The following is a 44538-nucleotide window of genomic DNA, read 5'->3' as shown; positions in this document are numbered from 1 at the left end:
GTTTTGCAATTCATACCGAGCGCACACCATGACCACAGAAAAAATCGACAGCGTCAGCATCACCACCCAAGCCAATGTGTTTTTTGACGGCAAGTGCATCAGCCACGCCATCACCACAGCCAACGGCACCAAGCTGTCGGTCGGCGTCATCTTGCCTGCCACACTCACCTTCAACACCGCCGCCTCCGAAGTGATGGAGTGCGTGGCTGGTTTTTGTGAATACAAGCTCGACGGCAGCCACGACTGGGTCAAGTCCAGCGCTGGTGAAAAATTTAACGTGCCTGGCAACTCGAAGTTCGACATTCGTGTGACCGAGCCGTACCACTACATCTGCCACTTCGGTTAATCCAAGGCGCAACGACACACCATGAGCACCATCCTCCAACACCTCCCCAAAGGCCAAAAAGTCGGCATCGCCTTCTCAGGTGGCCTCGACACCTCTGCGGCCCTCTTGTGGATGAAGCAAAAGGGCGCTGTGCCCTACGCTTACACCGCCAACCTCGGCCAGCCCGACGAGTCGGACTACAACGAAATCCCACGCAAAGCGATGGAATACGGCGCTGAAAAAGCCCGCCTCATCGACTGCCGCAAACAACTCGCCCACGAAGGTATTGCTGCCATTCAGTGCGGTGCGTTCCACATCAGCACCGGTGGCATCACCTACTTCAACACCACGCCTTTGGGCCGCGCTGTGACCGGCACCATGCTCGTGGCTGCGATGAAGGAAGACGACGTGAACATCTGGGGCGATGGCTCGACCTTCAAAGGCAACGACATCGAGCGCTTCTACCGCTACGGCTTGTTGACCAACCCCAGCTTGAAAATTTATAAGCCTTGGCTGGACCAACTGTTCATCGACGAACTCGGTGGCCGCGCTGAAATGTCTGCGTTCATGACCGCCAATGGTTTTGGCTACAAGATGAGCGCCGAAAAGGCCTACAGCACGGACAGCAACATGCTGGGCGCGACGCACGAAGCCAAAGACCTCGAGAGCCTCTCCAGCGGTATGAAGATCGTCAACCCCATCATGGGCGTGCCCTTCTGGCGTGAAGACTGCGTGGTGAAAGCCGAAGAAATCAGCATCCGTTTTGAAGAAGGCCAACCTGTGGCCCTAAACGGTGTGGAATACGCCGACCCTGTTGAGCTGTTCCTGAAAGCCAACGAAATCGGTGGCCGCCACGGTTTGGGCATGAGCGACCAGATTGAGAACCGCATCATCGAAGCCAAGAGCCGTGGCATCTACGAAGCCCCAGGCATGGCGCTGTTGCACATTGCTTACGAGCGTTTGGTGACGGGCATTCACAACGAAGACACCATCGAGCAGTACCGCATCAACGGCCTGCGCTTGGGTCGCTTGTTGTACCAAGGCCGCTGGTTCGACCCGCAGTCCATCATGTTGCGCGAAACCGCCCAACGCTGGGTGGCACGCGCCGTGACAGGCACTGTGACGCTAGAGCTGCGCCGTGGCAATGACTACTCGATCCTTAACACCGAGTCGCCCAATCTGACTTACGCCCCCGAGCGTTTGAGCATGGAAAAAGTGGAAGACGCGCCGTTCAGCCCACTGGATCGTATTGGCCAATTGACCATGCGCAACTTGGACATCGTGGACACACGCGCCAAGCTGGGCATCTACGCGCACACTGGCTTGTTGTCGTTGGGCGAAGGTGCGGACATGATCAAGTTGGAAGGCGGGTCTAAGAAGTAAACACTTCTTGCCCAAGCAAGAAGCGACCTTCGGGTCGCTTTTTTATTGCGCTACCTCATTCGCTGAAGGCACATGACGGCGTACGTTGCGCCGCTCATATCCTCCGGCTTTGGCCACGGCCAAAGCCTCCCCTTGACTTCGCTCTGCAACACACACCGCCATGCGCCTTCGGTATGGTTGTTGAATAACTTAAACCACGACGGGTTCTGGTTCTAAGCGAATGCCAAAGCGCTCGTAGACGCTGGTTTGAATGGCCTTGGCCAAAGTCATCACTTCGCCGCCGGTGCACGGGTGTTCTTTGCCACCCACGTTGACCAACACCAAGGCTTGTTTTTCATAGACGCCGGCATTGCCCACGGTTTTACCTTTCCAGCCGCAGGCGTCAATCAGCCAGCCAGCTGCGAGTTTGATGCGGCCATCATCCAGCAGGTAGTGCACCACCTTGGGCTCGCGGGCAATGATGTCGTCGCACTGGTCTTGGGTGACGGTGGGGTTTTTGAAGAAGCTGCCGGCGTTGCCGATGACGGCTGGGTCTGGCAGCTTGGCTTTTCGAATGGCGCAGACCCATTCAAAAATTTGCTGGGCAGTGGGATTGCTGATGCCAGTGTCAGCCATTTTGCGTTCGAGGTCGAGGTAGCCCAAGACGGGTTTCCAGTCTTTGCGCAGCAAAAACCGTACGCGTGTGATGAGGGCTTTGCCTGCCAAGCCAAAGCCCCTACTCTCGCCATCACGGCCACTGCTTTCGTGCTTGAACACCGAGTCGCGATAGCCAAAGGCACATTGCGCGGCATCAAGGCTGAAGGCTTGACCAGTGGTCAGATCAATCGCGTCCAGCGAATGAAAACGGTCTTGCAACTCCACACCATACGCACCAATGTTTTGCACGGGCGATGCGCCCACGCTGCCCGGAATGAGGGCCATGTTTTCTAGGCCGGGCCAGCCGTTGTCCAGCGTCCAAGCCACCAGGTCATGCCAGTTTTCGCCTGCGGCGGCTTCGACCACCCAAACCTTGTCGGTCTCTTCGACCAAGCGCATGCCTTTGATTTCCACCTTCAGCACCAAGTGCTTCACGTCGCCGGTTAGCACGATGTTGCTGCCGCCGCCCAGCACAAACTTAGGCAAGCTACGCAAACCCTCGTGGGCCAACACGGCCTGCACATCGGCCTCGGTGTGCACGCGCACCAGTTGCAGTGCTTTGGCCGAAATGCCAAAGCTGTTGTGCGCTTGAAGGGGGGTATTGGGTTCCACTAACATAGGGTGATTGTCTCATTCTGAATTTGAAAGCCCATCGCCATGCCTTCCTTTGACACCGTACTCGAACCCAATTTGGCTGAAGTAAAAAACGCCGTTGAAAACACGGCCAAAGAAATCGTCACCCGTTTTGACTTCAAAGGCACGTCTGCCGCTGTTGAACTCAAAGACAAAGAAATCACCATGTTTGGCGATGCCGACTTTCAACTGGTGCAAGTCGAAGACGTGCTGCGCAACAAGCTGACCAAGCGCGAAGTAGACGTGCGCTTTCTCGACAAAGGCGACGTGCAAAAAATCGGGGGTGACAAGGTCAAGCAAGTCATCAAAATCCGCAACGGCATCGAAACCGAAGTGTCAAAGAAGATTCAGCGCTTGCTCAAAGACAGCAAGATCAAGGTGCAAGCCGCCATTCAAGGCGACGCGGTACGCGTGAGCGGCACCAAACGTGACGACTTGCAAGCCGCCATGGCGTTGATCCGTAAAGAGATGACCGACTTGCCTCTGTCGTTCAACAACTTCCGGGACTAAACGCCTTCGTTAGCAGGCGCGTTTTTATTCGCGCCAATCTTCGTTTCTTGCCCAGACACCAAACGTGCAATGTTGTCTTTGTGGCGCATGAGCAGCAAGGCGCTCATCACGGCCACTGCCAGCAGCTCGGTTTGGCTGGTTTGCCACGCCAATTGGTCACCAAACAAATAATAAGCAGGCGCAAACAGCGAAGCTGCCAAAGCTGCCAGCGACGAGTAGCGAAAGAAGAACGCCACGATCACCCAAGTACCCATGGTGGCCAAGCCCAGCAATGGCTCCACACCAAACAAAATACCCGCAGCTGTGGCCACGCCTTTGCCACCTTTGAAAGCAAAAAACACGGGCCATAAGTGGCCAATGAACGCCGAGATGGCCACCAAGGCCACGGCACGGTCGTCCAAACCAAAGGCTGGGCCATAGAGCTTGACCAGCAACACGGGGAAATAGCCTTTGAGCGCATCAAACAACAAGGTGGCAATGGCCGCTTTTTTGTTGCCTGAGCGCAGCACGTTGGTCGCGCCTGGGTTTTGGCTGCCATAGGTGCGCGGATCATCCAGGCCCATCACGCGGCTCACGATGACCGCGAAGGACAAAGAACCCATCAAATACCCGCCTACGGCGAGCAACACCACCACTGAAGAATCAGCAAACATCTAACTTTCCTTTTTTAATTTTTATTGCGCGGGATCGCGCATCTCCCAGCGGATCGCATCAATCGCCGCCAATACCTCAGGCGACAAGGTGGTACCCCACGCGTCCAAATCGGCATCAAGCTGCCCGATCGAGGTCACACCAATGATGGTGCTGGCCACTTGCCACTTGGTGTAACAAAACGCCAGCGCCATTTGCGAGGGGGTCATGCCGTTTTCAAGTGCCAGCGCGTTGTAGCGGCGTGCTGCCACCAACGATTCAGGACGGCCCCAGCGTTGCTTGCGCACGCTCTCATAACCAGAGATGCGCGCACCTTTGGGCGCATCTGGGCCGATGATGCCGCTGGCGTCGTACTTGCCAGTGAGCAAGCCAAAGCCCAAAGGCGAATACGCTAACAAAGACACCTTCAACCGGTGGCAGGTTTCGTCCAAACCGTTTTCATAGGTGCGGTTTATCAGGCAATACGGGTTTTGTGTGGTGGCCACGCGTGGCAAGCCATGCTGCTCAGCCAAGCGAACAAATTCGTGCACCCCATAGGGCGTTTCGTTGGACACGCCCACATGGCGCACCTTGCCGTCCTTCACCAACTGCGCCAGCGCTTCGAGCTGCGCATGGATGGTGATCTCAGAGTTTTCTTTTTGGGGGTCGTAGTAGACGCCACCAAACGCAGGCACATGGCGCTCGGGCCAGTGGATTTGGTAGAGGTCAATCACATCGGTTTGCAAGCGGCGCAAGCTGCCCTCGCACGAGGTGAGGAAATCTTTGACGGTCAGGTTCACGTGATCACGAATCCAAGGCATACCGCGCGAGGGGCCGGCCACTTTAGTGGCCACCACCAACTTTTGGCGAGCACCGGGGTTCTTGGCGAACCAGTTACCAATGATGGTTTCGGTGTGGCCACAGGTCTCAGCCTTGGGCGGCACCGAATACATCTCGGCCGTGTCGATGAAGTTCACGCCACGCGCCAGCGAGTGGTCGAGGATGGCGTGCGAATCGGCTTCATTGACTTGTTCGCCAAAAGTCATGGTGCCCAAGCAAATGGGCGTGACATGCAAATCGCTGGTGCCCAGCTGGACGAGTGGAAAAGTCATGGGTTTACTCCGAGGTGGGAGGCTTGTAAAAACCCGACAAGTCTAAAGCCTGGCAGACGCCTTCATCGGCGTTGCTAATTTGGCTTGGCCTATTTGGTTTTAGCGCGTTCTTCTTCTTGTAAGCGCAACAAGCGGCGCTGCACCTTGCCTGTGGTGGTCATGGGCAGCTCGGGCGTGAACTCAATTTCTTTGGGGTACTCATAAGGCGCAAGCTTGCCGCGCACATGCCGCTGTAAATCAGCCACCAGCGCGTCGCTGGCTGCATGACCGGGGGCCAGCACAACATAGGCTTTCACCAAAGCACCGCGCTCGGCATCGGGCTTGGGCACCACCGCGGCGTTGGCCACCGCGGGGTGTTTAACCAAGCAGTTTTCAATCTCGCTGGGGCCAATGCGGTAACCCGCTGCTTTGAACACATCATCCGCACGGCCTTGGTACCAAAGGTAACCGTCTTCATCGCGCACGGCCATATCGCCCGTGCGGCACCAGTCACCCGTGTATTTGCCTTGGGTGGATTTGTCGTTTTTCCAATAGCCCAAAAAGAAAATAGGGTCGGGTTGTCCGTGTTGGTTGTAGCGGTTCAGTGCCACGTCGCCGGGCACGCCTGCAGGGCACTCGTGACCCTCATCATCAATCACCGCCACACGGTGACCGGGGTAGCCCTTGCCCATGCTGCCGGGTTTGGCGGGCCAGCCCACGTTGATTCTGTGCGCAGCAACCTCTGATCCTTGGGAGGCCCATTCCATCGCGCAATTGCCCACGATGTAGTTGATCTCGGTTTGGCCAAACATCTCGTTCACCGTCACGCCTAAATGCTCTTTGCAATAACCAAACACCGCATCGCCCACAGCCTCACCCGCGCTCATCATGGCTTGCAGTTTGAGCTTGAATTGATGGCGCGGCTCTGGGTAAGCCTTCATCATGGCCTTCAACGCGGTGGGAAACAAAAATGTGTGCGTCACGCCATGCTGCTGCATGAGGGTGAATGCCAACTCGGGGCTGAAGCGCCCATTCCACGCCACGATGGGCCGACCGAAATAAAGCGTGGGCAACAAGGCATCCATCAAACCGCCCGTCCACGCCCAATCGGCGGGAGACCAAAACACGGCGGCGCTGCCCTTGGGAAAGTGCTCAGACGCATCCACCGTGTCAAAGCCAAACCAGTTTTGGCTACACGCAAAACCCGTCAAGTTACCAATCAGCGCACGGTGTGGAATCAATGCGCCTTTGGGCGGGCCCGTGGTGCCGCTGGTGTAAATCAACACCGCACCTTCGTCCGCTTTGGTTTGCACCGCCGTGAAGGCACGTTGCTGCGCAGCGACGGCGCTGGCGTAGTCCACATCCACGTGCAGCATGTCGGCGGCATTGCTCAGGTCTACCCCGATCACCTCACGCAGCGCGGGGCATTGCGCACGCACGGCCAGCACATTACTCACAGAAGACGCATCTGCGATGGCCACCACCGCCTCGCTGTCTTGCAAACGGTATTCCAACGCTTCGGGGCCAAACAGCAAGGACAGCGGCATGGCCACCGCGCCCATTTGCATGACAGCCATGTAGGCCACGGCAGTTTCAAAGCGTTGGGGCAGCACGATAGCCACGCGGTCGCCGCGTTGCACGCCTAGGTCTACCAACACATGGCTCAGTGCATCGGCTGCTTGCTGCAACTGCGCAAAGGTGTAGCTGCGCGGCGCCACGGCCCGCCCGCTCTCATCGGCAGCACTGTGTTCAACGATGGCGGCACCCTCGGCCGTCTCGGGCTGGGTAGCCCAGCGTCGGCTGCATACCTCTGCCATGTTGAAGTGCTCTGGCACTGCCCAACCAAAGCCTTGTTGCATTGCTTCGTAAAAATCGGCCATGTCTCGTGTCCTTATGATTCGAACAATGTACCCAATCCAAAAGCCTTCGCGCAGCGCGTTTGTCCTAATCCGTCACCTGAGTTACCACGTCTTGCAGTGGGGCACGCCCTCGCCAGACAAAACGCCACTGGTCATGGTGCATGGCTGGATGGATGTGGCAGCCTCGTTTCAGTTCGTGATCGACGCTTTGAAAGACGACCATTGGGTCATCGCCCCCGATTGGCGCGGGTTTGGTCTGACCGAAACACCCCACACCGACAACTTCTTTTTCCCCGACTACTTGGCCGACCTCGACCAACTGTTAGACCACTACGTGGGCAAACGACAAGTGAACCTGCTGGGCCACAGCATGGGCGGTCATGTAGCCACTATGTATGCAGGCATTCGTCCCGAACGCATTCAAAAACTCATCAACCTCGAAGGCTTTGGCATGCCTGCCACCCGCCCATCACAAGCGCCAGGCCGTTTGGCCAAGTGGATGGACGAGCTCACCGCCTTACAACGCGGCGAGATGGACCTCAAGCCCTACCCCAGCCTAGAGGCCGTGGCGCAGCGCCTCATCAAAACCAACCCACGTCTGGGCACAGACAAAGCCCACTGGCTGGCTCAGCACTGGGCGCGTGCCAACGAACAAGGCGAGTGGCGCATCTTGGGCCACGCGGCGCACAAAGTGGTCAATGCCCAGCTCTTCAAAACCGACGAGACCCAAGTCATTTACGAACGCATCACCGCCCCCAGTCTGTGCGTGGTGGCCAGCACCGACAGCATGAGTCAGTGGTGGAAAGACAGCTACACCTTGGCTGAGTTCATGCAGCGCATTGCCTCTGTGCCCAACATCACACATGCCGTCATTGAAGACGCGGGTCACATGCTGCACCACGACCAACCCGAACAACTGGCTCAGTTGATAGAAGAATTCTTAAGTCTTCAAACTGTCACATGAGCCACTAAAATTCCGCATTCATTTTTTTAGGCGACACGCAATGGCCAACCCATCCCAACTCCGCGCCCTCATGGTCACCCTCGCCCTCTCTGGCGCATTAGGAATGGGCAGTGCACACGCAGAAGATAGCTTGTATGACTTGCAGCCCTGCCCTGACAGCTTGGCTGTTGAAGGTGGGAAAAAAGTCGATAAAACATGGGATTTAACGCTGTCTCCACTCACCTACCACTGGCACAACAGCACGGAACATAAACCCGTCAAACTTGTTGCCATTGATCGCCATGTCGAGGGTGGTCGATTCTGCGGCCTTGCCCTGTTCAGTAATTCCTTTGGCCAACCCTCAGCTTATGTCTATGTGGGACAGCAATGGAACAACATTTTGGGTAACCCCAAGTTATTTACCAAAGTGTCAGCTGGTTTCATTTACGGCTACCGCGGTAAACACAAAGACGACATCGGATTTAACTCCGCTGGCATTGCGCCCGCCATCATTCCATCACTGGGCTATGCCTTCTCACCCAAAGAATCTGCGCAAGCATTCATGCTGGGAACGGCTGGCATCACCTTCGCTTATGTGCGCAGCTTTTAAGCCGGGTCCGAACGTGAGAAAATATGCGGTTACTTAGACACCTAAAGAAGACCGCATCATGGAAGCAGAACGCATCAACCTCATTGGATCTACCCTCGCCGACCTGAGCGTGCGCACGGTGGATCTCCGGAGGTATCTTTGACTACGATGCCAAATCCGAACGACTGCGCACCGTTAACGCCTCACTAGAAGACCCCACGGTCTGGAACGACCCCAAAAAAGCGCAAGAGCTGGGTCGTGAAAAGAAAGCCCTCGACGGCGTGGTCGTCACCCTCACCCGCCTGACCCAAGAGCTGGCAGACAACGCCGAGTTGTTTGAGATGAGCAAAGCCGACAACGACGAAGACGGCTTGATGACCATCGAGACCGACACCCAAGGCTTGGTCAAAACCATCGAAGAGCTCGAATTCCGCCGCATGTTCAGCAACGAAGCAGACCCGCTCAATTGCTTCCTCGACATCCAAGCCGGCGCTGGCGGCACCGAAGCCTGCGACTGGGCCAGCATGCTGTTGCGCCAGTACCTCAAGTACGCCGAACGCAAAGGTTTTAAAACCACCGTCGAAGACGAATCTGCAGGCGACGTGGCTGGCATCAAAGGCGCGACCATCAAGATCGAAGGCGAATACGCCTTTGGCTTGTTGCGCACCGAAACTGGCGTGCACCGCTTGGTGCGCAAGTCGCCGTTTGACAGCTCGGGTGGCCGCCACACCTCGTTTGCTTCCGTCTTTGTGTACCCCGAGATTGATGACTCGATCGAGATCGACATCAACCCCTCCGACGTGCGCACCGACACCTACCGTGCCTCGGGCGCGGGTGGTCAGCACATCAACAAAACCGACTCCGCCGTGCGTTTGACCCACATGCCCACCGGCATCGTGGTGCAGTGTCAAGACGGTCGCAGCCAACACAGCAACCGTGACGTCGCTTGGAAACGCCTGCGCTCGCGCTTGTACGACTTTGAGATGCGCAAGCGCCAAGAAGAACAGCAAAAGCTCGAAGACACCAAGACCGATGTGGGCTGGGGTCACCAAATTCGCAGCTACGTGCTGGACAACAGCCGCATCAAAGACTTGCGCACCAACGTTGAAGTCTCGGCCACACAAAAAGTCTTGGACGGCGACCTCGATGCTTTCATCGAAGCGTCACTCAAGCAAGGCATCTAAGGAACACCATGTACCGTGAAGGCACAGCCCCATTGATTCAACGCGCCGACTACACCGCGCCCGCGTTTTGGATTAACACCGTCGATCTGACGTTTGACTTGGACCCCGCCAAGACCCGCGTGCTCAACAAAATGAGCGTGCGCCGCAACCCCGACGTGGCGGCGCAGCCCCTGCGCTTGGACGGTGACGAGCTCAACCTCGCCCGCGTGTTGGTGAACGGCCAAGGCACCTCGTTCAAGATGGACGGCAGCCAGTTGGTGCTGGAAAACTTGCCCAAAGGCCATGAGCCTTTCGCGCTGGAAATCTTTACCACCTGCCTGCCCGCCAAGAACACCAAGCTCATGGGCTTGTACGTCAGCAACGACTCGTTCTTCACGCAGTGCGAGGCCGAAGGCTTTCGCCGCATCACCTATTTCTTGGACCGCCCAGATGTGATGTCGAACTACAGCGTCACGCTGCGCGCCGACAAAAAGGCATTCCCCGTGTTGCTGAGCAACGGCAACTTGGTGGAAGAAGGCAACCTGGAAGAAGGCCGCCACTTTGCCAAGTGGGTCGACCCACACAAAAAGCCGTGCTACTTGTTTGCCTTGGTCGCTGGCCAGTTTGTGTGCCGCGAACAGCGCGTCAAAGCGCCATCGGGCAAAGAACATTTGCTGCAAGTCTTTGTGCGCTCAGGTGATTTGGATAAAACCGAACACGCCATGAACTCGCTCATGGCCAGCATCAAATGGGATGAGCAGCGCTTTGGTTTGAGCCTTGACTTAGAGCGTTTCATGATTGTTGCCACCAGCGACTTCAACATGGGCGCGATGGAGAACAAAGGCCTCAACATCTTCAACACCAAGTTTGTGTTGGCCAACTCAGCCACTGCCACCGACATGGACTACGCCAACATTGAGAGCGTGGTCGGCCATGAATACTTCCACAACTGGACTGGCAACCGCGTGACTTGCCGCGACTGGTTCCAACTCTCGCTCAAAGAAGGCCTGACGGTTTTCCGCGACCAAGAGTTCAGCCAAGACTTGGCCGCTGAAGCGCTGAAAGATAACGCGCAAGCAGCGGCATCCGCCAAAGCCGTCAAGCGCATTGAAGACGTGCGCCTGTTGCGCACTGCGCAGTTCCCAGAAGACGCAGGCCCCATGGCCCACCCCGTGCGTCCTGACAGCTATGTAGAGATCAACAACTTCTACACCGTCACGATTTACGAAAAAGGCTCAGAGGTTGTTCGCATGATGCAGACTCTGACGTCGCGTGAAGGCTTCGCCAAAGGCATGTCGCTCTACTTCGAGCGCCACGATGGCCACGCCGTGACGTGCGACGACTTCGCCCAAGCGATTGCCGATGCCAACCCAGGCTCAGCTTTGGCCACGCACCTGACGCAGTTCAAGCGTTGGTACGCACAGGCAGGCACACCCCGCGTGCAAGCCGCTGGCAGCTACAACGCAGACACATGCGCGTACACACTCACTTTGAGCCAAAGCTGCCCACCCAGCCCAGGTCAAGATCACAAAGAACCGTTTGTCATCCCGGTGCAATTTGGCTTGCTGGCTGCCGATGGTCGCGAGGTGTTGCCTAGCCAGTTGTTGGTGCTCACCGAAGCCACACAAAGCTTCGAGTTCAAAGACTTGTCATTGCAGGCAGGCGAAGAGCCCGTGCCATCCATCTTGCGTGGTTTCAGCGCCCCTGTGGTGTTGGAGAGCGACTTCACGGCCACCCAACTGCTCACGCTGCTCGCACACGACACCGACCCATTCAACCAATGGGAAGCAGCGCAGCGTCTGTGTCTGAGTGCCGCACTGGCTGCAGTGGCTGCCAACAACGAACCCACACAGGTGTTGGACGCCGCCCTGGTGCAAGCCCTGCGCACCGTGCTACGCAACCCTGCTTTGGACGCTGCCTTCAAAGACTTGGTGCTCACCTTGCCTTCTGAAACCTACATGGCTGAACAACTCGATGTGGTGGACCCCCAGCGCATCCACGCCGTGCGTGAAGCTATGCGTGCGCAGATTGCCCGCGAGTTGCACGACGATTGGGCGTGGGCGTTTGAAGCGCACAGCGAGAACGGTGCTTTCAACCCAGACCCCGTGTCAAGTGGTCGCCGTGCACTGAGCGGCATGGCCCTCACCATGTTGTGCTTGGATGCGCGCGCCACCGGCGACGTGGTGTGGCCTGGCCGTACCTTCCAGTGCTTCAAAACCGCACACAACATGACCGACCGCTTCAACGCCCTCAGCGCTTTGGTGAGTTCTGGCCATGAGTTGGCAAGCGATGCCCTGCAACGCTTTTACAACCTGTTCCGCAACGAAGCCTTGGTGATGGACAAGTGGTTTGCCCTGCAAGCCGGCAGCACTGACCGTGGCGGCAATATCTTGTCGCTGGTGCGCAACCTCATGTTGCACCCCGACTTCCACATCAAAAACCCCAACCGCGCACGCAGCCTGATCTTCAGTTTCTGCAGCGCCAACCCCGGCGCATTCCACCGCAGCGATGCGGCGGGCTATGTGTTCTGGAGTGAACGCGTGTTGGAGCTTGACGCCATCAACCCACAAGTCGCCGCCCGTTTGGCACGCGCCTTGGACCGTTGGTCCAAACTGGCAGAGCCCTACCGCACCGCTGCGCACGAAGCCATCAAACGCGTCGCCGCCAAAGCCGATTTAAGCAATGACGTGCGCGAAGTGGTTTCGCGCGCGCTCGCCAACTAAGGACTTGCCATGAGTGTTTCTCTCACCCGCTATTTGGTCGAACAACAACGCGCCAAAGGCCTCATCCCCTCAGAGCTTCGCTTGTTGCTCGAAGTTGTGGCACGCGCTTGCAAGAGCATCAGCCACGCCGTAAACAAAGGCGCCTTGGGCAGCGAACTGGGCGACGTCATGGGCTCGGCCGGCAGCGAAAACGTGCAAGGCGAAGTGCAAAAGAAACTCGACATCATCGCCAACGATGTGTTGATCGAAGCCAACGAATGGGGAGGCCATTTGGCGGCCATGGCGTCCGAAGAAATGGACAGCATCCATGTCGTGCCCAACCGCTACCCCCAAGGCGAATACCTCTTGATGTTTGACCCACTCGATGGTTCGAGCAACATCGAAGTCAACGTAAGCATTGGCACCATCTTCAGCGTGCTCAAAAAAGTGGACCCCAGCAAAGGCGTGAGCGAAGACGACTTCTTGCAGCCTGGCACCCAACAAGTGGCAGCTGGCTACTGCGTGTACGGCCCACAAACCACCTTGGTGCTCACCGTGGGTGATGGTGTGGTCATGTTCACCCTCGACCGCGAACAAGGCTCATTTGTGTTGACCCAAGAAAACGTGAAAGTGCCTGCCGACACCAAAGAGTTTGCCATCAACATGAGCAACATGCGCCACTGGGACGAACCCGTCAAGCGCTACATCGACGAGTGCCTTCAAGGTGAAGAAGGCCCACGCGGCAAAAACTTCAACATGCGCTGGATTGCCTCCATGGTGGCCGACGTGCACCGCATCCTCACACGCGGCGGTGTGTTCATGTACCCCTGGGACAAGCGCGAGCCAGGCAAAGCCGGCAAGCTGCGCCTCATGTACGAAGCCAACCCCATGAGCTGGTTGATCGAACAAGCCGGTGGCGCAGCCACCGACGGACGCCAACGCATTTTGGACATCCAGCCCACACAACTGCACCAACGTGTGAGCGTGGTCTTGGGTTCTAAAAACGAAGTCGAACGTGTGACGAGTTATCACACACCCACATAACGATGCCACAAGCTATGGTCAGCCTCTAGCTCCGCAGACGCCCCCTGCCACACCACTTGCCCACGCTCGATGATGGTGTGTTGGTCGGCCAGCTTGACCAGCTTTTGCACATACTTGTCGATCACCAAAATGCTTTGGCCTTCAGCACACAAAGTATGCAGGCAGCGCCAAATGTCTTCACGCACCAAGGGGGCCAAACCTTCGGTGGCTTCGTCCAACACCAGCAAATGTGGGTTGGTCATGAGGGCGCGGCCAATGGCCAGCATTTGTTGTTCACCACCCGAAAGCTGGTTGCCCATGTGTCGATGACGCTGAGCCAAACGTGGGAACAAGGCGTACACACGTTCTAGCGTCCATGGGTTGGTGCTGCTATTACGGTTGGCAGCAAAAGCCAACAGGTTTTCTTGCACTGAAAGCGTCGGGAAAATTTGGCGTCCTTCAGGCACCACCGCCAGCCCCATGCGCGCGATGCGGTCAGGGCTATAACCCTCCACACGTTCGCCACAAAAACGCACCGTGCCCGACAACGCAGGCGTGAGGCCCAAGATGGCACGCACGGTGGTGGTCTTGCCCATGCCGTTGCGGCCCAGCAAAGTGCAAACGCCGCCTGCCTCGATGGACAGGCTGACGCCAAACAACACTTGGCTACTGCCGTAGCCACTGTGCAAGTCTTTCACTTCTAACAAGGCGCTCATGGTTTATTCATCGCCTAGGTAAGCGCGCTTCACAGCGTCGTCGTTTTTGATGTGCTCAGCCGTGCCGCACGCAATGACTTGGCCCGACACCAACACCGAGATGGTGTCGGCCAAACGAAACACCGCGTCCATGTCGTGCTCGACCAACAGCAGCGTGGTGTCGCCGCGCAGGCTTTGCAGCAGTTGCACCATGCGCTCAGATTCATCAGGACCCATGCCGGCCATGGGCTCGTCCAACAACATCAACTTCGGTGACGTGGCCAAGGCCAAGCCCACTTCGAGCTGGCGTTGCTCGCCGTGCGACAACGCACCTGCGGGCTGCATGAGTTGCGCTTGCAAACCCACACGCTCAGCCACCTCGGCGGCGCGGGCATAACGCGCGTATTCGCTGCGTGCGGCTTGCCAAAACTTGAAGCTACTTCCCTCACCCGCCTGAGTGGCAAGACCTAAGTTGTCTTGCACCGTGAGGCGCTTGAACACGCTGGTGATTTGGTACGAACGCACCAAGCCCAACCGTGCACGCCGGTGCATCGCTGTGTGTGTGAGGTCTACCCCATCAAATACGATGCGGCCTTCATCAGGCGCTAAGGCACCCGAGATTTGGTGAATGAGCGTGGTCTTGCCCGCGCCGTTCGGGCCAATGAGTGCGTGTATTTCGCCAGCCTTCACTTGCAGCGTGGCGTGGTCAGTGGCAGCCAAGCCGCCAAAGCGTTTGACCAAGTTGTCGACGTGCAGCAAGGGTGCGCTCATGGCTGGCTCTTTCGCTGCAGACGTTGCAAGACGCTGGTCAAACCATTGGGGGCCAACAGCACCACGGCCAACAACAAAGCGCCTAAGCCCAGTTGCCAATGGATGGTGAAGTGGCTCAGTGTTTCTTCGAGCAGCAAGAACACCACAGCGCCCCACACACCGCCATACAAGTGGCTCACACCACCCAAGATGACCATCATCATCAACAAGCCCGACTGGCTCCACTGCATGAGCGCAGGACTGACAAAGCCACCTTGGTTGGCCAACAACGCACCGGCCAAACCAGCCAAGGCACCCGCCACCACAAACGCAGCCAACTTGTAGCGGTACACCGCATAGCCCAGCGCTTGCATGCGAACCTCGTTTTCGCGAATGGCTTGCAGCACATGGCCAAAGCGCGCGTTCAGCACACGGGCCACGGCATAGAGTGAGGCCACGCACACAGCCAACACCACGTAATAAAACGAAGTCTCGTCATTGACATCTACAAACGGAATTTTCGAACGACCCGCCAAGGACAAACCATCGTCACCGCCGTAGGCTTTGATAGAGATGGTGAGGTAGTAAATCATCTGAGCAAAAGCCAGCGTGATCATGATGAAGTACACGCCTTGCGTTCGCAAGCTGATGGCACCGATCAACAATGCAAACACAGCACTCGCCACCATCGCCACAGGCCACAACACCCACGCGTCCGTCACGCCCATTTGCGTGAGGATGGCCACGCTGTAGGCGCCCACGCCCACAAACGCCGCATGGCCAAAGCTCACCATGCCGCCAAAACCCAAAATGAAATTGAGGCTGGTCGCAGCCAAAGCAAAAATCAAAATGCGGCTGGCTAAGGCGATGTAAAACCCCTCGCCCACTGCGTTGGCGATGAATGGCAACGCCACCAACAACAGCAACGCAGGCACGCTCCAGCGCCACTGCATGGAGTGGTCAAGTGAGGTACGCGCGGAAAAATTAGCCATGCTTTGTAACAGTGTGATGTTTAACCGTGGGTGGGAAACAAACCACGCGGCTTGAAGAACAACACCGTGGCCATGAGCATGTAAATCAAGATCGAAGCCACAGCAGGCCCAGCGCTAGACGCGGCCTCGGCGCTGAGCAGCGAATCAAACACCATAGGCACCAAAGTGCGCCCTGCCGTGTCTACCAAGCCCACCAACATCGCGCCCAAGAACGCACCGCGAATCGAGCCAATTCCACCGATGACGATGACCACAAACGCCAAAATCAAAATGCTCTCGCCCATGCCCACTTGCACCGCAAGCAATGGCCCGAGCATGCCGCCCGCAATGGCGCACAACGCAGCACCCACACCAAACACGGCGGTGAACAAACGCGTCACGTTGCTGCCCATGGCCAAAGCCATTTCACGGTTCGCGGCGCCCGCACGCACTTGCATGCCCACGCGTGTGCGCGTGATGAGCACATACAAAAACAAAGCCACAGCCAAACCCACGCCGATGATGAACAAGCGATAGGCGGGATAGAAAAAGCCACTCACCAATTCCACAGGGCCGCTCAAAGCAGCAGGCGGGTTGAGCGTGATGGGCTGTGCGCCCCAAATCAAACGCACGGTTTCGTTGCACATCAAGAGAATGGCAAAGGTGCCCAGCACTTGCGAGAGGTGGTCACGCTCATACAAGCGGCGCAGGATAGACACTTCTAGCAACACGCCAAATAGCGCCGCACCCGCCACACCCGCGCCCAGCCCCAGCCAAAAAGAATCGGTGGCCGCAGCCACCGTGGCAATCAGGTAAGCGCCCACCATGTAGAGCGAGCCATGCGCGAGGTTGATCATGTCCATGATGCCAAACACGAGCGTCAAGCCCGCGGCCAGCAAGAACAACATCAACCCAAACTGCAAGCCGTTGAGCGATTGCTCAAACAGCAAAATCCCATCCATGTTTACAGGCTAGGCATCTTGCAGCTGGCTGCATAAGCGTCAGAGTGCGCTTTGAAAACCGTGCCCAAAGTACGGTTGGTCACACGGCCTTTGGCATCCTTGGTGATCACACGCAAGTAGTAGTCTTGAATCGGGAAGTGGTTGCTGTTGAACTTGAACGCACCACGCACCGAATCAAACTTGGCAGCTTCCAAGGCTTTGCGCACGGCGGCTTTGTCTTCCAAGTTGCCTTTGCTGTCACGCACGGCTGCTTCGATCAAACGTGCAGCATCAAAGCCTTGCGCTGCGTACAAGGTAGGCAAACGGCCATAGGCTTTTTCGAACTCGGCCACAAACTTTTTATTAGCTGCGTTGTCCATGTCGTGGCCCCATTGCGAGGTGTTGAACATGCCCAACATGGGGTCGCCCACGGCTTTGATGACGTCTTCATCGCCCGAGAAGCCGGGGCCAAACAAGGTGATGTCTTTCGACAAGCCCGCACCCACAAACTGCTTGATGAAGTTGATGCCCATGCCGCCGGGCAAAAAGATGTAAACAGCGTCAGGCTTGGTGGCGCGCAACTTAGACAGCTCAGTGCCGTAGTCGAGCTGGTTCAAGGTGGTGTAGGTCTCGGACGCCACCTCGCCTTTGAAGAAACGCTTGAAGCCAGCAATCGCGTCTTTGCCTGCGGGGTAGTTGGGCGCGATCAAGGCGACTTTCTTAAAACCTTTGTCGGTCACCACTTTGCCCACGGCTTCGTGCATGTTGTCGTTTTGGTAGGACGCACTAAAGAAGTAAGGGTTGCACTGCTCGCCCGCATATTGCGAGGGGCCTGCATTGGCGCTGATGTAAAAGGTTTTCGACTGAAACGTGGGCGAACCCACAGCCAACATGACGTTGGAGAACACGATGCCCGTCATGAAGTCGACCTTATCGCGTTTCACCAAACGGTCTGCGGTTTGGCGGCCCACATCGGGGCTGGCTTGGTCGTCGGCCACGATGACGTCAACAGTCTTGCCGCTGAACTTGCCACCTGACAGTTTGACGGCGAGCTGAAAGCCGTCACGAATGTCCACACCCAAACCCGCACCAGGGCCAGACAAGGTGCTGAGCAAACCGACCTTCACAGTCGCGTCGTTTTGCGCAAAACCAGAAGCGCAAGCCAAGCCCAAACTCAGGGCAATCAAAGAACGGCGAAAAGCGTGCATGAACGTGTCTCCAAAAATGAGTGTTAGATTTTAAAGGCCGGTTGAGGCTGTCTATTTTGTATACGTTCACCTTTGCTGGGCTTGGAAAATAAGGCTAATCCAACGGTTAAAGGTCATGCAATGAAAAAAATCCTCCTCTTAGGCTCGGGCGAGCTCGGCAAAGAATTTGTCATCAGCGCCAAGCGCTTGGGCTGCTATGTGGTGGCCTGCGACAGCTATGCAGGCGCACCTGCCATGCAGGTGGCCGATGAGTGCAGCGTGTTCAGCATGTTGGACGAAGCAGCCCTGCGCGCAGCCATTGCCCAACACCAGCCCGACCTGATCGTGCCCGAGATCGAGGCCATCCGCACCGAGGTGTTGCTGGAAGTAGAAAAAGAAGGCTTTGAAGTCATCCCCAGCGCCCGCGCTGCCAACCTGACCATGAACCGCGACCGCATCCGTGATGTGGCTGTGGGCTTGGGCGTGCGCACCGCCAAGTTCAGCTATGCCGAGTCAGCCGCAGAGTTGCTGAGCCAAGCCAAGGCCATTGGTTTCCCAGTCGTCATCAAGCCCGTGATGAGCTCCTCTGGCAAAGGCCAAAGTGTGGCCAAGACCGAAGCGGACATTCAAACCAGCTGGGAGTACGCCTGTGAAGGCATGCGCGGCGACCGCCGACGCGTCATCGTCGAAGAGTTCATCCACTTTGAGTTTGAAATCACCCTGCTCACCGTGCGTCAACGCAACGGCACCACTGTGTTTTGCCAACCCATTGGCCACGTGCAAGAACGCGGCGACTACCAATACAGCTGGCAGCCTCAACCCATGAAGCCGGAGTATTTGAAGGCTGCAGAACAAATGGCTGAAAAGGTCACGTCTGATCTGGGCGGTGCTGGCTTGTTTGGCGTGGAATTTTTTGTGACGAAAGACGAAGTCATCTTCAGCGAGCTCAGCCCTCGCCCACACGACACGGGCATGGTCACCCTCATCAGCCAAAACCTGAGCGAGTTTGATTTACATGCGCGTGCCATTTTGGACTTGCCGATTCCGAACATCGACACCGTCGAAGGTGCGAGCGCTGTGGTGCTGGCCAACCAAGATGGCAAAGATCCCACCTTCACAGGTGTGGCCGAAGCCATGAGCGAGCCCGGCACCGATGTGCGCATTTTTGGCAAGCCCACCACGCGTCCTTACCGACGCATGGCGGTGGCTTTGGCCAAAGGGCCTAACGCTTTAGAGCGAGCACGCGCTGCGGCGAAGAAAATCGGCGTGGTCACGCTCTAAGCGTTAACGCCAAAGCCTGCATTGACCGGCAACTCGCCGCCTGCATGAATGGCCACCGCGCAGTATTTGAATTCAGGAATTTTCCCGAAGGGATCCAACGCTGGGTTGGTCATCATGTTGGCAGCAGCTTCGTAGTAGGCGAATGGCACAAACACAGCGCCTTGCGGTGTGCCGTCATCACGTCGCACGCGCAGCGTCACTTGGCCGCGGCGTGAAGCGATGGTGATCACGTCACCCGCCTCAACACTCAAGCGCTGAATGTCTGCGCCGCACATGGACGCAGTGGCGATGGGCTCCAACGCATCCAGCACGGTGGCGCGTCGCGTCATGCTGCCGGTGTGCCAATGCTCTAACTGGCGACCTGTGATCAACACAAACGGATAGTCGCGGTCTGGACGTTCATTCGCTGGAATGATGTCAGCCGGCACCAAGTGCACGCGGCCATCATCGGTATCGAAATGATCAACAAAGACGGTGGGCTCGCCCGGGTCTTCAGCTGTCAAGCACGGGTAAGTCACGCTCGACTCACGCTCTAAACGCTCCCACGTGATGCCGTTGATGGCGGCATGCATGGCTTGGCGCATTTCGTCGTACACCTCAGCCACACCGTGGTGGTCGCCTTGGTAGTTCCAATTCAAGTCAACGCATTTGGCTATCTCTTGAATGATCCACAGATCCGCACGCGCATCACCCGGTGGATCGATCGCTTGCTTGCCCAACTGCACCATGCGGTCGGTGTTGCTGACCGTGCCAGTTTTTTCGGGCCATGCCGTAGCGGGCAACACCACATCAGCCAGCCAAGCGGTTTCGGTCATGAAGATGTCTTGCACCACCAAATGTTCCAGCGTCGCCAACGCGTGGCGAGCGTGGTTCAAGTCGGGGTCGCTCATGGCGGGGTTCTCGCCCATGATGTACATGCCGCGAATCTTATGCGGGTCGTTGTCATCCGCCAAGATCTTGCCCATGATTTCTACCACGGTGTAGCCGGGTTGGTCGTCCAGCGGTGTGTCCCAAAACTTTTCAAACCAATCGTGCGCTGCCTTGTTGGTGACGCGTTGGTAATTGGGGTACATCATCGGGATGAGGCCAGCATCACTCGCACCCTGCACGTTGTTTTGACCGCGCAGTGGGTGCAAGCCAGAGCCGGGCTTGCCGATTTGACCAGTGACGGTGACCAAGGCAATCAAACAACGCGCGTTGTCTGTGCCATGCACGTGCTGGCTCACGCCCATGCCCCACAAGACCATCGAGCCCTTGGATTTGGCAAACTCACGCGCCACTTCGCGCAGTGTCTCTGCAGGAATGCCGCAGATGGGCGCCATCGCTTCGGGGCTGTAGCCTTTGACGTTTTCTTTCAAGGCTTCGTAGTTGTTGGCTCGGTGACGGATGAAATCTTCATCCACCAAGCCTTCTTCAATCACGGTGTGAATCAGGGCATTGAGCATCGCCACATCGGTGTCGGGCTTGAACTGCAAGGTGCGCCATGCGTGTTTGCCAATGTCGGTGATGCGCGGGTCAGCCAACACAATTTTGGCGCCGCGTTTGGCGGCGTTTTTCATCCACGTGGCGGCCACAGGGTGGTTGGTGGTGGGGTTGGAGCCGATGACAAAAATCAAGCCCGCATGCTCGACGTCGTTTACTTGGTTACTCACTGCGCCCGAGCCCACACCTTCTAGCAAAGCAGCCACGCTGGAGGCATGACACAAGCGTGTGCAGTGGTCCACGTTGTTCGAGCCAAAGCCGGTGCGCACCAACTTCTGGAACAAATACGCTTCTTCGTTGCTGCCTTTGGCCGAGCCAAACCCAGCCAGTGTTTTTTTGCCATGCGTGTCGCGCAACTCTTTGAGCTTGCCGCCAGCCAAGACCAAGGCTTCTTCCCACGTGGCTTCTCGGAACACCTCAGACCAGTCCGCTGCATTGCGGTTGAATTGACCAATCGACTCTGGGTCTTTGGGCACACCGGGCTTGCGAATGAGCGGCATGGTCAAGCGTTGCGGGTTGTGGATGTAGTCGAAACCGAAGCGACCTTTCACACACAACCGGTTGTGGTTGGCGGGGCCATCGCGGCCATCCACGCTGACAATTGTGTTGTCCTTCACGTTGTAGGTCAGCAAGCAACCCACACCGCAGAACGGGCACACCGAGTCCACTTTCTTATCCACCACTTGTGAGCCAACTTGCGACTTAGCCATCAGCGCACCCGTGGGACACGCTTGCACACATTCACCGCACGCCACGCACGAGCTATTACCCATCTCGTCGTTCAAATCAAACACGATTTGGCTGTGCGCACCACGGTTGGCGTAGCCAATCACATCGTTCACTTGTTCTTCGCGGCATGCACGCACACAACGGTTGCACTGAATACACGCATCTAGGTTCACCGCCATCGCAGGGTGTGACACATCGCTCGCCGGTTGCTCGCGGCGCAGAGCACGCAACTCAGGCCGCACGGTCACGCCCATGCGAGAAGCCCAGTCACTCAACTCACCATGCTGGCCAGCTTCACCACGATCGCCATCACCCGCTGCGACGGGAGATGCGCCGGGTGACGATTTTGGCTCGCCGCATGAGGAGCCCGGCGTATCTCCCGTCGCAGCAGCGGGCGAAGCAGCATCGTTCCACTTGTACCCAACATCAGGCATATCCGACAGCAACATCTCAAGCACCATCTTCTGGCTCTTCACCGCACGGTCACTCACCAACACCTCAAGGCCAGCGGTCGCGGTGCGGCAGCAACTCGGCGCCAAAGTGCGCTCGCCTTTGATCTCGACCACGCACGCTCGGCAGTTGCCATCGGGGCGCAGGCCGTCTTTGTAGCAAAGGTGTGGAATGTCCACGCCATGGCGCTGTGCGGCTCTCAGAATGGTCTCGCCCTCATAGGCTTTCACAGGCTGGTCGTTGAGCTTGAACTCAACGGTTTGCGGCATCAAGTCTGTGGGTTTGATCGAGGCGTTCATTTAAACGATCTCCTCTGGAAAATAGGTTTGCACACAACGCACGGGGTTGGGCGCAGCTTGGCCCAAACCACAAATCGAGGCATCGGTCATGACTTGGTTCAAGTCTTCCAAGGTGGTGTTGTCCCACACCTTGGCTTGCATGAGTTGCGAAGCCTTGGCTGTGCCCACACGACACGGCGTGCACTGGCCGCAGCTTTCGTGCGCGAAGAAGTTCATCATGTTGATGGCCGCGTCACGTGCTGAATCGTGTTGGCTCAGCACAATGACGGCCGCTGAACCAATGAAGCAACCGTAGGGCTGCAAGGTGTCAAAGTCCAAAGGAATGTCATTCATGCGCGCAGGCAAGATGCCGCCCGATGCACCGCCAGGCAAATACGCATAAAGCTCATGACCGTCGAGCATGCCGCCGCAATGCTCGTCAATCAACTCTTGAAGGGTGATGCCCGCAGGTGCGAGCTTGACGCCCGGCTGCTTGACGCGTCCGCTCACACTGAAGCTGCGCAAACCTTTGCGGCCGTGTCGACCAAAGCCACTGAACCAGTCTGCGCCTTTTTGCACGATGTCGCGCACCCAATAGAGCGTTTCAAAGTTGTGTTCGAGGGTGGGCCTGCCAAACAAACCCACTTGCGCAATGTAGGGTGGGCGCATGCGGGGCTCGCCACGTTTGCCCTCGATGCTTTCAATCATCGCGGACTCTTCACCGCAAATATAGGCACCTGCACCGCGGCGCAACTCGATGTGCGGAAGTGGGCATGGTGGGTTGGCTTGCAAATGCGCCAACGCTTGTGTGAGCAGTTCACGACAGCCGTGGTACTCGTCACGCAAATAAATATAAACAGAGTCAATGCCCACCACATGGGCCGCCACCAACAAGCCTTCTAAAAAGCGATGCGGGTCACGCTCTAGGTAGGTGCGGTCTTTGAATGTGCCAGGCTCGCCTTCGTCAATGTTGACGGCCATCAAACGTGGCGCGGATTGCTCGCGCACGATGCGCCATTTGCGCCCCGCCGGAAAACCTGCGCCGCCTAAGCCACGCAAGCCCGAATCTTCCATGGCCTTGAGCACTTGCTCGGTATCCTCTTTGCCTGCATGCAAATCTGCCAACAGGCGGTAGCCACCATCGGCCAAATAGTCATCCAAGCCCACATGCTCGGTCATGACTTGGTGGGTTTGCTTCTGTGCAACTGCTGCAACCACCAACTCAGGCGTGGCATGCGGCACGGGGTTTTGGTGCACTACGGCCACAGGTGCTTGTTCGCAACGGCCCACGCAGGGCGCAGAGATCACGCGCACATCGGCATTGCCTAGCAAAGCGGGCAACTTCTCTTTCAACTGTTTAGCACCCGCCAACTCGCAGCTCAAGCCATCGCACACACGCACCGTGAGGCCGGGCGCAGCTTCGTCGCCTCGCACCACTTCGAAGTGGTGATAGAAGGTGGCCACTTCAAACACCTCGGCCATGGGCAGCTGCATCTCTTTGGCCAAGGCCACCAAGTGACGGTCGTGCAAACAGCGATAGGCATCGTTGAGTTGGTGCAAATGCTCAATCAGCAAGTCACGGCGATGTGGCGCCTCGCCAATCAAGTCACGCACATCTTGCAATGACGCGTCGTCGACTTGTCTGCCTTTCAGCTGCCCCATGCGGCGCAAAGTCTCTCGCATTTCATCGACGGTACTGAGGGTGCGTGTGGACGGCTGATTCATGTGAGCTGGTGAACGAATTTCATAGACTTTGATTTTCAGTCATACGCCCAGCACAAGCTGTCACGTTGGCTCTATGATTCTTCCTCATGAAATTCATGAATTGGCCCATCCCCGCCCTGCTTGTCTGGGGTTTGTCTTGGCTCATCTTTAAGGGCCTGCAAACCTTGGGCGTAAGCGAGACGATTGCCTTCATCGCTGCCACGTTCTTGGGCGGCTTTTTTAGCACCCTGGTCAACACGCCCATGCGCAAGGCCCTGATCGTGTTGGGTTTTCCGCTGTCGATGCTGGCTTCATCGGCCACCCTCAGTGTGCCGCCTTTGGGCTGGCTGCTGCTGCTGGGGTTGATCGTGTTGGTTTACCCACGCAAAGCTTGGCGCGATGCCCCGTTGTTTCCCACGCCCAAACGTGCACTGCGCGAGATGCAGCAACACATCACCCTGCCCGCAGGCGCTCGCATTTTGGATGCAGGCAGCGGCTTGGGCGACGGACTGTTGGCGTTGCGCGATGCGTTTCCGCGTGCCGAGCTGCATGGCGTAGAGATGAGCTGGCCGCTTCGCGTGCTCAGCGCCATGCGCTGTTCGTTTGCCATGATTCGTCAAGGCGACATTTGGCTGGTGGACTGGCGCAGCTTTGACATGGTTTACATGTTCCAACGCCCCGAGAGCATGCCCCGCGCCGTAGAGAAAGCAGAAGCCGAATTGCGCCGTGGCGCTTGGCTGATCAGCCTAGAGTTTGAAGCACAAGAGCTGGTGCCCAGCGCGATCCTGACGTGTCGCGATGGCCGCCCGGTGTGGATGTACCAGGTGCCGTTTAACCGCCGTGCAAAGAGAGGCGATCTTTAAGACGATGGTTAAAGCGGTTGCCAAACAGCATTAGCTGATGCGGCTCACCAAGAGCTTGTCGATGCGTCGGCCATCAAGATCGACCACCTCAAAACGCCATTCACCAAAAATCACCACATCGGCCACGCCCGGCAGCTCGCCCGAAATAGCCATGACCAACCCAGCCACTGTGTTGTAAATGCCACGGTCCTCATCTGGCAGCTCTTTGATGCTCAGGCGAGATTTGAATTCGGTCACAGGCATCATGCCGTCCACCAACCAAGAACCATCGTCGCGTTGTGTAGCCCACGCTTGGTCTGTGGGCGTGGCTTGCAGTAGCTCGCCTGTGATGGCTTCGAGCAAATCGCGAGGCGTGAGCAAGCCATGCACCACACCGTATTCGTCTACGACCAACACCATGCGGCCATGGGCTGTGGCGCGCTCGGCGGGTTTGCGGAATTGCTCCAGCAAGTCCATGCCGCTCAAGGTTTCGGGCACAAAGGCCACGGGCTTGGCCAAGGCCTCCACCGTCATGTCGGTGCCGGGTGGCAAACGCAAGAGCTGAGACACGCTCACCGCACCCACCACATTGTCGAGATCGCCACGGCACACGGGGTACCACGAGTGCGCCCCGCTGGCACCCACTTGTGCCAAGGCTTGGGGGACGGGCAATTTGGAATCGAGCCACTCGATGTCTGAGCGGTGCACCATGATGGAGGTGAGCGGGCGCTCGTCGAGGTTGAACACGTTTTGCACCATCTGGTGTTCGTGTTGCTCGATCAAGCCTGCATCCACACCTTCGACCAAGCTGGCTGAAATTTCTTCTTCTGTCACCGTGCGTGCACCGTGCACATCCACGCGCAACAACTTCAACATGCCGCTGGTGCTGGCCGACAACAAATACACAAAGGGCTTAGCCAAGGTGGCCAATGCCAACATGGCAGGGGCCGCGACACGGGCCACCGACTCTGGAAACAACTGACCAATGCGCTTGGGCACCAGCTCGCCAAACAAAATGGTGCTGAAGGTGATGAGGGTCACCACAAACGCCGTGGCCAAGCCTGAAGCCAAGTTGTCAGGCACGCCTTGGGTCAATAACCAATACGAAAAGTCATCACTGAACGCGGCCTCACCCACGATGCCGTTGAGCACGCCAATGGACGTGATGCCAATTTGCACGGTCGACAAAAACTGTGTGGGCTGCTCCATCAACACCAACGCGGCATAGGCGCCACCATCGCCCGTTTCGGCCAACGCTGCCAAGCGCGCTTTGCGGCTGGACGACAAAGCCATCTCGGACATGGCGAACATGCCGTTGAGCAGCGTTAAGAAAACAATCAGTAAAACATCCATCACAATCTCCTACATGGCACTTTACTTGATTGGCGACGTGCAAGGCTGCGACGAAGCCTTGGAACGTTTGTTGACGCACATCGCGTTCTCACCCAGCCGCGACACGCTATATTTGCTGGGCGACTTAGTCAACCGCGGCCCCAGCAACGCAGGTGTGCTGCGTCGCCTCATGGGATATGGCAGCAGTGCGCAATGCCTGCTGGGCAACCACGATTTGCATTTGCTCGCTGTGTCGCAAGGCGTGCGCAAGCCCAACAAGCAAGACACCTTCCAAGACATCTTGACCGCACCCGACAGCGCCGAGTTGCTGCACTGGCTGCGTCACCAACAGATGGCCATGCAAGTGGGCCAAGTGCTGATGGTGCACGCGGGCGTGCTGCCCCAGTGGACAGCACAGCAAACCATGGCGCTGGCTGGCGAAGTAGAAGCCTTGCTGCGCAGCGACGACTGGGTGCACTTCATGCCGCAGATGTATGGCGGCATGCCCAATGTGTGGCGTGATGATCTAGAAGGCGCAGACCGTTTGCGCGTGATCGTCAACGCCCTGACCCGCTTGCGCTTTTGCGATGCACAGGGCGCGATGGATTTCAGCGTGAAAGAAAGCGCAGACAAAGCCCCCGCGCACTTGATGCCTTGGTTTGATGTGCCGGACCGACTGACGGCCAATGTGCGAATGGCCTTTGGCCATTGGTCCACCGTGCACATTGCAGACCGCCAAGACGTGATGTGCCTAGACGATGGGTGCGTGTGGGGTGGTTGCCTAAGTGCTGCGAAGCTAGAAGCCGAAGACACCTTGCTCAACATGAGCGATGCACCTGCTTGGCAGCGGGTCAGCGTGAAGTGCCCGCAGACGATGGACCCGTTGGCCTAGCCAAGCGGACTGGCCACCATGGCCCCACGCACAGCAATGCCGTGTTGAGCGTCATGCTTGGACGAATCGCCAACCAGCTGCAACTTTATGCCGCCGTCAATGGCTCCATACGCACCACGGCACGCGCTCCCACGGCACTGGCAAAACGTTGGACTGTTCGCATGGATGGCGTGCCCCTGCCACTTTCTATGCGTGCCACCACGCTTTGGGTTGTACCCATAAGTGCAGCCACATCGTCTTGCGTTAGGCCAGCTTGCGTGCGTGCTGCAATCAGTTCACGGGCCAGCTCAAACTCGGGCGCTTGCGTTTCATAGGCTTGGCGAACGGCAGGATTGGCCAGCAGTTCGGCTTTCACGTCTTTCAGGCTTTTCATGTCGATTCCTCCAAGCGTTTCAATGCGGTTTCAATGGCCCTTCGTGGTGTGGTCTGCGTCTTTTTAATAAACACATGCAACACCAGCAAAGTGCGCCCCTGCACGGCGGCGTAAACGGCACGGGCAATACCATCGCGGCCCGTCATGCGCATTTCCCACAGTTTGCTTTCTAGTGGCCGAATGTGCGGTAAGCCCACACGATGTGGCCCCAAGTCCACCAGCATTTCACCGATGTGCAAAAACCGAGCTTGCATATCGGCGGGAATGGTCTGTAATTCATGCGCCGCCAGTGGATGCAGGGTCACAGTCCACTGAGTTTCAAGTATAGCGTTTTTGCTATCTTTTGGGTTTTTCATTTAGCTCCCCTAGGTCCCGTTTAGTCCCTCTGGCAGCTTAAGGCGCCTACTTTTCAGCGAAGGCTATCACTGATTCAAATCTGTTTGTCCATCTCATGCGCTTTGCTGTAGCCCCTTCGCACCAAAAAAAAGCGCCATCGGCGCGTTTTTTTTTAAGTGGTCGACTTGAACAAAGCCGCCATCACCCGCTTGGGCTTGATGTTGGCCGACTTACGCAGTGGGTCGGGTGCGGCAGGTGCAGCTGCTTCGGCGCTGCGCACAGGCGCTTCGTAAGGCTTGTCAAAGAACGGGTCGTTCTTCACGCGCGGTGCGGGCACATAGCCCACTTCGCGGCTGCGACGGCTGTCTTGTTCGCGGGGGCGAGCATCGCGCGGGGCGTAGCCTTCACGTGGACGGCTGGAAGGCTCTGAACGCTCACCACGAGGTGCATCACTGCGAGGTTCGCGTGATTCGCCACGCGGCTCACGACGCTCACGCGAGCGGTCTTGCTCAACGGTCACGTTTTCTAGAGTGATTTTGGTCTTGAGCAATTTCTCAATGTCGCCCACCAAGCGTTGGTCGCTGCCCGACACAAAGCTGATGGCTTTGCCCAAAGCACCCGCGCGGCCTGTGCGGCCAATGCGGTGCACATAGTCTTCGGCGTTGAACGGGATGTCAAAGTTGAACACCGCTGGCACGTCTTTGATGTCCAAGCCGCGAGCAGCCACATCGGTGCAGACCAACAAATCGACTTCGCCTTTTTTGAAGCCCTCAAGGGCTTTCAGGCGTTCGTCTTGGCTCTTGTCGCCGTGCAAGGCGCTGGTGCGAAAACCATCGCGCTCGAGCGATCGGGCCAAACGGGCGCAGCCAAGTTTGCTGTTGCAAAACACAAAGGCTTGCTTCATGTCGTTGGCTTTGATGAGGTGACGCAATGCGTTGTACTTGTCGTCCACGCTCACGCTGTAGAACTGCTGCGTGATGGTGGCGGCTGTTTCATTGGGGCGCGCCACTTCGATGGTGACGGGGTTTTGCAAATAGCTGCCAGCCAAGCGCTTGATCTCGGTCGAGAACGTGGCCGAGAACAACAGTGTGGTGCGCGTCTTGGGCAAGTGGCTCAAGATGCGTTGCAGGTCTGGCAAGAAGCCAATGTCCAACATGCGGTCGGCTTCGTCGAGCACCACATATTCAACTTGGTTCAACACCACGTTCTTGGCTTCGATGTGGTCGAGCAAACGGCCGGGGGTGGCCACCAACACTTCGACGCCTTTTTTCAGCTCGATGGTTTGGGGCTTCATGTCCATGCCGCCAAACACCACCATGCTGCGCAAGTTGGTGTGCGCGGCGTATTGTTTGATTTGCTGGGCCACTTGGTCGGCCAACTCACGGGTGGGCAACAGCACCAGTGCGCGCACGGGGTGGCGTGCGGGCGAGGTGGAGCTGTTTTCGTGTTTGAGCAAACGTTGCAGCAGTGGCAGCGAGAACGCTGCGGTTTTGCCGGTGCCGGTTTGCGCGGCGCCCATCACGTCTTGGCCGGTCAGAACCACGGGGATGGCCTGGGCTTGGATGGGGGTCATGGATTCGTAGCCCATTTCGGCTACGGCACGTGCCAGCGCGGGGGCCAGCTGCAAATTGGAAAAAGAAGTCGTCATGTCTGGGGCATATTGTCGCATTGTGGGCGGCAGGCCCTCAAACCCGTGTTTTGCCGTCTTTTTTGAGCTGTGCAGCCAGCGCGCTGAGGGTTGTGTACAGCTCGCCCGCTGTTGGGCTCCAGCGCTTCACCACCTCGCCCTGAGCCTGCACCACCGCTGTATCGCCACGGGCTGCAGGGCCCGTCAACGCTTGCGCGGGGCCCATGGCCAGCACGTTGTCGACCGTGCTTTTGAGTAGCGCCTCGGTCAGCGGGCGCATCAACTCGGGTGGCACGCCTGCGCTGCGCCATGCGTCTTGGGCAATGCCTTGCAACACCACCGTGAAGTTACTGCTGAACACCGCGGCTGCGTGGTACAGCGGCTTGTCAGCACTGGCAATCTCGAAGCAACGGCCGCCAATGGCGGTGAGCGCAGTGTGCAGCCAAGCCAACGCAGGGGCCTCACCCTCTAGGCCGCAAGGCGTGCCAGCAAACTGGCGCACGCCTGTCTCAGGACTGGCGAAATTGAGCACGGGGTGTGCGCTGGCCACATGACAGCCCAAGGCTTGCAAGGGCTGCAGCTCGGCGGCGCTTGAAAAGCCACTGTTGTGAAAAACGATGGCGCCTGCCAGCTTCGCACCTTGCGCCTCGGCCAAGGCCTGCGCGGCAGCAGCCACTTGGGCATCGGGCACGCTAAGCAGCCACACGTTGGCAGTGCGCATTTGGGCCAACTCAACCATGGGATTGCCCGCTCCCACAAACTGCGCCGCTTGCTCGGCGCTGGTGAAGCTGCGCGAATACAGATCTTGCATCAGCACTTGCGTGTGCTGATGTAACAAGGCCGCGAGGGTTTGACCCACGCGGCCGCAACCGATGACGTTGAGTGTCTTCAGCAATTAAGTCTTGGGCAGCGTGACGCCCACTTGGCCTTGGTACTTGCCGCCACGGTCTTTGTAGCTGGTTTCGCACACATCGTCTTTGTCGCTCTCGAAGAACAACACTTGCGCACAGCCCTCGCCTGCGTAAATCTTGGCAGGCAACGGTGTGGTGTTGGAGAACTCCAAAGTCACGTAGCCTTCCCACTCGGGCTCAAACGGCGTGACGTTGACGATGATGCCGCAGCGCGCATACGTGCTCTTGCCCAAACACACGGTCAGCACATTGCGTGGAATGCGGAAGTACTCCATGGTGCGGGCCAGCGCAAAGCTGTTGGGCGGGATGATGCACACGTCTGACTCGATGTCCACAAAGCTTTTGGGATCAAAGTTTTTCGGGTCCACCACGGTGCTGTAGATGTTGGTGAACACCTTGAACTCGGGCGCGCAACGGATGTCATAGCCGTAGCTGCTGGTGCCGTAGCTGACGATTTTTTCGCCCGCTGCGTTTTGGCGGATTTGGCCTGGCTCGAAGGGTTCGATCATGCCGTGCTCTTGGGCCATGCGGCGGATCCATTTGTCGCTCTTGATGCTCATCGTTCAACCTTTGAATAGGATTTGTATTTTAGACACGTGTCACCTCGCGGACTTTGGGCGGTATCCGTGTCTTGAACTATCGCATACGATGATTTTTGATCCATTTAGGGAACACGATGAAACGCCGCACCCTCTTACAAGCAACGCCTTTGCTTTTCGGTTTATCAGAATCCGCGCAAGCACAAGCGCCATTTCCCAACAAACCCATTCGCTACATCGTGCCCGTCGCTGCGGGCGGCGGCTCTGACATGATTGGTCGCACCTTTTGCGAACGCTTTGGAAAAGTGCTCAACCAAACCGTGGTGGTCGACAACCAAAGTGGTGGCGGTGGCGTGATTGCCGCACAGGCCACGGCTCGCGCTGCCTCCGATGGCTACACCCTCATGCAAGGCTACGTCGCCACGCACGCCACAGCACCTGCCACACGCAAATTGGCCTACGACCCGATCAAAGACTTCACACCCATTGGCATGATTGGCAGCACGCCCAATGTGCTGGTGGTCAATGCCGCACTCCCCGTGACGGACGTGAAATCATTCATCGACTACCTGCGCAAAAACATGGGCAAAGTGTCTTATGGCTCTGCGGGCGCGGGCTCGCTCACGCACTTGACCGCTGAGTTGTTCAAAGCACAAACCAACACCTTCATGGTGCACATTCCCTACCGCGGCATTGCCCCAGCCACCACCGATTTGATTGCGGGGCAAACCCAAGCCATGTTTCCTGGCTTAGCCGCTGCGTTGCCACACATTCGCAATGGCCGCTTACGCGCCATCGCGGTCACGGGTACACAACGTCATTCGGCTCTTAAAGATGTGCCCACCATGGAAGAATCTGGCCTCAAAGGCTTTGATGCGCAGCAGTGGTACGGCGTGGTCGGCCCCGCTGGCATGCCTATCGCCGTGGTAACACAGCTGAACAACGCCATGGCACAAGTACTGGCCATGCCCGACTTGCGCGAAAAGCTCAGCGCTGAAGCCGTGGAACTGACCCCCATGACACCGGCACAATTCGGTGACTACATGAAAAAAGATTTGGCGCGCTGGACCAAGCTCGCCCACGATCGAAACATCAACTTAGACAACACTTAATTTTTAAAACTGAAACGGAAATCACATGACAGTCAACATCGCCGTTGCGGCAGACCAAAACGCCCCGGCTATCACCGCCCAACTCGCCCACTTTGTATCGCAACACCCTGCGCAAGGCTGGAGTGATGCCGTCGAACACGAAGCACATCGCACCTTTTTGAACTGGTTGGGTTGTGCCATTGGCGCGGCGAACCACGAGGCAGTCGATGCCGCCTTGGCCGCTGTGCAAATGTTGGCTCCTGCACCTCAAGCGACCTTGGCTGGCCGCACTGAGCGCGTGGACATGGCCAACGCAGCGCTCATCAACGGCATCTCGTCACACACGTTTGACTACGACGACACCCACCTCAAAACCATCATCCACCCAGCAGGCCCAGTAGCTTCTGCGGTGATGGCCTTGGCCGAGCACCAAAGTAGCTCGGGCCGCCAGGTGATTGACGCCATCGTGTTGGGCATTGACGTGGCTTGCCGCATGGGCAACTTGGTTTACCCCGAACACTACGACCGTGGCTGGCACATCACTGGCTCTACCGGCACCCTGGGCGCGGCCGCGGCTTGCGCACGTTTGCTGGGCTTGAACGAACAGCAAACCACCATGGCCTTGGGTATTGCCGCTTCGCAGCCCATTGGCTTGCGCGAACAGTTTGGCACCATGACCAAGCCTTTCCATCCAGGTGCAGCAGCACGCGCCGGCATGATGGCCGCACTCATGGCCCAACACGGATTCACCTCTAGCGCACGCTCACTCGAAGCACCGCGCGGTTGGGCCCAAGTGGTGTCGACCAAGTTCGACTGGCGCGAAGCGCAAGACGAATTGGGCCAACGCTTTGAGATCAGCTTCAACGCCTACAAGCCGTTTGCTTGCGGCATCGTGATTCACCCCAGCATCGACGCCTGCGCCCAGTTGCGCGAGCAAGGTGTGAAAGCCGAAGACGTGACCCGCATTGACTTACGCGTGCACCCGCTGGTGCTGGAACTCACAGGCAAGAAGACGCCGCAAGACGGCTTGCAAGGCAAGTTCAGTGTGTACCACGGCTGTGCGGTGGGCTTGATCTTTGGCCGTGCCGGCGAAGAAGAGTTTTCTGACCACATCGTGCGCCGTGACGATGTGGTGGCCTTGCGTGACAAGGTCAACGCTGTGGTGGATGCATCGGTGCGCGAAGAAAGCGTGTACGTGACCGCCCACTTGAAAGACGGCCGCAAAGTAGACGTGCATGTGGAACATGCCATTGGCTCATTGCAACGCCCCATGACCGACGCCATGTTGGAGCGCAAGTTCCACGATTTGGCTGACCCCATCTTGGGCGCTGAGCGCAGCAATCAAATCATCAAGGCTTGCTGGAACCTCAGCAAGGCTGCCAACTTGAAAGATTTGTTGGCGCTGCTCAAGCCTTAATCTTGCTCAGAGAACCTTTGGAAAGTTTGCTTCAACGCATGCAGCCATTGGTTCTTTTGCTGCTCCGTGGCAAAGCTGGCTTCAAAACTGTTGCTGGCCAGCACATAAGCTTGCTGTGCGTTGAGCCCCGTCGCCTCAAAGGTTTGCAAGAAGTTCTCGTTCATGTAGCCCCCAAAGTAGGCAGGGTCGTCCGAGTTGATGGTCACGCACAGGCCAGCATCTAGCAGCTGGCCAATGTTGTGGTTCTTCAAATCGGGAAACACGCAGAGCTTTTGATTGGACAACGGGCACACAGTGAGTGGCGTGCGGTCTTTGGCCAAGCGCGCCATGAGTGCTGCGTCGTGCACGGCTTGCACGCCGTGGTCGATGCGCTCGACGTGCAACACATCCAAGGCGCTCCACATATAAGCAGGTGGCCCCTCCTCGCCCGCATGGGCCACGAGGTGCAGGCCATGCGCGTGCGCCAAGGCAAATACGTTTTTGAATTTCTCAGGCGGATGGCCCACTTCGCTGGAGTCCAAACCCACGCCGATGAATTTATCTTTGAACGGCAGCGCATCATTGAAGGTTTGTAGCGCAGCCTCCTCGCTCAGGTGGCGCAAGAAGCACAAGATGAGCTGTGCGCTCACGCCTAGCTGCTCTTGCGCATCCACACACGCGCGATGTAAGCCGTTGATGACCGTGGCCATAGGCACGCCACGCTCGGTGTGGGTCTGTGGGTCAAAGAACATTTCCGTGTGCACCACGTTGTCGGCTTTGGCGCGTTGTAAATAGGCCCACGCCATGTCGTAAAAATCTTGTTCTTGCAGCAACACGCTCGCACCCGCGTAGTAAATATCGAGGAAGCTTTGCAGGTTGGTAAAGGCATAAGCCGCACGCAGCGCTTCGACATTCGCATAAGGCAGCTTGACACCATTACGCTGAGCCAGCGCAAAGATGAGCTCAGGCTCCAAAGAGCCCTCGATGTGAATGTGCAACTCAGCCTTGGGCATTTCGCGCAAGAGCTGTGGCAAACGGTGGGGGGCAACGGCGTGAACTTTGAACATGACTATCTCCTAGCAGGCTTCATGCTAGCTTGAATGATTTACAACTCAAAGCACCAGCATGGCGCGAAAGTCGTTCACATTGGTGTGCGTGGGGCCTGTCACCACCAAGTCGCCCACGGCATCGAAAAAACCGTAGGCATCGTTTCGGTCTAAGCAGTCGGTGGCTTTGACGCCTACAACTTCGGCACGAGCCAAAGTGTCGGGTGACACACGTGCACCTGCGTTGTCTTCAATGCCGTCAATGCCATCGGTGTCGGCTGCGATGGCCCACACGCCCGCCTGCGCTTGCAAGGCCAAGGCGAGGCCCAAGCAAAACTCCCCTGCTCTACCGCCTCGGCCTTTCGGTGTGCCCGGCGCTTGCTTGCGTATCGTCACCGTGGTTTCACCACCACTCAAAATGACGCAAGGCTTTTGAAACGGCCCTTTGCCATGCGCTGCGGCTCTCGCTAACGCGGCGTGTACTTTGCCCACTTCTCGCGACTCGCCTTCTAGCTCGTCGCTCAACACGTAGGCGTTCAGGCCAGCAGCACGCGCCAGTTCGGCGGCTGCGTCTAGCGACTGTTGAGGTGTGGCTATGAGGTGCACAGACTGCTTGTCCCACTCGGGGCTGGGTTTGGGCGTTTCTAACGCGCCCGCTTTCAGCGCGGCTTCAATGGCTGTGGGCACTTCTATTTTGTAGCGTTGCAAGATGGCCCATGCGTCAGCACAGGTCGTCACATCGGGCACGGTGGGACCGCTGGCAATGACCGAGGGGTCGTCGCCCGGCACATCGCTGATGGTGAGCGTCACTACCTGCGCGGGCGCACACGCAGCAGCCAAGCGACCACCTTTGATGCGCGACAGGTGCTTGCGCACACAGTTCATCTCGCCAATGCCGGCGCCACTGTTGAGCAAATCTTTGTTGATGCGCTGCTTATATTCCAGCGTCAAGCCGTCAGCAGGCAGGGTGAGCAAGGCCGAGCCACCGCCTGAAATCAAAAATAACACCAAGTCGTCAGCGGTCAGCCCTTGGGTCAGTTGCAAGATGCGCTCGGCAGCGGCGAGGCCCGCTGCGTCAGGCACAGGGTGCGATGCCTCGACCACCTCAATGCGCTCTGGCACACCCGCAGGACGCGGTGGCGTGTGGTCGTAGCGTGTGACCACGAGTCCAGACAAAGGTTTGTCCGCCGGCCACAGCGCCTCGACTGCTTGCGCCATGGCACCACCCGCTTTGCCTGCGCCCAGCACCACGGTGCGACCTTTGGGCGGGGTTGGCAAGTAGGCGGCGGTGTTGTGCAGGGGCAAGGCCCGCAGCACCGCTGCGTCGTAAAGCTGGCGTAAAAAAACCTGAGGCTGCGCAGTCACAGCCTCAGGGTTTTGAAAATTGATCAAAGACGAATTAGACAGAGTTCACTCACTTTTTTCCTAGCCCTAATCGCGCAGCACCTTCGGTGTAAAGCTGGGTGCGCTCTTTCATGAAAGCATCCATTTGCTCCACACCCACATTGACCAGCTCAAAGCCGTTCTTTGCTGCGAGTTCTTTCATTTCAGGGTCGTTGTTGAGGTTGGCCCACAGATCAGACAAACGCTTCTTCTGTTCGGGCGTGGCAGATTTTGGCACGCCAATGCCACGATATGCGCCGTCCACCCAGTTCACACCCAACTCTTTGAAAGTAGGCACTTCGGGCATCAGCGGATGGCGCTGCTCCATCGCCACAGCCAAGGGACGCACACGCGCTTTGTTGGTAATCGCAAATGGCACGTAAGTAATGGCACCGTCCACTTGGCTGCCCAACACGGCGGTGGTCATGTCGCCTGTGCCTTTGAAGGGGATGTAGATCGTCTTCACATTAAAGGCCGCATTCAGGCGCTCGTGTGCTGCGTGGTTGGCTGAATTCAAACCCGAGCCACCCAGCGACATCTTGCCTGGCTCTTTCTTCGCCGCTGTCAAGAATTCTGCAAAGGTCTTGATGGGACTGGCCACGGGCACCACCAAGATGTCGGGTGTGTAGTGGAACCAATACACGGGTGTGACGTCAGCCGTCTTGTATTGCACCTGACCTTCAATGGGCTGAAACACAATGTGCGGTAAGTTGATGCCCACCACGTTGACGCCGTCGGCAGGCAAGGTGTTCATCTGCGTCCACATCAGCGCACCGCCGGCACCGGCCTTGTACTGCACCACGGTTTCAATGGCCGCACATTTTTTCTTCAGCACCATTTGTTGGTGACGCGCCGACAAATCGGACTCACCGCCAGGCGGAAAGGCCTGCCAATACTGCACATTTTTATCTGGGCAAGGCTGAGCAAAAGCGGCAGCTGTGAACAATGCTGAAGCAGCTGCCAAGACTTGCACAAATGATTTGAAACGCATGGGTTTGTCTCCTGTTTTGAATTATTTAAGCCATCAAGGCGCAGACCGCTTGCGTCACTTGCGCGGTGGTGGCTTTGCCACCCAAGTCGCCCGTGTGCAACGCGGGGTTGGCTGTGACTTGCTCGATGGCATGCATCAGTTTGTGCGCAGCGGCATGCTCGCCTAAATGCTCCAGAAGCATGACACAACTCCAAAAAGTTCCTACAGGGTTTGCCAACCCCTTGCCCATGATGTCGAAGGCCGAACCATGGATGGGCTCGAACATGCTGGGGTAGCGGCGCTCGGGGTCGATGTTGCCGGTGGGCGCAATGCCCAAGCTGCCCGCCAGTGCGGCGGCCAAGTCGCTCAAAATGTCGGCGTGCAAATTGGTAGCCACGATGGTGTCTAGCGTGGCGGGCCGGTTGACCATGCGAGCCGTGGCAGCATCGACCAGTTCTTTGTCCCACGTCACATCGGGGAACTCTTTGCTGATCTCCACCGCAATCTCATCCCACATCACCATCGCATGGCGCTGCGCGTTGGATTTGGTGACCACGGTCAACAGCTTGCGCGGGCGTGATTGCGCCAGCTTGAAGGCGTAGCGCATGATGCGCTCCACACCCGCACGGGTCATCATCGACACATCGGTGGCCACTTCAATCGGGTGACCTTGGTGGGCACGGCCACCCACGCCTGAGTATTCGCCCTCTGAGTTTTCGCGCACGATGACCCAATCAAGGTCTTTGGGTGCGCAGCGCTTCAGTGGTGCGTCAATGCCGGGCAAGATGCGCGTGGGACGCACGTTGGCATATTGGTCAAAGCCTTGGCAAATTTTCAGACGCAAGCCCCACAGGGTGATGTGGTCTGGAATGTATGGATCGCCTGCTGAGCCAAACAAAATGGCATCCATATGACGCAGGGCGTCAAGCCCATCCTTGGGCATCATCTCGCCGTGGGCGCGGTACCAGTCCCCGCCCCAGCCAAAGCTGGTGAACTCGAATTTGAATTCATGGCTTGCTGACGCCAATGCTTGCAGCACTTGCTGGCCAGCAGGCACTACCTCTTTGCCAATGCCGTCTCCGGGGATGCACGCGATGTTGTAGGTCTTCATGGGCTCTCTTTCAAAAAGTTCTGAGCCACTTTAAGCGTTTAAAGCGAAGACGCAAGCCCACCGAGTTAAAGTGGCGACAGTGGCCTAGCGTCTCGTAAGAGGATCATTCAAGTCAGCCAAGCTTTCAGTGAAGCTGACACTTTTTCAGCAGAAATTCCATATCGATCATGCAGAGTGGGCAATGCGCCTGCGTCTAAAAATTCATCGGGCAAACCCAACATGCGGAACTTGGAAGGTGCAGCACCTTCGCGCAACAACAAGCCAGCCACTGCTTCACCCAAGCCGCCAATCACCGAGTGGTTCTCGGCCACGACAACCAAACGCCCAGGCTTGCGCACTTCGGCTAACAGTGTGGCTTCGTCGAGCGGTTTGATGGTCGGGCAATGCAACACTGCTACGTTGATATTGTCGGCTTCGAGTTGCTTAGCTACTTCAAGTGTGCGCATGGTCATGAAGCCGCTAGAAATCACCAGCACATCGGCTCCGTCGCGCAGCAATTTGGCTTTACCCAACTCAAACTTGTAGTTGTATTCGTCTAGCACCAACGGCACGTTGCCACGCAACAGACGCATGTAAACGGGGCCTTGATGCGCTGCGATTTGTGGAACAGCCTGCTCGATGTCCAGCGCATCACAAGGGTCCACCACAGTCAGGCCGGGAATGGCGCGCATCATGGCCAAGTCTTCGGTAGCTTGGTGGCTCGGGCCATAGCCAGTAGTGAGGCCCGGCAAGGCGCAGCAAATCTTCACGTTCAAGTTTTCTTCGGCAATCACTTGATGGATGAAATCATAGGCACGGCGTGTGCCAAACACGGCATAAGTTGTGGCGAATGGCACCAAACCTGTTTTAGCCATGCCACCTGCAGCACCCATGAGCAACTGCTCGGCCATGCCCATTTGAAAGAAACGCTCGGGATAGGCCTGCGCAAACAAATGCAAGTCGGTGTACTTGGCGAGGTCGGCGGTCATGCCCACCACTTCGGGATGGCTTGCGGCATATTCGACCAAGGCTTTGCCAAAGGGCGCTGCTTTTACGCGTTGGCCTTCGCTCGCGATAGAAGCGATCATGGCTGAGGTGGTCAGCCGAGGTTTTTTTTCAGTTATAGCGTTCATGTCTATTCCTTTAAGGACGGTTGGCGTCCAGCACTTCCAAAGCTTGTTGCCACTCAGGTGGGTCAACGCGAATGAAGTGGTTTTTCTCACGTGTCTCTAAGAATGGCACGCCTTTACCCATCAAGGTGTCACACAAAATCACACGCGGCTTGGCATCGAGCAAAGCACGTGCGGTATCGAACGCATGCAGTACGGCGGGCAAGTGATTGCCATCGACGCGCTGCACATGCCAGCCGAACGATGCCCACTTATCAGCCAAAGGTTCAAAGCCCATGACCTTAGTCGAAGGGCCATCGGCTTGTTGGTTATTGATGTCCACCATGCAAATCAAATTACCTAAGCCGTGGTGCGCCGCAGACATGGCGGCCTCCCAAGTAGAACCTTCGTCGAGTTCACCATCCGACATAGAGTTGTAAACAAAAGCAGAGTTGCCTTGGTGGCGCAAACCCAGCGCCATACCAACTGCAATGGGCAAACCTTGACCGAGCGAGCCGCCCGACATTTCCATGCCGGGTGTGTACGTTGCCATGCCTGACATGGGCAAGCGGCTGTCGTCGCTGCCATAGGTTTCAAGCTCAGACTCTGGAATGATGCCGGCCTCGATCATGGCTGCATACGCTGCAATCGCGTAGTGGCCATGCGACAGAAGAAATCGGTCACGCCCTTCCCACTCAGGCTCATTAGGACGAAAGCTCATCGCATGGCCATAAGCCACCGCCAGCACGTCTGCATAGCCCAAGGCTTGGCCCACATAGCCTTGGCCTTGCACTTCGCCCATACGCAAGGCATAGCGACGAATGCGATAAGCGCAGCTGGCAATTTCTTGAAGGGTACTCATAGTGTGTATCAGTTATGGAAGTCAAATCAGCGCAGGGTCAGCCAAGGTAAGTAGGCAAAACCAAGCAGCAGCGTGATGGCCACGGCATAAAAAGGAATCAGTTCCACCACCACATCACCTATGCGCACTTTGGCGATGGTGCTGGTGATGAACAGCGTGGTGCCAATCGGCGGGTGATACAAACCAATCGACAAGTTCACAATCATCATGATGCCGAGTTGAATCGTGTCCATGCCCACCGCAGAAGCCAATGGCACAAACATGGGCGTGAGTAACAAAACGGCGGCTGGCAAATCAATGAACATGCCCGTGGCCAACATGATCAGGTTCATCGCCAAGATGATGAGCCAAGGCTCTTGCAAAGTTTCTTTGGCGTACAGCGTGAAAGCGGCTGGCAACTGCTCGTAAGTGACGATCCAACCTACCACGCTCGACGCCATGATTATCAGCAGTACCACCCCAGTTGAGACGCCTGCTTCGACAGCCGCCGACTTGAGCTTATGGAGGTTCAAGTCGCGATACACCAAACCCGACACCACCAATGCATAAAGCGTGGACATCACACTCACCTCGGTAGGCGTCGCAATGCCAAAGCGCAAGAAGATGATGATCAGTACAGGCATGGCCAACGCTGGGCCTGCATGCAAGAGCTGATGCATGAAGGCACCCCACTCGAACGGTGTGGTGTCACGCGGGAAGTTGCGACGACGCCCCTGGACATAGCAAACGAGCATAAAGCCGCCGCACATCAAGAGACCTGGCAAGATGCCGGCAACAAACAAAGCACCAATCGACGCGCCAGACACAAGCGCATACACGATCATGGGAATGGAAGGTGGAATCAAGATGTCAATCGTGGCGGCAGCAGCCAAGGTACCTGCCGCAAAGGGTGCGGGATAACCCAGCTTTTTAAGCCAAGGAATTAACATAGAACCAATAGCAGATGCATCTGCAACAGCTGAGCCTGACACACCACCAAAGATGGTGGACGACAACACGCCCACTTGTGCAGGACCGCCGTGTACGCGACCGATCATCATTGTCAGCAAGCTAACCAAACTTTGACCTAACTTGCCGCTGACCATCAGCGCGCCGGTCATCATGAAAAAGGGAATCGCAATCAGCGGGAAGCTTTGCGTTTGCGTGAGCATCTGCTCCACGGCCAAGTGCACAGGTACTCGATCAATAATTAGCAAGCCGGCCACAGACGCCAGCACCAGCGAATGTGCGATGGGAATCGACAGAAGCGCCGCGACAATGAATAAACCAATGATGAGAGTGGTCATGCATCTGCTCCAATTTCGTTATGTTCTTCACCGCGCCACACTTGTGGCAAGCGACATAGCGTCACGATGGCCAGCATCACAAAGCCAAGCAGCAAACTCCCCACGCTCACAGAGCCAGGGACTTGCATGATGGGAGAGCGCTCATCTGCAGCAATTTCAAACACAGGCAAAGCTGAGTAAGCCAAACCAAGATATAAACCAGCCACCACGAGCGATGCGCCTGTGAGCAGCCATCGACGTACAGCGCCAAGCTTTTGAGTCAACATGACAATCGCAATGTGCGAACCATGCTGTGCAGCGATGACCACGCCAGACATGATCATCCAAGGAAACATCAGTTCAGGAAGTTCTGAAGCCCAGGATAAGCTGCTACCAGCGGCATAGCGCAAGCAGACATTCACACTCAGGATGAAAAATACGACAGATAAGGTGATGTACAGCACAAGGTGACACCACCAAGAAATGACCGTGTCCACCGCTTTGAAAAAAGGATTCATGGCAAGACCTTGTGGACCCGCTGACTCAGCGGGTCCGGTTTAAAAACAAATCAGCGAGCAGCTTGCACCACACGGGTCACAAACTCACCGATCGGGCCAGTTGTCCACTTGGTGTAAACCGGTGCGCAAGCATCCATGAAGGCTTTGCGATCGATGGTGTCAATCTGCACGCCTTTGCCTTTGAGGTCAGCAACCAGCTTGTCGTCGACTTCTTTGTTCAACCGGCGTTGGAGTTGTGTAGCTTCAGAGGCAGCTTCGGTCACCACTTTTTGATCAGCTTGTGTCATGCGGTCCCACGTGCGCTTGCTCATCAAGAAGGGGGTTGACTCGTACTTGTGACCAGACAACGAGATGTACTTTTGGACTTCATACAGCTTGGCTGATGAAATATTGGTCAATGGGTTTTCTTGACCATCCACCACACCTTGTTGCAAAGCCACATAGAGTTCAGAGAACTTGATTTGCTGTGCATCTGCACCCATCGATTGCATGATGTCCACAGTCACCGCATCTGGTGGCGTGCGCATCTTCAAACCCTTCATGTCAGCCGGCGACTTGATCGGACGCTTGCTGTTTGACATTTGACGAATACCGTTATCCCACAAGCCCAACAACACCATACCTTTGGCCGCAGCTTTGTCACCCAACTCTTTGCCAATTGGGCCGTCCATCAAGGACCAGGCTTTTTGCACATCTGCAAACAAGAAAGGCATGCCCAACGCAGCAAACTCTGGCACGGTGGATGAAACTGCGCCTTGGCTGTTGGCAGAAAAGTCCAAAGTGCCTGAGCGTAAGGCTGTGACCATTGCAGCGTCATCACCCAACTGGGCTGAGTGCGCGACTTGAATTTCTACGCGACCATTGGTTTTAGCTTTGACTGTTTCGGCAAATTTGACAGATGCAATATGACGTGGATTATCAGGCGGGTTGCCGTGTGCCAAGGTGAGCTTGACGGTTTGTGAAGATGCAAAACCAGTGACGGCAAGCAATGCAGTTGCCAGCAAGGTACGGCGAATGAGGGAAGTGGTTTTCATGGGTTTGTCTCCTATGGTTTTAATGAAAGGGTCTATGCCCGTGGGTCAGTGAATCAACATGCCACCGTTCACGTCCAACGTGACTCCGGTGCAGTACTTCGACAAGCTGCTGGCAAGAAAAACCACGCAACCTGCCACATCGTTTGGCTCGCCAATATGGCCAAGTGGAATACCGTCCAAAATAGCTTGGCGCTTGTCTTCTGGAATCTTGCCTTTGTTGATGTCCGTGGCAATCAGGCCAGGCGTGACGCAATTGACGCGAATGTTGTTACCTCCATATTCACGCGCCATCGCTCGAGCTAAGCCGAGCACACCCGCCTTGGCCGCTGAGTAGTGAGGACCACCCAAAATGCCACCACCACGTTGAGCAGACACAGATGAGATGCACACGATCGAGCCGCTGTTTTGCGCAATCATCAAAGGCAACACAGCTTGTGATGCATAGAGCGTGCCGCGCAAGCTCACATCCAAGATGCGGTCGTAGTCTGCGCCTGTGATATCCAAGAACTTCACAGGTTGTGTGATGCCTGCGTTGTTGACCAACACATCAATGCGACCGAACTTGGCTTTGATCTGCGCGACAGCAGCTTCACAAGATGCCTTGTCCGTCACGTTGGCTACCAAACCCAAATGCTCAGCACCCAGCTTGGCGGCAGCCGCTTGTGGGTTGGCCACTTCCAAATCAAGGATGACCACCTTAGCGCCCTGCTCTGCCATCATGCGTGCGGTAGCAAAGCCCAAACCGTTTAAACCTGCACCGCCTGTCACGACGGCAACTTTGTCCTTAAGTAGCATGCATGTCTCCTTTTTTGATTGCACTGCGTTGATCGAATGGCGCGATTGTTTGACAAGCAAGCACTTGAACGCAAACGATATAAACTCACCAACAATTCAATTTCATTCATGTTGCATCGCAACAATTGAACAGATTTCACGTCATGATTCCCCCACTCGCTGCCCTGCAAGCCTTTGAAACCATTGCCCGTCGCAAAAGCTTTGCACTTGCCGCCGAGGAGCTGCACCTGACGCCCTCTGCCGTCAGCCACCAAGTGGCAAAGCTCGAAGGCCTGCTACACGTGCGCTTGTTTGAACGCTCGGCCCGTGGTGTGGAAATGACGCCCGCTGGTCAGCAATATCTGCAACGCGTAGCCAGCGCGTTAGGCGCCATCAACACAGCCACCGAGGACTTGCGCCACGGCGTACAGGACACGCTGTATGTGCACAGCAGCCCTAGCTTTGCCAGCCTATGGCTCATGCCGCGCATTGCGCGTTTTACCGAGCTTCACCCCAACATCTCGCTGGTGTTGTCGGCCTCGCATGTGCATTCAGACTTTCAACTCGGGCAAATGGACATCGACATTCGCTATGGCATGCCCAACTGGCCCAACTTAGAAGTGGAGTCAATCTTCAGCGAGCGCATCATGCCCCTGGCCAGCCCGGAGTTCATCCGCACTCACGCCCTTCACGAACCTGAAGACTTGTTGCGTGTGCCACTCATCCAGTCCAGCGTTAATTTAGTGCAATGGCCTGATTGGTTTGCACGCTTTTACGCCAGCGAACGTCCCGAGCGCATGGGCCTTCGCTTTGATCGCGCGATGATGAGCTTGGATGCGGCGGTGCAAAAACTGGGCGTGGCGCTGGAAAGCGCTAGCGTGGGCCAAACCTTGATTGACAGCGGCAAGCTTCAACCCATTTTTGGCGACAAGCTGAGCCTTGAGGTGCAAGCGCATTTCATGGTTTACCCAGCACGACATGCGTGCCGGCCTGAAGTGAAGAGTTTTGTTGAATGGCTCAGAAAAGAAGCGGTCCCTTAAGCCAAACAAAAGGTGGCGGATTCAAGGACGAAGTGCAACAAAGATGAACTGGTTATAGGTGGCTGAGGATGCGAGAGCATCATGGCCGCTTTAACCGCCAAGTCGAAGTTGCCCAATGTACAAGCACCTCAGCCGAGAAGAACGATACCAAAT

The 44538-nt window shown here is 56.9% G+C and carries 41 protein-coding genes; 14 read left to right on the top strand and 27 right to left on the bottom strand.

The genetic code is table 11. The features are described 5' to 3' along the window. Positions 1-28 precede the first annotated feature (28 nt). Together RMR24_RS12975 and argG are read left to right on the top strand one after the other, a co-directional pair. The gene (locus tag RMR24_RS12975; RefSeq protein ID WP_310615502.1) at positions 29-346 is read left to right on the top strand and encodes a pyrimidine/purine nucleoside phosphorylase; all 318 of its coding nucleotides are present in this window, start codon (positions 29-31) and stop codon (positions 344-346) included. A 21-nt stretch (positions 347-367) separates the two neighbouring features. Continuing rightward, the gene (argG, locus tag RMR24_RS12970) at positions 368-1708 is read left to right on the top strand and encodes an argininosuccinate synthase (RefSeq protein WP_281890364.1); all 1341 of its coding nucleotides are present in this window, start codon (positions 368-370) and stop codon (positions 1706-1708) included. Positions 1709-1897: 189 nt separating this feature from the next. On the opposite strand, the gene murB is transcribed toward argG, so the two are convergent. After that, positions 1898-2962, bottom strand: coding sequence for a UDP-N-acetylmuramate dehydrogenase (gene murB / locus RMR24_RS12965; protein ID WP_310615501.1), 1065 nt, complete (start codon positions 2960-2962; stop codon positions 1898-1900). A gap of 39 nt (positions 2963-3001) precedes the next feature. On the opposite strand from murB, the gene RMR24_RS12960 reads away from it, so the two are divergent. Continuing rightward, complete coding sequence (locus RMR24_RS12960) at positions 3002-3487, top strand: YajQ family cyclic di-GMP-binding protein (RefSeq protein ID WP_310615500.1); 486 nt, start codon at positions 3002-3004, stop codon at positions 3485-3487. On the opposite strand, the gene plsY is transcribed toward RMR24_RS12960, so the two are convergent. The 3 genes from plsY to RMR24_RS12945 all read right to left on the bottom strand — a co-directional run bounded on the left by plsY (position 3484) and on the right by RMR24_RS12945 (position 7088). Further along, complete coding sequence (plsY, locus tag RMR24_RS12955; RefSeq protein WP_310615499.1) at positions 3484-4140, bottom strand: glycerol-3-phosphate 1-O-acyltransferase PlsY; 657 nt, start codon at positions 4138-4140, stop codon at positions 3484-3486. The genes RMR24_RS12960 and plsY overlap by 4 nt on opposite strands. 21 nt (positions 4141-4161) lie before the next feature. Beyond that, on the bottom strand, positions 4162-5229 hold the full coding sequence (locus RMR24_RS12950; protein ID WP_310615498.1) for an aldo/keto reductase: 1068 nt from the start codon (positions 5227-5229) through the stop codon (positions 4162-4164). An 89-nt stretch (positions 5230-5318) separates the two neighbouring features. Further along, the gene (locus RMR24_RS12945) at positions 5319-7088 is read right to left on the bottom strand and encodes an AMP-binding protein (protein ID WP_310615497.1); all 1770 of its coding nucleotides are present in this window, start codon (positions 7086-7088) and stop codon (positions 5319-5321) included. A 25-nt stretch (positions 7089-7113) separates the two neighbouring features. Here RMR24_RS12945 and RMR24_RS12940 point away from each other — a divergent pair, with 25 nt between their 5' ends. The 5 genes from RMR24_RS12940 to RMR24_RS12920 all read left to right on the top strand — a co-directional run bounded on the left by RMR24_RS12940 (position 7114) and on the right by RMR24_RS12920 (position 13508). After that, on the top strand, positions 7114-8031 hold the full coding sequence (locus RMR24_RS12940; protein ID WP_310615496.1) for an alpha/beta hydrolase: 918 nt from the start codon (positions 7114-7116) through the stop codon (positions 8029-8031). Positions 8032-8071: 40 nt separating this feature from the next. Then, entirely contained in the window at positions 8072-8620 is a 549-nt protein-coding gene (locus RMR24_RS12935) for a hypothetical protein (protein WP_310615495.1), read from the top strand. Positions 8621-8678: 58 nt separating this feature from the next. Then, a protein-coding gene (gene prfB / locus RMR24_RS12930; RefSeq protein WP_310615494.1) for a peptide chain release factor 2 occupies positions 8679-9783 on the top strand; the annotation gives its coding sequence in 2 pieces (ribosomal slippage) (positions 8679-8759 and positions 8761-9783; 1104 coding nt in all). Between the two features lie 8 nt (positions 9784-9791). Continuing rightward, positions 9792-12485, top strand: a complete 2694-nt coding sequence (gene pepN, locus RMR24_RS12925) for an aminopeptidase N (RefSeq protein ID WP_310615493.1) — start codon at positions 9792-9794, stop codon at positions 12483-12485. 9 nt (positions 12486-12494) lie between these two features. Next, a complete protein-coding gene (locus RMR24_RS12920; RefSeq protein WP_310615492.1) occupies positions 12495-13508 on the top strand; it encodes a class 1 fructose-bisphosphatase in 1014 nt (337 codons plus the stop codon). Here RMR24_RS12920 and RMR24_RS12915 read toward each other — a convergent pair. From RMR24_RS12915 to RMR24_RS12895, 5 genes are read right to left on the bottom strand one after another with little or no spacing between them, the layout of a single operon-like run. Continuing rightward, entirely contained in the window at positions 13493-14203 is a 711-nt protein-coding gene (locus RMR24_RS12915; protein ID WP_310615491.1) for an ABC transporter ATP-binding protein, read from the bottom strand. The genes RMR24_RS12920 and RMR24_RS12915 overlap by 16 nt on opposite strands. 3 nt (positions 14204-14206) lie before the next feature. Further along, positions 14207-14953, bottom strand: coding sequence for an ABC transporter ATP-binding protein (locus RMR24_RS12910; RefSeq protein ID WP_310615490.1), 747 nt, complete (start codon positions 14951-14953; stop codon positions 14207-14209). Further along, complete coding sequence (locus RMR24_RS12905; RefSeq protein ID WP_310615489.1) at positions 14950-15924, bottom strand: branched-chain amino acid ABC transporter permease; 975 nt, start codon at positions 15922-15924, stop codon at positions 14950-14952. The genes RMR24_RS12910 and RMR24_RS12905 overlap by 4 nt, the downstream gene beginning before the upstream one ends. A 20-nt stretch (positions 15925-15944) precedes the next feature. Further along, positions 15945-16865 (bottom strand): branched-chain amino acid ABC transporter permease, encoded by a 921-nt coding sequence (locus tag RMR24_RS12900; protein ID WP_310615488.1) that lies wholly within the window; start codon positions 16863-16865, stop codon positions 15945-15947. A 2-nt stretch (positions 16866-16867) separates the two neighbouring features. After that, positions 16868-18052 (bottom strand): ABC transporter substrate-binding protein, encoded by a 1185-nt coding sequence (locus RMR24_RS12895; RefSeq protein ID WP_310615487.1) that lies wholly within the window; start codon positions 18050-18052, stop codon positions 16868-16870. Between the two features lie 120 nt (positions 18053-18172). On the opposite strand from RMR24_RS12895, the gene purT reads away from it, so the two are divergent. Next, positions 18173-19312: a formate-dependent phosphoribosylglycinamide formyltransferase gene (gene purT, locus RMR24_RS12890; protein WP_310615486.1), complete on the top strand. Its 1140-nt coding sequence runs from the start codon at positions 18173-18175 to the stop codon at positions 19310-19312. On the opposite strand, the gene fdhF is transcribed toward purT, so the two are convergent. After that, complete coding sequence (gene fdhF / locus RMR24_RS12885; RefSeq protein ID WP_310615485.1) at positions 19309-22272, bottom strand: formate dehydrogenase subunit alpha; 2964 nt, start codon at positions 22270-22272, stop codon at positions 19309-19311. The genes purT and fdhF overlap by 4 nt on opposite strands. Then, positions 22273-23976 carry an NADH-ubiquinone oxidoreductase-F iron-sulfur binding region domain-containing protein gene (locus RMR24_RS12880; protein WP_310615484.1) on the bottom strand — a complete coding sequence of 568 codons (1704 nt, stop codon included), beginning with the start codon at positions 23974-23976 and terminating at the stop codon, positions 22273-22275. It abuts the gene before it with no gap. A gap of 86 nt (positions 23977-24062) precedes the next feature. On the opposite strand from RMR24_RS12880, the gene RMR24_RS12875 reads away from it, so the two are divergent. Then, on the top strand, positions 24063-24818 hold the full coding sequence (locus tag RMR24_RS12875; RefSeq protein ID WP_310615483.1) for a class I SAM-dependent methyltransferase: 756 nt from the start codon (positions 24063-24065) through the stop codon (positions 24816-24818). A 30-nt stretch (positions 24819-24848) separates the two neighbouring features. Here the strand turns inward: RMR24_RS12875 and RMR24_RS12870 are convergent, their stop codons facing one another. Continuing rightward, on the bottom strand, positions 24849-26150 hold the full coding sequence (locus RMR24_RS12870; RefSeq protein WP_310615482.1) for a hemolysin family protein: 1302 nt from the start codon (positions 26148-26150) through the stop codon (positions 24849-24851). 13 nt (positions 26151-26163) lie between these two features. Between RMR24_RS12870 and RMR24_RS12865 the strand changes: the two genes are divergently transcribed. Beyond that, a complete protein-coding gene (locus RMR24_RS12865) occupies positions 26164-27021 on the top strand; it encodes a symmetrical bis(5'-nucleosyl)-tetraphosphatase (protein ID WP_310615481.1) in 858 nt (285 codons plus the stop codon). 85 nt (positions 27022-27106) lie between these two features. On the opposite strand, the gene RMR24_RS12860 is transcribed toward RMR24_RS12865, so the two are convergent. The 5 genes from RMR24_RS12860 to dcd all read right to left on the bottom strand — a co-directional run bounded on the left by RMR24_RS12860 (position 27107) and on the right by dcd (position 30828). Further along, positions 27107-27394, bottom strand: a complete 288-nt coding sequence (locus RMR24_RS12860; protein ID WP_310615480.1) for a helix-turn-helix transcriptional regulator — start codon at positions 27392-27394, stop codon at positions 27107-27109. Next, a complete protein-coding gene (locus RMR24_RS12855; protein ID WP_310615479.1) occupies positions 27391-27750 on the bottom strand; it encodes a type II toxin-antitoxin system RelE/ParE family toxin in 360 nt (119 codons plus the stop codon). Before RMR24_RS12855 ends, RMR24_RS12860 begins: the two co-directional genes overlap by 4 nt. Before the next feature lie 152 nt (positions 27751-27902). Then, positions 27903-29378, bottom strand: a complete 1476-nt coding sequence (locus RMR24_RS12850; RefSeq protein ID WP_310615478.1) for a DEAD/DEAH box helicase — start codon at positions 29376-29378, stop codon at positions 27903-27905. A gap of 37 nt (positions 29379-29415) precedes the next feature. Then, on the bottom strand, positions 29416-30252 hold the full coding sequence (locus RMR24_RS12845) for a DUF2520 domain-containing protein (protein WP_310615477.1): 837 nt from the start codon (positions 30250-30252) through the stop codon (positions 29416-29418). Beyond that, positions 30253-30828 (bottom strand): dCTP deaminase, encoded by a 576-nt coding sequence (dcd, locus tag RMR24_RS12840; protein ID WP_100132599.1) that lies wholly within the window; start codon positions 30826-30828, stop codon positions 30253-30255. A gap of 116 nt (positions 30829-30944) precedes the next feature. On the opposite strand from dcd, the gene RMR24_RS12835 reads away from it, so the two are divergent. Both RMR24_RS12835 and RMR24_RS12830 read left to right on the top strand, forming a co-directional pair. Then, entirely contained in the window at positions 30945-31919 is a 975-nt protein-coding gene (locus RMR24_RS12835; protein WP_310615476.1) for a tripartite tricarboxylate transporter substrate binding protein, read from the top strand. A 25-nt stretch (positions 31920-31944) separates the two neighbouring features. Next, positions 31945-33315, top strand: coding sequence for an MmgE/PrpD family protein (locus RMR24_RS12830; protein ID WP_310615475.1), 1371 nt, complete (start codon positions 31945-31947; stop codon positions 33313-33315). Here RMR24_RS12830 and RMR24_RS12825 read toward each other — a convergent pair. The 10 genes from RMR24_RS12825 to RMR24_RS12780 all read right to left on the bottom strand — a co-directional run bounded on the left by RMR24_RS12825 (position 33312) and on the right by RMR24_RS12780 (position 43366). Beyond that, positions 33312-34361: an adenosine deaminase gene (locus tag RMR24_RS12825; protein ID WP_310615474.1), complete on the bottom strand. Its 1050-nt coding sequence runs from the start codon at positions 34359-34361 to the stop codon at positions 33312-33314. The genes RMR24_RS12830 and RMR24_RS12825 overlap by 4 nt on opposite strands. Before the next feature lie 45 nt (positions 34362-34406). Further along, a complete protein-coding gene (locus tag RMR24_RS12820; RefSeq protein WP_310615473.1) occupies positions 34407-35732 on the bottom strand; it encodes a glycerate kinase in 1326 nt (441 codons plus the stop codon). Between the two features lie 22 nt (positions 35733-35754). Then, positions 35755-36714 (bottom strand): tripartite tricarboxylate transporter substrate binding protein, encoded by a 960-nt coding sequence (locus tag RMR24_RS12815; protein ID WP_310615472.1) that lies wholly within the window; start codon positions 36712-36714, stop codon positions 35755-35757. Between the two features lie 25 nt (positions 36715-36739). After that, positions 36740-37804, bottom strand: coding sequence for a tartrate dehydrogenase (locus RMR24_RS12810; RefSeq protein ID WP_310615471.1), 1065 nt, complete (start codon positions 37802-37804; stop codon positions 36740-36742). A 107-nt stretch (positions 37805-37911) separates the two neighbouring features. Further along, positions 37912-38916 carry a transketolase family protein gene (locus RMR24_RS12805; RefSeq protein ID WP_310615470.1) on the bottom strand — a complete coding sequence of 335 codons (1005 nt, stop codon included), beginning with the start codon at positions 38914-38916 and terminating at the stop codon, positions 37912-37914. Positions 38917-38926: 10 nt separating this feature from the next. Further along, positions 38927-39754, bottom strand: a complete 828-nt coding sequence (locus tag RMR24_RS12800; RefSeq protein ID WP_310615469.1) for a transketolase — start codon at positions 39752-39754, stop codon at positions 38927-38929. A gap of 26 nt (positions 39755-39780) precedes the next feature. Then, positions 39781-41040, bottom strand: a complete 1260-nt coding sequence (locus RMR24_RS12795; protein ID WP_310615468.1) for a TRAP transporter large permease — start codon at positions 41038-41040, stop codon at positions 39781-39783. Beyond that, a complete protein-coding gene (locus RMR24_RS12790; protein WP_310615467.1) occupies positions 41037-41537 on the bottom strand; it encodes a TRAP transporter small permease subunit in 501 nt (166 codons plus the stop codon). The genes RMR24_RS12795 and RMR24_RS12790 overlap by 4 nt, the downstream gene beginning before the upstream one ends. Positions 41538-41587: 50 nt before the next feature. After that, the gene (locus RMR24_RS12785) at positions 41588-42571 is read right to left on the bottom strand and encodes a TRAP transporter substrate-binding protein (RefSeq protein ID WP_310615466.1); all 984 of its coding nucleotides are present in this window, start codon (positions 42569-42571) and stop codon (positions 41588-41590) included. A gap of 45 nt (positions 42572-42616) precedes the next feature. Continuing rightward, a complete protein-coding gene (locus RMR24_RS12780; protein ID WP_310615465.1) occupies positions 42617-43366 on the bottom strand; it encodes an SDR family NAD(P)-dependent oxidoreductase in 750 nt (249 codons plus the stop codon). 143 nt (positions 43367-43509) lie between these two features. On the opposite strand from RMR24_RS12780, the gene RMR24_RS12775 reads away from it, so the two are divergent. Next, positions 43510-44385 carry a LysR substrate-binding domain-containing protein gene (locus RMR24_RS12775; RefSeq protein ID WP_310615464.1) on the top strand — a complete coding sequence of 292 codons (876 nt, stop codon included), beginning with the start codon at positions 43510-43512 and terminating at the stop codon, positions 44383-44385. The last annotated feature ends 153 nt before the right edge of the window (positions 44386-44538 follow it).

The sequence above is a fragment of the Limnohabitans sp. genome (assembly GCF_031539105.1).
Lineage (GTDB): Bacteria > Pseudomonadota > Gammaproteobacteria > Burkholderiales > Burkholderiaceae_C > Limnohabitans.
Note: the sequence above shows the minus strand (reverse complement) of the source record. Positions and strands in the feature narration are given on the sequence as shown.

What these genes read in the sequence shown, in the direction of transcription:
- RMR24_RS12915 (WP_310615491.1), bottom strand. Translation starts at nt 14,203, where the DNA reads ATGAGCGCCTTGTTAGAAGTGAAAGACTTGCACAGTGGCTACGGCAGT.
- RMR24_RS12935 (WP_310615495.1), top strand. Translation starts at nt 8,072, where the DNA reads ATGGCCAACCCATCCCAACTCCGCGCCCTCATGGTCACCCTCGCCCTC.
- RMR24_RS12800 (WP_310615469.1), bottom strand. Translation starts at nt 39,754, where the DNA reads ATGAGTACCCTTCAAGAAATTGCCAGCTGCGCTTATCGCATTCGTCGC.
- RMR24_RS12775 (WP_310615464.1), top strand. Translation starts at nt 43,510, where the DNA reads ATGATTCCCCCACTCGCTGCCCTGCAAGCCTTTGAAACCATTGCCCGT.
- RMR24_RS12785 (WP_310615466.1), bottom strand. Translation starts at nt 42,571, where the DNA reads ATGAAAACCACTTCCCTCATTCGCCGTACCTTGCTGGCAACTGCATTG.
- RMR24_RS12895 (WP_310615487.1), bottom strand. Translation starts at nt 18,052, where the DNA reads ATGCACGCTTTTCGCCGTTCTTTGATTGCCCTGAGTTTGGGCTTGGCT.
- RMR24_RS12875 (WP_310615483.1), top strand. Translation starts at nt 24,063, where the DNA reads ATGAAATTCATGAATTGGCCCATCCCCGCCCTGCTTGTCTGGGGTTTG.
- argG (WP_281890364.1), top strand. Translation starts at nt 368, where the DNA reads ATGAGCACCATCCTCCAACACCTCCCCAAAGGCCAAAAAGTCGGCATC.
- RMR24_RS12940 (WP_310615496.1), top strand. Translation starts at nt 7,114, where the DNA reads ATGTACCCAATCCAAAAGCCTTCGCGCAGCGCGTTTGTCCTAATCCGT.
- RMR24_RS12910 (WP_310615490.1), bottom strand. Translation starts at nt 14,953, where the DNA reads ATGAGCGCACCCTTGCTGCACGTCGACAACTTGGTCAAACGCTTTGGC.
- RMR24_RS12790 (WP_310615467.1), bottom strand. Translation starts at nt 41,537, where the DNA reads ATGAATCCTTTTTTCAAAGCGGTGGACACGGTCATTTCTTGGTGGTGT.
- RMR24_RS12805 (WP_310615470.1), bottom strand. Translation starts at nt 38,916, where the DNA reads ATGAACGCTATAACTGAAAAAAAACCTCGGCTGACCACCTCAGCCATG.
- RMR24_RS12865 (WP_310615481.1), top strand. Translation starts at nt 26,164, where the DNA reads ATGGCACTTTACTTGATTGGCGACGTGCAAGGCTGCGACGAAGCCTTG.
- RMR24_RS12920 (WP_310615492.1), top strand. Translation starts at nt 12,495, where the DNA reads ATGAGTGTTTCTCTCACCCGCTATTTGGTCGAACAACAACGCGCCAAA.
- RMR24_RS12950 (WP_310615498.1), bottom strand. Translation starts at nt 5,229, where the DNA reads ATGACTTTTCCACTCGTCCAGCTGGGCACCAGCGATTTGCATGTCACG.
- RMR24_RS12815 (WP_310615472.1), bottom strand. Translation starts at nt 36,714, where the DNA reads ATGCGTTTCAAATCATTTGTGCAAGTCTTGGCAGCTGCTTCAGCATTG.
- RMR24_RS12825 (WP_310615474.1), bottom strand. Translation starts at nt 34,361, where the DNA reads ATGTTCAAAGTTCACGCCGTTGCCCCCCACCGTTTGCCACAGCTCTTG.
- RMR24_RS12960 (WP_310615500.1), top strand. Translation starts at nt 3,002, where the DNA reads ATGCCTTCCTTTGACACCGTACTCGAACCCAATTTGGCTGAAGTAAAA.
- fdhF (WP_310615485.1), bottom strand. Translation starts at nt 22,272, where the DNA reads ATGAACGCCTCGATCAAACCCACAGACTTGATGCCGCAAACCGTTGAG.
- RMR24_RS12975 (WP_310615502.1), top strand. Translation starts at nt 29, where the DNA reads ATGACCACAGAAAAAATCGACAGCGTCAGCATCACCACCCAAGCCAAT.
- RMR24_RS12850 (WP_310615478.1), bottom strand. Translation starts at nt 29,378, where the DNA reads ATGACGACTTCTTTTTCCAATTTGCAGCTGGCCCCCGCGCTGGCACGT.
- RMR24_RS12900 (WP_310615488.1), bottom strand. Translation starts at nt 16,865, where the DNA reads ATGGATGGGATTTTGCTGTTTGAGCAATCGCTCAACGGCTTGCAGTTT.
- RMR24_RS12860 (WP_310615480.1), bottom strand. Translation starts at nt 27,394, where the DNA reads ATGAAAAGCCTGAAAGACGTGAAAGCCGAACTGCTGGCCAATCCTGCC.
- purT (WP_310615486.1), top strand. Translation starts at nt 18,173, where the DNA reads ATGAAAAAAATCCTCCTCTTAGGCTCGGGCGAGCTCGGCAAAGAATTT.
- RMR24_RS12780 (WP_310615465.1), bottom strand. Translation starts at nt 43,366, where the DNA reads ATGCTACTTAAGGACAAAGTTGCCGTCGTGACAGGCGGTGCAGGTTTA.
- RMR24_RS12795 (WP_310615468.1), bottom strand. Translation starts at nt 41,040, where the DNA reads ATGACCACTCTCATCATTGGTTTATTCATTGTCGCGGCGCTTCTGTCG.
- pepN (WP_310615493.1), top strand. Translation starts at nt 9,792, where the DNA reads ATGTACCGTGAAGGCACAGCCCCATTGATTCAACGCGCCGACTACACC.
- murB (WP_310615501.1), bottom strand. Translation starts at nt 2,962, where the DNA reads ATGTTAGTGGAACCCAATACCCCCCTTCAAGCGCACAACAGCTTTGGC.
- RMR24_RS12855 (WP_310615479.1), bottom strand. Translation starts at nt 27,750, where the DNA reads ATGAAAAACCCAAAAGATAGCAAAAACGCTATACTTGAAACTCAGTGG.
- RMR24_RS12870 (WP_310615482.1), bottom strand. Translation starts at nt 26,150, where the DNA reads ATGGATGTTTTACTGATTGTTTTCTTAACGCTGCTCAACGGCATGTTC.
- RMR24_RS12880 (WP_310615484.1), bottom strand. Translation starts at nt 23,976, where the DNA reads ATGAATCAGCCGTCCACACGCACCCTCAGTACCGTCGATGAAATGCGA.
- RMR24_RS12945 (WP_310615497.1), bottom strand. Translation starts at nt 7,088, where the DNA reads ATGGCCGATTTTTACGAAGCAATGCAACAAGGCTTTGGTTGGGCAGTG.
- RMR24_RS12835 (WP_310615476.1), top strand. Translation starts at nt 30,945, where the DNA reads ATGAAACGCCGCACCCTCTTACAAGCAACGCCTTTGCTTTTCGGTTTA.
- RMR24_RS12905 (WP_310615489.1), bottom strand. Translation starts at nt 15,924, where the DNA reads ATGGCTAATTTTTCCGCGCGTACCTCACTTGACCACTCCATGCAGTGG.
- RMR24_RS12830 (WP_310615475.1), top strand. Translation starts at nt 31,945, where the DNA reads ATGACAGTCAACATCGCCGTTGCGGCAGACCAAAACGCCCCGGCTATC.
- dcd (WP_100132599.1), bottom strand. Translation starts at nt 30,828, where the DNA reads ATGAGCATCAAGAGCGACAAATGGATCCGCCGCATGGCCCAAGAGCAC.
- plsY (WP_310615499.1), bottom strand. Translation starts at nt 4,140, where the DNA reads ATGTTTGCTGATTCTTCAGTGGTGGTGTTGCTCGCCGTAGGCGGGTAT.
- RMR24_RS12810 (WP_310615471.1), bottom strand. Translation starts at nt 37,804, where the DNA reads ATGAAGACCTACAACATCGCGTGCATCCCCGGAGACGGCATTGGCAAA.